42 protein-coding genes and 3 pseudogenes are annotated in these 57,013 nt (G+C 62.6%); 34 read left to right on the forward strand and 11 right to left on the reverse strand.

Annotated features, from left to right (window positions below):
* Positions 1 to 225 precede the first annotated feature (225 nt).
* The 3 genes from KVT39_RS34215 to KVT39_RS34225 form a co-directional block, all read right to left on the reverse strand.
* Entirely contained in the window at positions 226 to 597 is a 372-nt protein-coding gene (locus tag KVT39_RS34215) for a nuclear transport factor 2 family protein (protein WP_105393455.1), read from the reverse strand.
* 102 nt (positions 598 to 699) lie between these two features.
* A complete protein-coding gene (locus KVT39_RS34220; RefSeq protein WP_217591145.1) occupies positions 700 to 1,299 on the reverse strand; it encodes a hypothetical protein in 600 nt (199 codons plus the stop codon).
* 380 nt (positions 1,300 to 1,679) lie between these two features.
* A complete protein-coding gene (locus KVT39_RS34225; RefSeq protein ID WP_217591146.1) occupies positions 1,680 to 2,684 on the reverse strand; it encodes an AraC family transcriptional regulator in 1,005 nt (334 codons plus the stop codon).
* Between the two features lie 144 nt (positions 2,685 to 2,828).
* On the opposite strand from KVT39_RS34225, the gene KVT39_RS34230 reads away from it, so the two are divergent.
* The 3 genes from KVT39_RS34230 to KVT39_RS34240 are packed head-to-tail and all read left to right on the forward strand — an operon-like array spanning position 2,829 to position 6,486.
* On the forward strand, positions 2,829 to 4,496 hold the full coding sequence (locus tag KVT39_RS34230; protein ID WP_217591147.1) for an acyl-CoA synthetase: 1,668 nt from the start codon (positions 2,829 to 2,831) through the stop codon (positions 4,494 to 4,496).
* Positions 4,497 to 4,509: 13 nt separating this feature from the next.
* Positions 4,510 to 5,277, forward strand: a complete 768-nt coding sequence (locus KVT39_RS34235; protein WP_034184959.1) for a 3-hydroxyacyl-CoA dehydrogenase — start codon at positions 4,510 to 4,512, stop codon at positions 5,275 to 5,277.
* Between the two features lie 18 nt (positions 5,278 to 5,295).
* Positions 5,296 to 6,486 (forward strand): acetyl-CoA C-acetyltransferase, encoded by a 1,191-nt coding sequence (locus tag KVT39_RS34240; RefSeq protein WP_034184958.1) that lies wholly within the window; start codon positions 5,296 to 5,298, stop codon positions 6,484 to 6,486.
* A 109-nt stretch (positions 6,487 to 6,595) separates the two neighbouring features.
* Here the strand turns inward: KVT39_RS34240 and KVT39_RS34245 are convergent, their stop codons facing one another.
* On the reverse strand, positions 6,596 to 7,288 hold the full coding sequence (locus KVT39_RS34245; RefSeq protein WP_034184957.1) for a TetR/AcrR family transcriptional regulator: 693 nt from the start codon (positions 7,286 to 7,288) through the stop codon (positions 6,596 to 6,598).
* 356 nt (positions 7,289 to 7,644) lie between these two features.
* Here KVT39_RS34245 and KVT39_RS34250 point away from each other — a divergent pair, with 356 nt between their 5' ends.
* The 8 genes from KVT39_RS34250 to KVT39_RS34285 all read left to right on the forward strand — a co-directional run bounded on the left by KVT39_RS34250 (position 7,645) and on the right by KVT39_RS34285 (position 18,202).
* Positions 7,645 to 8,925: a Zn-dependent hydrolase gene (locus KVT39_RS34250; protein ID WP_217591148.1), complete on the forward strand. Its 1,281-nt coding sequence runs from the start codon at positions 7,645 to 7,647 to the stop codon at positions 8,923 to 8,925.
* Positions 8,926 to 9,052: 127 nt separating this feature from the next.
* Positions 9,053 to 10,390: an NAD(P)-dependent oxidoreductase gene (locus KVT39_RS34255; protein ID WP_217591149.1), complete on the forward strand. Its 1,338-nt coding sequence runs from the start codon at positions 9,053 to 9,055 to the stop codon at positions 10,388 to 10,390.
* 70 nt (positions 10,391 to 10,460) lie between these two features.
* Positions 10,461 to 11,768: an NAD-dependent dihydropyrimidine dehydrogenase subunit PreA gene (preA, locus tag KVT39_RS34260; protein WP_217591150.1), complete on the forward strand. Its 1,308-nt coding sequence runs from the start codon at positions 10,461 to 10,463 to the stop codon at positions 11,766 to 11,768.
* Positions 11,769 to 11,868: 100 nt separating this feature from the next.
* Entirely contained in the window at positions 11,869 to 13,377 is a 1,509-nt protein-coding gene (locus KVT39_RS34265; RefSeq protein ID WP_217591151.1) for an NCS1 family nucleobase:cation symporter-1, read from the forward strand.
* A gap of 65 nt (positions 13,378 to 13,442) precedes the next feature.
* Positions 13,443 to 14,900: a dihydropyrimidinase gene (gene hydA, locus KVT39_RS34270; protein ID WP_217591152.1), complete on the forward strand. Its 1,458-nt coding sequence runs from the start codon at positions 13,443 to 13,445 to the stop codon at positions 14,898 to 14,900.
* Between the two features lie 152 nt (positions 14,901 to 15,052).
* Positions 15,053 to 16,327, forward strand: coding sequence for a NupC/NupG family nucleoside CNT transporter (locus KVT39_RS34275; protein ID WP_034184951.1), 1,275 nt, complete (start codon positions 15,053 to 15,055; stop codon positions 16,325 to 16,327).
* Positions 16,328 to 16,365: 38 nt separating this feature from the next.
* On the forward strand, positions 16,366 to 17,682 hold the full coding sequence (gene deoA, locus KVT39_RS34280; RefSeq protein WP_217591153.1) for a thymidine phosphorylase: 1,317 nt from the start codon (positions 16,366 to 16,368) through the stop codon (positions 17,680 to 17,682).
* A 130-nt stretch (positions 17,683 to 17,812) separates the two neighbouring features.
* The gene (locus KVT39_RS34285) at positions 17,813 to 18,202 is read left to right on the forward strand and encodes a cytidine deaminase (RefSeq protein WP_152859319.1); all 390 of its coding nucleotides are present in this window, start codon (positions 17,813 to 17,815) and stop codon (positions 18,200 to 18,202) included.
* Between the two features lie 49 nt (positions 18,203 to 18,251).
* Here the strand turns inward: KVT39_RS34285 and KVT39_RS34290 are convergent, their stop codons facing one another.
* The 4 genes from KVT39_RS34290 to msrB all read right to left on the reverse strand — a co-directional run bounded on the left by KVT39_RS34290 (position 18,252) and on the right by msrB (position 22,862).
* Positions 18,252 to 19,364, reverse strand: a complete 1,113-nt coding sequence (locus KVT39_RS34290) for an aromatic ring-hydroxylating dioxygenase subunit alpha (RefSeq protein ID WP_105393468.1) — start codon at positions 19,362 to 19,364, stop codon at positions 18,252 to 18,254.
* Between the two features lie 221 nt (positions 19,365 to 19,585).
* Positions 19,586 to 20,329 (reverse strand): peptide-methionine (S)-S-oxide reductase MsrA, encoded by a 744-nt coding sequence (gene msrA / locus KVT39_RS34295; RefSeq protein WP_217591154.1) that lies wholly within the window; start codon positions 20,327 to 20,329, stop codon positions 19,586 to 19,588.
* A gap of 86 nt (positions 20,330 to 20,415) precedes the next feature.
* Positions 20,416 to 22,290, reverse strand: coding sequence for a cytochrome c biogenesis protein DipZ (locus KVT39_RS34300; RefSeq protein WP_175748154.1), 1,875 nt, complete (start codon positions 22,288 to 22,290; stop codon positions 20,416 to 20,418).
* Positions 22,291 to 22,325: 35 nt separating this feature from the next.
* Entirely contained in the window at positions 22,326 to 22,862 is a 537-nt protein-coding gene (gene msrB, locus KVT39_RS34305; protein WP_217591155.1) for a peptide-methionine (R)-S-oxide reductase MsrB, read from the reverse strand.
* Positions 22,863 to 23,543: 681 nt separating this feature from the next.
* Between msrB and KVT39_RS34310 the strand changes: the two genes are divergently transcribed.
* From KVT39_RS34310 to KVT39_RS34330, 5 genes are all read left to right on the forward strand, one after another.
* Positions 23,544 to 24,245 carry a competence protein CoiA gene (locus tag KVT39_RS34310; protein WP_217591156.1) on the forward strand — a complete coding sequence of 234 codons (702 nt, stop codon included), beginning with the start codon at positions 23,544 to 23,546 and terminating at the stop codon, positions 24,243 to 24,245.
* A 732-nt stretch (positions 24,246 to 24,977) separates the two neighbouring features.
* Positions 24,978 to 25,361 (forward strand): hypothetical protein, encoded by a 384-nt coding sequence (locus KVT39_RS34315; protein ID WP_217591157.1) that lies wholly within the window; start codon positions 24,978 to 24,980, stop codon positions 25,359 to 25,361.
* Positions 25,358 to 26,305, forward strand: coding sequence for a TraB/GumN family protein (locus tag KVT39_RS34320; RefSeq protein ID WP_217591158.1), 948 nt, complete (start codon positions 25,358 to 25,360; stop codon positions 26,303 to 26,305). The genes KVT39_RS34315 and KVT39_RS34320 overlap by 4 nt, the downstream gene beginning before the upstream one ends.
* Positions 26,306 to 26,710: 405 nt before the next feature.
* Positions 26,711 to 28,528 (forward strand): hypothetical protein, encoded by a 1,818-nt coding sequence (locus KVT39_RS34325; protein ID WP_217591159.1) that lies wholly within the window; start codon positions 26,711 to 26,713, stop codon positions 28,526 to 28,528.
* Between the two features lie 10 nt (positions 28,529 to 28,538).
* Positions 28,539 to 29,429, forward strand: coding sequence for a DUF4238 domain-containing protein (locus KVT39_RS34330; RefSeq protein WP_217591160.1), 891 nt, complete (start codon positions 28,539 to 28,541; stop codon positions 29,427 to 29,429).
* Between the two features lie 167 nt (positions 29,430 to 29,596).
* Here KVT39_RS34330 and KVT39_RS34335 read toward each other — a convergent pair whose 3' ends face one another.
* On the reverse strand, positions 29,597 to 30,691 hold the full coding sequence (locus KVT39_RS34335) for an IS5 family transposase (RefSeq protein ID WP_217591161.1): 1,095 nt from the start codon (positions 30,689 to 30,691) through the stop codon (positions 29,597 to 29,599).
* Positions 30,692 to 30,869: 178 nt separating this feature from the next.
* Here KVT39_RS34335 and KVT39_RS34340 point away from each other — a divergent pair, with 178 nt between their 5' ends.
* From KVT39_RS34340 to KVT39_RS34365, 6 genes are all read left to right on the forward strand, one after another.
* Positions 30,870 to 32,351 carry a hypothetical protein gene (locus tag KVT39_RS34340; protein ID WP_217591162.1) on the forward strand — a complete coding sequence of 494 codons (1,482 nt, stop codon included), beginning with the start codon at positions 30,870 to 30,872 and terminating at the stop codon, positions 32,349 to 32,351.
* Between the two features lie 376 nt (positions 32,352 to 32,727).
* The gene (locus tag KVT39_RS34345; protein WP_254640739.1) at positions 32,728 to 33,336 is read left to right on the forward strand and encodes a hypothetical protein; all 609 of its coding nucleotides are present in this window, start codon (positions 32,728 to 32,730) and stop codon (positions 33,334 to 33,336) included.
* Positions 33,337 to 33,379: 43 nt separating this feature from the next.
* A complete protein-coding gene (locus tag KVT39_RS34350) occupies positions 33,380 to 33,730 on the forward strand; it encodes a hypothetical protein (protein ID WP_217591163.1) in 351 nt (116 codons plus the stop codon).
* 387 nt (positions 33,731 to 34,117) lie between these two features.
* Positions 34,118 to 34,369 (forward strand): RHS repeat domain-containing protein, encoded by a 252-nt coding sequence (locus KVT39_RS38705; protein WP_152860372.1) that lies wholly within the window; start codon positions 34,118 to 34,120, stop codon positions 34,367 to 34,369.
* A gap of 84 nt (positions 34,370 to 34,453) precedes the next feature.
* On the forward strand, positions 34,454 to 40,441 hold the full coding sequence (locus KVT39_RS34360; RefSeq protein WP_254640740.1) for an RHS repeat-associated core domain-containing protein: 5,988 nt from the start codon (positions 34,454 to 34,456) through the stop codon (positions 40,439 to 40,441).
* Between the two features lie 36 nt (positions 40,442 to 40,477).
* Positions 40,478 to 41,428, forward strand: coding sequence for a hypothetical protein (locus KVT39_RS34365; RefSeq protein WP_217591164.1), 951 nt, complete (start codon positions 40,478 to 40,480; stop codon positions 41,426 to 41,428).
* 101 nt (positions 41,429 to 41,529) lie between these two features.
* Here the strand turns inward: KVT39_RS34365 and KVT39_RS38170 are convergent.
* A pseudogene (locus KVT39_RS38170) lies at positions 41,530 to 42,183 on the reverse strand (OB-fold nucleic acid binding domain-containing protein); the annotation flags it as partial.
* 542 nt (positions 42,184 to 42,725) lie between these two features.
* Here KVT39_RS38170 and KVT39_RS34375 point away from each other — a divergent pair.
* The 12 genes and pseudogenes from KVT39_RS34375 to KVT39_RS38175 form a co-directional block, all read left to right on the forward strand.
* Positions 42,726 to 42,950, forward strand: a pseudogene (locus KVT39_RS34375) (integrase core domain-containing protein); the annotation flags it as partial.
* Positions 42,951 to 43,034: 84 nt separating this feature from the next.
* Positions 43,035 to 43,994 carry a patatin-like phospholipase family protein gene (locus tag KVT39_RS34380; RefSeq protein ID WP_217591165.1) on the forward strand — a complete coding sequence of 320 codons (960 nt, stop codon included), beginning with the start codon at positions 43,035 to 43,037 and terminating at the stop codon, positions 43,992 to 43,994.
* Positions 43,995 to 44,003: 9 nt separating this feature from the next.
* Positions 44,004 to 44,903, forward strand: a complete 900-nt coding sequence (locus KVT39_RS34385) for a nucleotidyltransferase (protein ID WP_217591166.1) — start codon at positions 44,004 to 44,006, stop codon at positions 44,901 to 44,903.
* A 55-nt stretch (positions 44,904 to 44,958) separates the two neighbouring features.
* Positions 44,959 to 46,128, forward strand: a complete 1,170-nt coding sequence (locus KVT39_RS34390; RefSeq protein WP_217591167.1) for a hypothetical protein — start codon at positions 44,959 to 44,961, stop codon at positions 46,126 to 46,128.
* 182 nt (positions 46,129 to 46,310) lie between these two features.
* On the forward strand, positions 46,311 to 47,279 hold the full coding sequence (locus KVT39_RS34395; protein WP_217591168.1) for a DUF2971 domain-containing protein: 969 nt from the start codon (positions 46,311 to 46,313) through the stop codon (positions 47,277 to 47,279).
* A gap of 569 nt (positions 47,280 to 47,848) precedes the next feature.
* Positions 47,849 to 49,129 carry a hypothetical protein gene (locus KVT39_RS34400; protein ID WP_217591169.1) on the forward strand — a complete coding sequence of 427 codons (1,281 nt, stop codon included), beginning with the start codon at positions 47,849 to 47,851 and terminating at the stop codon, positions 49,127 to 49,129.
* Between the two features lie 66 nt (positions 49,130 to 49,195).
* Positions 49,196 to 50,314 (forward strand): hypothetical protein, encoded by a 1,119-nt coding sequence (locus KVT39_RS34405; protein WP_217591170.1) that lies wholly within the window; start codon positions 49,196 to 49,198, stop codon positions 50,312 to 50,314.
* Positions 50,315 to 50,658: 344 nt separating this feature from the next.
* On the forward strand, positions 50,659 to 51,150 hold the full coding sequence (locus KVT39_RS34410) for a transposase (RefSeq protein WP_217591171.1): 492 nt from the start codon (positions 50,659 to 50,661) through the stop codon (positions 51,148 to 51,150).
* Positions 51,126 to 51,476, forward strand: a complete 351-nt coding sequence (gene tnpB / locus KVT39_RS34415; RefSeq protein ID WP_217591172.1) for an IS66 family insertion sequence element accessory protein TnpB — start codon at positions 51,126 to 51,128, stop codon at positions 51,474 to 51,476. The genes KVT39_RS34410 and tnpB overlap by 25 nt, the downstream gene beginning before the upstream one ends.
* 31 nt (positions 51,477 to 51,507) lie before the next feature.
* Positions 51,508 to 53,100 carry an IS66 family transposase gene (locus tag KVT39_RS34420; protein WP_217591173.1) on the forward strand — a complete coding sequence of 531 codons (1,593 nt, stop codon included), beginning with the start codon at positions 51,508 to 51,510 and terminating at the stop codon, positions 53,098 to 53,100.
* Positions 53,082 to 53,546: pseudogene (locus KVT39_RS34425) on the forward strand (GNAT family N-acetyltransferase). Before KVT39_RS34420 ends, KVT39_RS34425 begins: the two are co-directional and overlap by 19 nt.
* 690 nt (positions 53,547 to 54,236) lie before the next feature.
* On the forward strand, positions 54,237 to 54,509 hold the full coding sequence (locus KVT39_RS38175) for a phage integrase family protein (RefSeq protein ID WP_368858952.1): 273 nt from the start codon (positions 54,237 to 54,239) through the stop codon (positions 54,507 to 54,509).
* A gap of 120 nt (positions 54,510 to 54,629) precedes the next feature.
* Here KVT39_RS38175 and KVT39_RS34435 read toward each other — a convergent pair whose 3' ends face one another.
* Positions 54,630 to 55,529 carry a hypothetical protein gene (locus KVT39_RS34435; RefSeq protein ID WP_217591174.1) on the reverse strand — a complete coding sequence of 300 codons (900 nt, stop codon included), beginning with the start codon at positions 55,527 to 55,529 and terminating at the stop codon, positions 54,630 to 54,632.
* Positions 55,530 to 57,013 lie beyond the last annotated feature (1,484 nt).

Below are 57,013 nucleotides of genomic sequence, written 5' to 3' on the forward strand. Positions count from 1 at the left end.
TGTGAAAGTAGGTAATCGTCAGGCTCCCTAAGCCAGAAACCCCCGCCCGAAAGGCGGGGGTTTTTGCATTGGCGCGGACAAAATGCGAGGCGGTCGGGCAACGGATTGCATGCTCCGTCATCGCATCAACGGCAATCCTGCTCACGACCGTCGGTCTCGGTCACTTCGGTTCTCTCGAGCGCGATACGGTGAGCTATTTCGCCTCCCTCTCCCATCTGGCGATGGTTACATGATTTGCGACGCATGCCCGGCGACGACGCGCCAGCCGGCGCCCGATCGACGCCACAGGCGCGTATAGGCAAATGTGCCGTCGAACGCAGCGCCGTCAAAACGGCCGGCAAGTGTCGCCTTCGTCGTGGTCAGGATCATCTCGCCGATCTCGCATGCCCGCGTTTCGAGGAAATCGAGTCTGTCGAGACGCAGCAGCTTCGCGCGATGCGTGGACAGATCGTCCTCTTTCGAGATGACCTGGCCGGTCGGAACGGTGAACACCAGATCGTCGTCCAGCAACGCATCGAGCGCGTCGACATCGTTGGCCAGCATCGCAGCACGAAGCGCGGTTTCGTAGGGTTCGATGACTGTACTGATTGCATCCATCTCGGGACCTCTCACCATCTCTGAAGGTTTGTGGTTCCGCTCATCGGCGGTGACCTGTTGCAGCACGCAACGCGTTCCAAACACAGCGGCGACGGCAAGAGCCTACCGCGCGTTCGACAGCGATTGACGTCGAACCAGCATGATCAGGCAGATGCCGATCGACGCGATGATGTTGACGGCCGGATAGAACGCGACCGCAATACTCCACGTGCTCAGTGCCAGCAACGCCAGCGCGTACTTGAGCACGCACAGCGCGAAATACGCGACGCTCTCGCTCCACGGATCGCGGATCGTCTTGCGGACGGTCGGGCCGAGACCGGCAAGCTCGATCAGCGTGACCAGGCAGATCGAGACCGTCGGATCGTCGGTTAGCATCCAGAGCGGAATGGCCGAAAGGGCTGCGCACAGGAAAAACCAGTCGATGCCGGTCCAGCCGCGTTCGCCGCGAAAAATGCTGGCGACCAATGTCAGGAAGCACGTGACGGCAATCGCCGCCGTGCACCACGCGGAGGGCCCCGCACCCGCGACGAACTGGCCGGCGGCCGCGATCGCCGTGACGACCGACCACACGAACCACGTGAACAGATGCGGACGAACGGTGCGCCGGTAGATCGCGAGCGCGTACGGAATCGCTGCCAGCAAAGACACGGCAGTTCCGATAACGCCAAAGAACGAAGCGGCACCCTGATCGACACTCACCATCGACGCAATCTTGTTCGCGCGGGCTGACCAGTATGTGGCCGGAAGGACCGGGGCGCAATGTCGCGCCGGGCAGCGCCGCGGGCAGTTGCGCGGTGCATCGCACCGGAATGCCGATGCCGGCGACCGATGCGGTCAAACGCAAACAAACCCAAACAAACCCAAACAAACGGCACAGGGATCGTGAAGCAGCTGGAGCACCCACTGCATGACGGCCGAATGAATAGAAATAACCTAGTATCGGCGCGGGGGCGGTGGTGGTTTGTCGGTCGTTTGCCGTCGCATATCGGTCGCGGATGGCAGCAAGAGGTTCGCATCGTATCAGCGTGGTGTGGCGGGATATCCGTATCCGCTACGTACGACACGCCTCCTCGGCGTGCGATTCAAGGTTCCGGATTCGCCGCATGCACGTCGCGCCGGAACGCGCCGGGGCTCGTGCCCGTCCATTTGCGGAATGCGCGATGAAATGCGCTCGGCTCGGTGAAGCCGAGCTCGGCCGCGATCTCCGCGACGCTGAGTGCGTACCCGCGCAGCAGCGACTGGGCCAGCGCGCCGCGCAACTCGTCCTTGATCGCAGCGAAGCTTTGTCCTTCACTGCGCAAACGCCGCCGCAGCGTCGCGGGCGTCGTGCCGAGGCGCACAGCCAGCGAATCGAAGTCGGGCCACTCGGCGGCGGGCAGCGCCTTCAGGTGCGCGCGCGTCTTCGCAACCCAGCCCGTGTCGTGCCGGTAGCGGACCAGCAGGTTGCCGGGCGCTCCGCGCAGGAAAGTCTTCAGCGCCTGCGCGGAGCGGATCGTCGGCAGTGCGAGATAGGCGGCGTTGAACGCGAGCCGGCTGTCGGGGCGGTCGAAATGCACGGGCACGCCGAAGAACTGCTGATAGTCGCTGCGCTGGTCGGGGCTCGGGCACGCGAAATCGATGCGCTGCAGCGGGATGCGCCGGCCGGTCAGCCAGCACGCGACGCCGAGCAGGATCAGCCAGAACGTCCGGTACGCGAATGCCGGATACGGCGCACCCGATTGCGTCAGCACGATCTGCGCCTGCCCGTCGGCCACGACGAGCTCGCCGTGCGGCTCGTCGAGCACCACGCGCAGGAACTGCAGCGCCCGCCGCAGCGCCTTGTCGAGCGTGCCGGCGTGCAGCACCGCGTGGCACAGCAGCTTGAAGCTGCCTTGCCGCATCGGGCGCGCGGCGAGCCCGAAGAATTCGTCGTCGATCGTGCCGGCGATCGCGAGCCACAGGCGGCCGTATTGTTGCGGCGTGACGGGCTCGCACACGATGGCCGGCAGGCCCGCGGCGCGCAGCACGGGCGCGGTCGCGATGCGTTGCCGGCGCAGGCACGCGAGCGCGTCGTCGACGAAATCCGGTGAAATCATCTGCGGCCCCATTTTCCTGTGTCCTCCCGACATGGCAAAAGCGATCACGATTCTAGATTCTGTTTGTCATTGATTGCAATGTGACGGCTGTCTACTATCGATGTATCCCCGTCGCGCCGCTGGCTCGACGGCGGTCATAACGCACAGGAGACACGCATGCCTGATGGAGCAACCGCCCGGGCGGTGCCGGCCTACGCCGACGCCGTGGCCCGGTTCAGTATCGAGACCGCCGCCGCGCATCTGCACGGCGACCTGGAGCGCGGCCTGAACGCATGTGTCGAATGCTGCGACCGGCACGCATCGGCGGACGCGATCGCGCTCGACTGGATCGATGCGGGCGGGCAGCACCGCCGCTTCACGTTCGCGCAGATGCGGGCGCTGTCGGCACGCGTGGCGAACCTGCTGGTCGCGCAAGGCGTGAAGCCGGGCGACGTGGTGGCCGGCCTGTTGCCGCGCACGCCCGAGCTCGTCGCGACGATCCTCGGCACGTGGCGCGCGGGCGCCGTCTATCAGCCGCTGTTCACCGCGTTCGGCCCGAAGGCGATCGAGCACCGCCTGCGGATGAGCGACGCGCGCCTGGTCGTGACCAACGTCGCAAATCGCGCCAAGCTCGACGAGATCGCGGATTGCCCGCCGGTTGCGACGGTACGCGCGCCGGGCGAGTCGCTGTCGGAACGCGACATCGATTTCCGCGCGGCGCTCGACGCGCAGCCCGACACGTTCGAGCCGGTGCTGCGCAAGGGCACGGACCTGTTCATGATGATGTCGACGTCGGGCACGACAGGTTTGCCGAAGGGCGTGCCGGTGCCGCTGCGCGCGCTGCTCGCGTTCGGCGCGTACATGCGCGACGCGGTCGACCTGCGCGAAGGCGACCGGTTCTGGAACATCGCCGATCCGGGCTGGGCGTACGGCCTCTATTACGCAATCACGGGCCCGCTGTTGCTGGGCCACGCGACGACGCTCTACGAGGGCGGCTTCACGGTCGACAGCACGTACGACGTGATCGAACGGCTAGGCATCACGAGCCTCGCCGGCTCGCCGACCGCGTACCGGATGCTGATGGCAGCCGGTACGGAAGCAGCGGCGCGCGTGAAGGGCAAGCTGCGCGTGGTCAGCAGCGCGGGCGAGCCGCTGAATCCGGAAGTCGTGCGCTGGTTCGACGCGGCGCTCGGCGCGCCGATCTACGATCATTACGGCCAGACCGAACTCGGGATGGTCGTGAACAATCATCACGGCCTCGCGCACGTCGTGCATGCCGGCTCGGCCGGCCTGGCGATGCCCGGCTATCGCGTCGCGGTACTCGACGAAGCGAGCCGCGAGCTCGGCCCCGGCGAGCCGGGCAACCTTGCGATCGACATCGCGCGCTCGCCGCTGCTGTGGTTCCACGGCTACTGGCAGCAGGACACGCCGGCGATCGCGGACGGCTACTACCGGACCGGCGACAACGTCGAGCTGGAGCCGGACGGCACCGTGAGCTTCATCGGTCGCGCGGACGACGTGATCACGTCGTCCGGCTACCGGATCGGCCCGTTCGACGTGGAAAGCGCGCTGATCGAGCATCCTGCCGTCAGCGAAGCCGCCGTGATCGGCGTGCCGGATCCGGAGCGCACGGAGATCGTCAAGGCGTTCGTCGTGCTGTCGAAGGGCTTCGACGGCACGTCGGCGCTGGCCGAGGAACTGAGCCAGCACGTGAAGCGGCGGCTGTCCGCCCACGCCTATCCTCGCGCGATCGACTTCGTCGACGCGCTGCCGAAAACCCCGAGCGGCAAGATCCAGCGCTTCGTGTTGCGCAAGATGGAAGCCGAGAAGGCCGCTCAACCCTGAATACGGACTGCTGATGAATATCAAGGATCGCGTTTTTCTGATTACGGGCGCCGGTTCGGGCCTTGGTGCCGCGGTAGCGCGCATGGTCGTCGCGGAAGGCGGCAAGGCCGTGCTGCTGGATGTCAATGACGATGCCGGTGCGAGCCTCGCGCACGAACTCGGTGCGGCCGCGCGCTTCGTGAAGACCGACGTGACGAGCGAGGCCGACGGGCAGGCGGCCGTGGCCGCCGCGCGCGACGTGTTCGGCCGCATCGACGCGCTCGTCAACTGCGCGGGCGTCGCGCCGGGCGAGAAGGTCGTCGGCCGCGACGGTCCGCACTCGCTCGACCGTTTCGCGCGCGCGGTGTCGATCAATCTCGTCGGCACGTTCAACATGATCCGGCTGGCCGCCGAAGCGATGTCGAAGCAGGATGCCGACGCGGAAGGCGAGCGCGGCGTGATCGTCAACACCGCGTCGGTCGCGGCGTTCGACGGGCAGATCGGGCAGGCCGCGTATGCGGCGTCGAAGAGCGGCGTGGTGGGCATGACGCTGCCGATCGCGCGCGAACTCGCGCGGTTCGGCATTCGTGTCGTGACGATCGCGCCCGGCATCTTCGCGACGCCGATGATGGCCGGCATGCCGCAGGACGTGCAGGATGCGCTCGGCAAGAGCGTGCCGTTCCCGCCGCGGCTCGGCCGCCCGGAAGAATTTGCGGCGCTGGTGCGCCACATCGCCGAGAACACGATGCTGAACGGCGAAGTCATCCGTCTCGATGGCGCGTTGCGCATGGCACCGCGCTGACACTGGAGGAAGCGAATCATGACGACTCAGGATCCGATCGTAATCGTTGGTATGGCGCGTACGCCGATGGGTGGTTTTCAGGGCGACCTGGCGGCGGCCAGCGCGAGCGAGCTCGGTGCGGTAGCGATTCGCGCGGCGCTCGAGCGCGCGAACGTGCCGGCCGAGCGTATCGATGAAATCGTGTTCGGCTGCGTGCTGCCGGCCGGGCAGGGCCAGGCGCCGGCGCGGCAGGCCGCGCTGAAGGCCGGGCTGCCGCTCGCGGCGGGCGCGACCACGGTCAACAAGATGTGCGGCTCCGGGATGAAGGCTGCGATGTTCGTGCACGACCTGCTGCTGGCAGGCTCGGCGGGCGTCGCCGTTGCGGGCGGGATGGAAAGCATGACGAATGCGCCGTACCTGCTGCCGAAAGCGCGCGCGGGGATGCGGATGGGCCACGGCCAGGTGCTCGACCACATGTTCCTCGACGGGCTCGAGGACGCGTATGACAAAGGCCGCTTGATGGGCACGTTCGCCGAGGATTGCGCGCAAGCGTACCAGTTCACGCGCGAAGCGCAGGATGCGTTTGCGATCGCGTCGCTGACGCGCGCGCAACGCGCGATCGCCGAAGGGCATTTCGTGTCGGAGATCGCGCCGGTGCCCGTGAAGGCCGGCAAGACCGAAGCAGTCGTGTCGATCGACGAGCAGCCGGGCAAGGCGAAGCTCGACAAGATCCCGACGCTGAAACCGGCATTCCGCGAAGGCGGCACGGTGACGGCAGCAAACGCATCGTCGATCTCGGACGGTGCGGCGGCGCTGGTGATGATGCGCCGCTCGGAAGCGGAGCGCCTGGGCCTCACGCCGAAGGCCGTGATCGTCGGGCATTCAACTTACGCAGACAAGCCGGGCCTGTTCGCGACCGCGCCGGTCGGCGCGCTGCGCAAGCTGTCGGAGAAAACCGGCTGGAACCTGCGCGACGTCGATCTGTTCGAGATCAACGAAGCGTTCGCGGTGGTGCCGATGGCCGCGATGCGCGATCTCGACCTGCCGCACGAGAAGGTCAACGTGCACGGCGGCGCGTGCGCGCTCGGACATCCGATCGGCGCATCGGGCGCGCGCGTGATGGTGACGCTGCTGGCCGCGCTCGAAACGTATGGCCTGAAACGCGGCGTCGCGTCGCTGTGCATCGGCGGCGGCGAGGCGACGGCCATCGCGATCGAGCGCATCGCGTAACGTGTAGCGCATAACACGCACGCTGCGACGCGGGCGACGGGTATCGCGCAGGAAACGCCTGCGTGGTGCTCGTCGCCCGTTTTTTATTCGGCGGCTCGCCGCGGTTGCGCTATGGCTGCGCGTTCGGCGACACCGCGCCGCACGCGCGTATCACGAGCTGCACGACCTGCTCGGTCTTCTCGTCGAACGCCTTCCGCGTGAACGCGCGCTTGCCGCTCAGCGCGCGGATCTGCGCATCGAAATCCGCATAGTGCTGCGTGGTCGCCCAGATCAGGTACATCAGGGCATGCGCGTCGATCGGCGCGAGCAGCCCGCGCGCGATCCAGCCGTCGATCACCTTCACGCGCGTGTCGAACCACGGCTTCACGCGTTGCGACAGGATGTCATGCATGTGCTCCGCGCCATGGATGATCTCGTTGGCCCAGACCTTCGAGCCGAGCGGGCGCCGCCGCGACAGATCCATCTTCGCGCGCACGTAGCCGCCGATCGCTTCCACCGGATCGTCGCTTGCCTCGAACGAGCCGGCCGCGCGATGCCAGTCCTCGAACAGGTCGTCGAGCACGCGGCGGTACAGCGCGAGCTTCGTCGGGAAGTAGTAGTGCACGTTTGCCTTCGGCAGGCCGGCGCGTTCCGCGATCATCGCGGTGCTCGCGCCGTCGAGCCCGCGCTCCGCGAACACGGCTTCCGCACAGGCGAGCAGATGCGCTTCGTTGGACTCGCGGATGTGCGCCTTGCGTCGCCGCAAAGGCGCGGACGTTTCTTCGCTGTCGGTCGCTTCGGCTGCCGCCTCGTCATGTCTCATCGTTACCCTCGCGCGGCGGGCATGCCGCGTTGGGCTTCATTCTAGCCGCTGATTCGTGTCGGACGCACGCGTGCGGACACTGCGCATCCGCAGCGATGCTGCGTTGCGATGGCACGTTTCTCGCTCTATCGAACCACGAAAGAAAGACATTGCCTTGGTCATTTTGATCGTCTAAAACCTGTCCAATCGGACAGGATTCGACGAGCAGCGCAATGCGGTTCCGGCAATTCGTCGGACGAACTTCGCGCACGACCGGGACATGCACCGCGCACGGGCGGGTATGCCCCGAAACAGGTATTGCACGCACCGGCGCAGACCGGTCCAACGACATCACCTACCCCACAGGAGCGATGCGAATGAACGCGGTATCGGAAACAGTGAAGCGGCCGGTCTTCGACCCGTCGATCAAGGTCGACGGCAAGCGGTTGTGGGACAGCCTGATGGAAGTCGCGAAGATCGGCGCGACGCCGAAAGGCGGTGTGTGCCGCCTCGCGCTGACCGATCTCGACAAGGCCGGCCGCGACCTGATCGTCGGCTGGGCGAAGGCCGCCGGCTGCACGGTGACGGTCGATACGATGGGCAACGTGTTCATGCGCCGCGCGGGCCGCGTGGCGGACGCGGCGCCGGTCGTCACGGGCTCGCACGCGGATTCGCAGCCGACGGGCGGCCGCTTCGACGGCATCTACGGCGTGCTCGGCGGCCTCGAGGTGATTCGCAGTCTCAACGATCACGGCGTCGAGACCGAGCATCCGGTCGAGGTCGTGATCTGGACCAACGAGGAGGGCTCGCGCTTCGCGCCCGCGATGGTCGCGTCCGGTGTGTTCGCGGGCGTGTTCCCGCTGGAATACGGGCTGTCGCGCAAGGACGTCGACGGCAAGACGATCGGCGAGGAGCTGGCGCGCATCGGCTACGCGGGCGACGTGCCGTGCGGCGGACGCAAGCTGCACGCGGCGTTCGAACTGCATATCGAGCAGGGGCCGATTCTCGAAGCGGAGTGCAAGACGATCGGCGTCGTGACCGATGCGCAGGGGCAGCGCTGGTACGAGATCACGTTCACCGGCCAGGAGGCGCATGCGGGGCCGACGCCGATGCCGCGCCGCCGCGACGCGCTACTCGGCGCGTCGCGCGTGGTCGATCTCGTCAACCGGATCGGCCTCGATCATGCGCCGTTCGGCTGCGCGACGGTCGGCATGATGCAGGTCCATCCGAACTCGCGCAACGTGATTCCCGGCCGCGTGTTCTTCACCGTCGATTTCCGTCATCCGGACGACGCCGTGCTCGCGAAGATGGACGCCGCGCTGCGCGACGGCGTCGCGCGCATTGCGGCCGGCATCGGGCTCGAAACGGAACTCGAGCAGATTTTCTACTACAAGCCCGTCGCATTCGATGCGGCGTGCGTGGCGGCCGTGCGTGACGCGGCCGATCGCTTCGGCTACTCGCACCGCGACATCGTGTCGGGTGCAGGGCATGACGCATGTTATCTGGCGCAGGTCGCGCCGACGTCGATGGTGTTCGTGCCGTGTGTCGACGGCATCAGCCACAACGAGATCGAGGACGCGACGCCCGCGTGGATCGAGGCCGGCGCGAATGTGCTGCTGCACGCGATGCTGTCGCGCGCATGCGAGCCGGCTTCATGACGAATCGACCGTAGCAGCCGGCAGGCCGCGCATCGCCTGACCGCAGGATTCCTCAGCATGACCGCCCCGACTGTGCATCCGCAGCCGGCGGGGATGGCTTTGTCTCCACCCAGTCGAAGGAACGCGTATGACCACCAAGCCAACCGGCGATATCGCCGCGCATCGCCTGTCGTCCACGCAACTCTCGTGCGAATTCGCCGATATCGCGCCGCTGCTCGATCCGACCGCGGCGGCGGCCGCTGCCAGCCGCTGCCACTACTGCTACGACGCGCCGTGCGTACAGGCGTGCCCGACGCAGATCGACATCCCGAGCTTCATCCGCAAGATCGGCAACGGCAACCTGAAAGGCGCCGCGACCGACATCCTGTCCGCGAATCCGCTCGGCGGCATGTGCGCACGCGTGTGCCCGACCGAGATCCTGTGCGAAGGCGCATGCGTGCGCAACCATCAGGATGCGCAACCGGTGGCGATCGGCGCGCTGCAGCGGCATGCGACCGACTGGGCGATGGCAACCGGGGCGGTACGTTTTACGCGTGCGCCCGATACGGGCCGCCATGTCGCGGTGGTCGGCGCGGGGCCGGCCGGGCTCGCGTGCGCGCACCGGCTCGCGCTCGCCGGGCACCGCGTGACGCTGTTCGACGCGCGCCCGAAGGCCGGTGGTCTCAACGAATACGGGATCGCCGCGTACAAGACGGTCGACGATTTCGCGCAGCGTGAAGTCGAATGGCTGCTGTCGGTCGGCGGCATCACGCTGAAAACGGGTGTTGCGCTCGGACGCGACATGACGCTCGACACGCTGCGCGAGCAGCACGACGCAGTGTTTCTCGCGATGGGCCTCGGCGGCGTGCGCGCGCTCGCGATCGACGGCGAGCAACTGGCCGGCGTGATGAACGCGGTCGACTTCATCGAGCAGGTGCGGCAGGCCGACGGGCTGGAGAACGTGCCGGTCGGGCGGCGCGTGGTCGTGATCGGCGGCGGCAATACGGCCATCGATGCGGCCGTGCAGAGCCGCAAGCTCGGCGCCGAGCGCGTGACGATGGTTTACCGGCGCGGCGTGGATGCGATGAGCGCGACGTGGGCCGAGCGCGAGTTCGCGCAGAAGAGCGGCGTCACGCTCGTCACGCACGCGAAGCCGGTGCGCATCGCGGGCGCGAACGGGCAGGTGACGGGCGTCGAGTTTGAAGCGGCATCGGGCGAGCGCTTCACCGTCGACGCGGACATGGTGCTGAAGGCGATCGGCCAGACGCTGGTGCCCGACGATATCGCGGCCGCGTTGCTGACGGCGGACGGCACGCGCATCGCGGTGGATGCGGACGGGCGCACGGCACTGCCCGACGTGTGGGCCGGCGGCGATTGCGCGGCGACGGACGGCATCGATCTCACGGTGCAGGCCGTGCAGGACGGCAAGCGCGCGGCCGCGTCGATCGACGCGGCGCTCGCGCTGCGCGACGCAAAGGCGGCATAAGCGCCCGCGCACGCATCCACCGCGCACGCATCCACTCCACGACAACGACCCCACTCTCACGGAGCCGAACATGGCCGACCTTCGCTGCACCATCGCGGGCATCACTTCGCCGAATCCCTTCTGGCTCGCGTCCGCACCGCCGACCGACAAGGCCTACAACGTCAACCGCGCGTTCGAGGCGGGCTGGGGCGGCGTCGTCTGGAAGACGCTCGGGCTCGATCCGCACGTCGTCAACGTCAGTTCGCGCTACGGCGCCGTGCAGTGGAACGGCCAGCGCATCGCGGGGCTGAACAACATCGAGCTGATCACCGACCGTCCGCTCGACGTGAACCTGAGAGAAATCGCGCAGGTGAAGCGCGACTGGCCGGACCGCGCGCTGATCGTATCGCTGATGGTGCCGTGCAACGAACGCGACTGGAAATGGATCCTGCCGCTCGTCGAGGATACGGGCGCCGACGCGGTCGAACTGAACTTCGGCTGCCCGCACGGGATGAGCGAGCGCGGGATGGGCGCGGCCGTCGGGCAGGTGCCCGAATATGTCGAGATGGTCACGCGCTGGGTCAAGGAAGGCACGAAGCTGCCGTGCCTCGTGAAGCTCACGCCGAACATCAGCGACATCCGGATGGGGTCGCGCGCCGCGTACAAGGGCGGTGCCGACGGCGTGTCGTTGATCAACACGATCAACTCGATCGTCGCGGTCGATCTCGACCACATGGCGCCGATGCCGACCGTCGACGGCAAGGGCACGCACGGCGGCTATTGCGGTCCGGCGGTCAAGCCGATCGCGCTGAACATGGTCGCGGAAATCGCGCGCGATCCGGAAACGCCGAACCTGCCGATCTCGGGCATCGGCGGCATCTCGACGTGGCGCGACGCGGCCGAATTCATCGTGCTCGGCGCCGGCAGCGTGCAGGTGTGCACCGCGGCGATGCATTACGGCTTCCGGATCGTGTCGGATCTCGCCGACGGCCTGTCGAACTGGATGGACGAGAAGGGCTACGCGACGCTCGACGACGTGCGCGGCCGCGCGGTGCCGAACGTGACCGACTGGAAATACCTGAACCTGAAGTACGACATCAAGGCGCGCATCGACCAGGACCGCTGCATCCAGTGCGGGCTGTGCCATATCGCGTGCGAGGACACGTCGCACCAGGCGATCACGCGCGAGAAGGACGGCGTGCGGCACTTCGAAGTGATCGATTCGGAGTGCGTCGGGTGCAATCTTTGCATGCATGTGTGTCCGGTCGAGCAATGCATCACGATGGAGCGCGTCGACTCGGGCGAGTACGCGAACTGGACCACGCATTCGAACAATCCGGCGCGCACGGATGCGGGGGCGAGCCCGGCGGCGCCCGAGAAGCACGCGAAGGCGGCCTGACCTGCGTCCGGCGGTGCGCGAGATCCGGCGCCGCCGTTTTTCGTTTCCGTGAGCCGGCATCGCGCGATGCCGGCGCTGACGTTTACGTGGAGTGCCTCCGATGAAGCCAGCAGCGACCCCCGCCGAACCCGACAGCGCCGCGGCGCCGGGCGGCAGCCTGTACAACGACGACCTCGCGCCGACGACGCCGGCGCAGCGCACGTGGAAGTGGTATCACTTCGCGGCGCTGTGGGTCGGGATGGTGATGAACATCGCGTCGTACATGCTCGCGGCCGGGCTGATCCAGGAAGGCATGTCGCCGTGGCAGGCGGTGATGACCGTGCTGCTCGGCAACCTGATCGTGCTCGTGCCGATGCTGCTGATCGGCCATGCGGGCGCGAAGCACGGGATTCCGTACGCGGTGCTCGTGCGCGCGTCGTTCGGCACGCAGGGTGCGAAGCTGCCGGCGCTCTTGCGCGCGATCGTCGCGTGCGGCTGGTACGGCATCCAGACCTGGCTCGGCGGCAGCGCGATCTACACGCTGCTGAACATCCTGACCGGCAACGCGCTGCACGGCGCGGCGCTGCCGATAGTCGGCATCTCGTTCGGGCAGTTCGCGTGCTTCCTCGTGTTCTGGGCGCTGCAGATCTACTTCATCCTGCACGGCACCGATTCGATCCGCTGGCTCGAAAGCTGGTCCGCGCCGATCAAGGTCGTGATGTGCGTGGCGCTCGTATGGTGGGCGACGTCGAAGGCGGGCGGCTTCGGTTCGATGCTGTCGGCGCCGTCGCAGTTCGCGGCGGGCGGCAAGAAGGCCGGGCTGTTCTGGGCGACCTTCTGGCCGGGCCTGACCGCGATGGTCGGCTTCTGGGCGACGCTCGCGCTGAACATTCCCGATTTCACGCGCTTCGCGCATTCGCAGCGCGACCAGATGATCGGGCAGTCGATCGGGCTGCCGCTGCCGATGGCGCTGCTGTCGGTGGTGTCGGTCGTCGTGACGTCGGCGACGGTCGTGATCTACGGCAACGCGATCTGGGACCCGATCGACCTGACGAGCCGGATGACGGGCATCGGCGTGGGCATCGCGCTCGTGATCCTCACGCTCGACACGATGTGCTGCAACCTCGCCGCGAATCTCGTCGGCCCCGCGTACGACTTCTCGAGCCTGTGGCCGAAGGCCATCTCGTACCGCACGGGCGGGATGATCACCGCGACGATCGCGATCGTGATGATGCCGTGGAAGATCCTCGCGACGACGGACGGTTATATCTTCACCTGGCTCGTCGGTTATTCGGCGCTGCTCGGGCCCGTCGCGGGCATCATGATGGTCGACTACTTCCTGATTCGCGGCACGCAGCTCGACACGCGCGCGCTGTTCGACGAGCGCGGCGGCTTCAGCTACGCGCGCGGCTGGAACCCGGCCGCGCTGGCCGCGCTCGCGGTCGGCGTGCTGCCGAACCTGCCCGGCTTCCTGCACACGGCATTTCCGGCGTCGTTTCCGAACGTGCCGGCGTTCTTCAACACGCTTTACACGTACGCGTGGTTCGTCGGCCTCGTGCTGGCGTCGGGCGTGTACGGCACCTGGATGAAGTGGCGCGCCGGACAGCGCGCGCAGATCGCGAGCGCATGACGCGTGCTGTGCATGTGACCCGAGCGCCGCATGCGGCACCCGACAGTCAACGAGGAGGCAACCAAATGGCAATCCTGATTCGCGGCGGCACCGTGGTCGATGCGGACCGCTCCTATCGCGCGGACGTGCTCTGCGCGGATCCGCAGGATGGCGGCACGATCCTGCAGATCGCCGAGAAGATCGACGCGCCGGCCGGCGCGAGCGTCGTCGACGCGCACGACCAGTACGTGATGCCGGGCGGCATCGATCCGCATACGCACATGGAACTGCCGTTCATGGGCACGACCGCGAGCGACGATTTCTACTCGGGCACGGCCGCCGGGCTGTCGGGCGGCACGACGAGCATCATCGACTTCGTGATCCCGAGCCCGAAGCAGCCGCTGATGGACGCGTTCCGCGAATGGCGCGGCTGGGCCGAGAAGGCGGCGGCCGACTACGGCTTCCACGTGGCGGTGACGTGGTGGGACGAGAGCGTGCATCGCGACATGGGCACGCTCGTGCGCGAGCACGGCGTGTCGAGCTTCAAGCACTTCATGGCGTACAAGAACGCGATCATGGCCGACGACGAGATCCTCGTGAACAGCTTCTCGCGTTCGCTCGAACTCGGCGCGCTGCCGACCGTGCACGCGGAGAACGGCGAGCTCGTGTTCCGGCTGCAGCAGGCGCTGCTCGCGCGCGGCATGACGGGGCCGGAGGCGCATCCGCTGTCGCGGCCGCCGGAAGTCGAAGGCGAGGCCGCGAACCGTGCGATCCGCATCGCGCAGGTGCTCGGCGTGCCCGTGTATATCGTGCACGTATCGTCGAAGGATGCGGTCGACGCGATCACGCGCGCGCGCAGCGAAGGGCTGCGCGTGTTCGGCGAAGTGCTGCCGGGCCATCTGGTGATCGACGAGGCCGTCTATCGCGACCCGGACTGGACGCGGGCGGCCGCGCACGTGATGAGCCCGCCGTTCCGCTCGGCCGAGCATCGCGAGGCGCTGTGGCGCGGGCTGCAGGCGGGGCAGCTGCATACGACGGCGACCGATCACTGCGTGTTCTGCGCGTCGCAGAAGGCGATGGGCCGCGACGATTTCACGAGGATTCCGAACGGCTGCGGCGGCGTCGAGGATCGCATGTCGGTGCTGTGGCATCACGGCGTGAATCACGGCCGCATCACGCCGAACGAGTTCGTGCGGATCACGTCGACGAACGCCGCGCAGATCTTCAACCTGTATCCGCGCAAGGGCGCCGTGCAGGTGGGCGCAGACGCCGACCTCGTCGTGTGGGATCCGGCCGCGACGAAGACGATCTCGGTGAAGACCCACCACCAGCAGGTCGATTTCAACGTGTTCGAGGGGATGACGGTGCAGGGCGTCGCGACGCACACGCTCACGCGCGGCGCGCTCGCGTGGGCCGACGGCGACCTGCGCGCGGTGCGCGGCGCGGGCCGCTATCTGAAACGCCCGCCTGCGGCCGGCTACTACGAGGCCGCGCGCATTGCGAACCGGCTGCGCGAACCGCATCCGGTCGAGCGCGCGGGCTGAACGGTGCGTGTCGCGCGGGGCGTGTCCGTTCGCACGGCACGCCCCGCATGCATTTCAGCGTGCCGACCGGGTAATATCCACCGACAGCGTTGCACGAACGTTCCCGGCGGCGTGCGGGACAGATCAATAACATTGAGAGAAAGGAGCACAAGGTGGATATTCTGCGCAGTCTCCTGGGTATGTTGTTCCTGCTGCTGGTTGCCTATCTGCTGTCGAACAACCGGCGCGCGGTGAGCGGCCGAACCCTGATCGCCGCGCTGCTCACGCAGTTCGCGATCGGTGCGCTGGTGCTGTTCGTGCCGTCCGGCCGCGCGGCGCTGGCAGCGGCCGCGAACGGCGTCAATCGCGTGCTCGACATGGGCAATCACGGCATCGCGTTCGTGTTCGGCGGGCTGGTCGACAGCCGGATGTTCCAGTTGTTCGGCGACGGCGGGTTCGTATTCGGCCTGCGCGTGCTGCCGATGATCATCTTCGTCACCGCGCTGATCGCGGTGCTGTACTACGTCGGCGTGATGAAGTGGATTGTCGCGATCCTCGGCGCCGGGCTGGCGAAAGTGCTCGGCGTGAGCCGTATCGAGGCGTGCTCGGCCGTCGCGACGATCTTTCTCGGGCAAAGCGAGATGCCCGCGCTCGTGAAGCCGTTCGTGCGGAACATGACGAGCGCCGAGATCTTCACGGTGATGGCGAGCGGCATGGCGTCGGTCGCGGGCTCGGTGCTGGTCGGCTATGCCGGCCTCGGCGTGAAGATGGAGTATCTGCTCGCCGCGTCGTTCATGGCGGTGCCGGGCGGGCTGCTGTTCGGCAAGCTGCTGTTTCCGACCGTCGAGCCGAGCCGCGTCGTGGTCGACGGTCTCGATTTCGACGACAAGCGGGCCGCCAACGTGATCGAGGCGGCGGCGTCCGGCGCGTCGGTCGGACTGAGAATCGCGATCAACGTCGGCGCGATGCTGATCGCGTTCGTGGGGCTCATCGCGCTGATGAACCTCATCGTCGGCGGCGTGGCCGCGTTCGCGGGCTTTCCGCAGGTCACGCTGCTGGGCATCCTCGGCCACCTGTTCGCGCCGCTTGCGTGGATCATCGGCGTGCCGTGGCACGACGCGGCGCTGGCCGGCAACTTCATCGGCGAGAAACTGATCTTCAACGAGTTCGTCGCGTACGGCGACCTGTCGCCGTACCTGAAGGGCAGCGAGCACGTCGCGGCGGCCGGCCTGCAAGTGCTCGACCCGAAGACGCTCGCGATCGTGTCGTTCGCGCTGTGCGGCTTCGCGAACTTCTCGTCGATCGCCATTCTCGCGGGCGGCTTCAGCGCGGTCGCGCCGGAGCGTCGGTCGGAAGTCGCCCGGCACGGCTTGCGTGCGCTGACGGCCGCGACACTGTCGAACCTGATGAGCGCCGCGATTGCCGGCCTGTTCTTCTCCCTGCATTGACCGTGCAGCGGCCACTGACCGATCGAGGAGATGCAACGATGTTTCTACCGCAGGAATTCATCCGCAAAAAGCGCGACCGGCAGCCGCTCGATCGCGACGAGATTGCCGCGTTCGTGCGTGGCGTGACCGACGGCAGCGTGACCGAGGGCCAGGTGGCGGCATTCGCGATGGCCGTGTATTTCAACGACCTGAGCGTCGACGAACGCGTCGCGCTGACGATCGCGCAGCGCGACTCGGGCGACGTGCTCGACTGGCGCGCGCTCGATCTCGGCGGACCCGTGATCGACAAGCATTCGACCGGCGGCGTCGGCGACGTCGTGTCGCTGATGCTCGGGCCGATGGTGGCCGCGTGCGGCGGCTACGTGCCGATGATCTCGGGGCGCGGGCTCGGCCACACCGGCGGAACGCTCGACAAGCTCAGCGCGATCCCCGGCTATGACGTGACGCCCGATACGGATGCGTTTCGCCGCACGGTGCGCGACGTCGGCGTCGCGATCATCGGGCAGACCGCGCGGCTGGCGCCGGCCGACAAGCGCATCTATGCGATTCGCGACGTGACGGCGACCGTCGAGTCGGTCGCGATGATCACCGCGTCGATCCTGTCGAAGAAGCTCGCGGCAGGACTCGACGGGCTCGTGATGGACGTCAAGGTCGGCTCCGGTGCATTCATGCCGACCGTCGAGCAATCGGCGGAACTGGCCCGCAGCATCGTCGACGTCGGCAACGGCGCCGGCATGAAGACGACCGCGATCCTCACCGACATGAACCAGTCGCTCGCACCGTGCGCGGGCAATGCGCTCGAAGTGGCGTGCGCGATCGACTACCTGACCGGCAAGTCGCGTCCGGCCCGGCTGCATGAAGTGACGATGGCGCTCTCGGCACAGTTGCTCGTCACCGGCGGGCTGGCAGGCGATGCCGCGCAGGCGCGCGCGATGCTGCAACAGGCGCTCGACTCGGGCGCGGCGGCGGAACGCTTCGCGAGAATGGTCGTGGCGCTCGGCGGCCCCGCGGACTTGATCGATGCACCGTGGCGTCATCTCGCGCGGGCCGCGGTGATCGTGCCGGTTCCGGCGCGCGCGAGCGGCGTCGTGCAGCGGGTCGACTGCCGTGCGCTCGGGCTGGCGATCGTCGCGCTCGGCGGTGGCCGCACGCGCGCGGCGGATGCGATCGACACCCGTGTCGGCCTGTCCGCGCTCGCGGAGATCGGGCAGCGCATCGAGGCCGGCCAACCGCTCGGTTGCGTGCACGCCAGCGACGCCGCCGCGGCGGCGCGCGCGGTGGACGCGGTCCAGCGCAGCTACGTGCTGGGCGAAACGGGCGATGCGCCGCCGACCATTTACCAGCGGATCGGCTGACCGGCCGCCGGTGCCGGCACGGCGGGTGCGTGCGGGCGTCGGCGGCCGCTTCACATCACGGGACGTATCGTGCGCGCCGGGATGCGGCTGCGTCGATGCATCCCGGTACACCACCGGAGGCATCATCGAGATGGAACGAGACGAATTGCTCGAACAGGCAAAGGCGGCGCGCGAACGCGCGTATGCGCCGTATTCGCGCTTCAAGGTCGGCGCGGCGCTGCAGGCGCGCGACGGGACGATCTTTCACGGCTGCAACGTCGAGAACGCGTCCTACGGACTGTGCAATTGCGCGGAGCGCACGGCGATGTTTTCGGCCATCGCCGCCGGCTATCGTCCGGGGGATTTCGCGCGGCTCGCGGTCGTCGGCGACACGGACGGCCCGATCGCACCGTGCGGCGCGTGCCGTCAGGTGATCATCGAGATCGGCACACCCGACATCGAAGTGATCCTGGGCAACCTGAAAGGCGATGTCGAGGTCACGACGGCACACGCGTTGCTGCCGGGCGCGTTCCGGTTGTAGCGGAGCGCGCCGCGGCGAGCCTGCGCGGTCGTGCGGCGCGCCGCGCGTATCACGCGCCGTCGCGTGCTTCGCGGATCGGGATCACGGTGCGGCCGCCGCATTGGCGCAGCAGGTCGCGCAGTTCGTTGATGACCGGAAACACTTCGTGGTTCCAGTCGGCGCCCTGGCGATCGTGCGCTTCCTGCTCGCGCTCGACGATCCAGCGATCCTCGCGGAAGATGCGCTCGGTGAACCAGACGAGCAACGGCCACGCGAGATCGAGCGCGAACGGGATGCCGGGCTTGTGGATCGACAGCAGTCCGAACGTGCGGTTGGTGCGTTGCTCGGCGTCGAGCGGCACGTAGACGATCCACAGGTCCATCACGAGCGTGCCTTCGCTCGAACGGATCCGCAGCGTCTGGTACGGGTAGCCGGTGCGCACCGTCATCACGCTCTTGTCGGACTGGTCGGCCGGCTTCTTGCTCGCGCCGAACACGAGCGCCTCGCCGACCGGCTGCTTGCCTTCCATCCGCGCGAACGTGTAGTCGACCTCGACCCAGTCGTCGCCGCGGCGACGGCCCACCGAGCGCGCGCGCATCTGCCCCATCTGCTTGCGATGCAGGAACTGATGGTTCATGTCCATCAGGTTCTCGTGCATGAACGAGTAGTGGCACTTGACCTCGCGGCCGAAGCGGCGGGTCTTGTACGCGGGGTTGTCCGCCGATTCGAGCGCGGGGAACGGCCGCGTGTCGGCGAGCGTCGCGTCGCCGGGAAACACGAAGATCAGCCCGTGCGCTTCGCGGCACGGATACGCGCGTACGCCGTTCGGCAAACGCTCGCGGCCGAGGTAGGGCACGTCGACGCAGCGGCCGCTGTCGCACGCGTAGGTCCAGCCGTGATAGCAGCAGCGCAGCGTTTCGCCGCTCACGACGCCAGCATGCAGCGGCACCTGGCGGTGCGCGCAACGATCTTCGAGCGCGTACACGGCGCCCGATTCGGTGCGCACGAGCACGATCGGATCGCCGGCGAAGCGCACGCCGAGCGTCTTGCCGCGCTTGAGCTCGCGCGACCACGCGAGCGGATACCAGTGATCGGGGTGAATGGGCACGCGGCGCAGATCGCGCACGAGCGCGCCGGACGATTCTTCGAGGGTGCTGCTGTCAGGCAAAGGCACTGCGAGCATGCGTGACGTCTCCTGGCTGGGCAGAAAGTCCGGGCGCCGCAAGAAACGGCGGGGATCTTGAGAAGTCTACGCGAAGTTGCCCGATGTGGCGGACGCGATGCGGGTTTGCCCCGGCATGACGGCCGGGGTTTCGTTGATGCGGCGCAAACCGGGCCGCAGGCGGTGCGCGCCCGCCCCGGCTGCGCGGCGGGCGGCAACCCTGCCGCGCGGCCGGCTGCCGGTCACGAGCCCGCATCGCGCCACAGCACCGCGTCCGTGCGGTACAGCGCCGGGAAGCGCTGCTTCAGCCCGGCGACCTTTGGCAGGTCGTTGAACGCGATATACGGCGCGTCGGGATGCAGTTCGAGGTAGTTCTGGTGATAGGCCTCGGCCGGATAAAACCCCTTGTATGCCTCGACGCGCGTGACGACGGGCGCCGGAAACACGTGCGCGCTGCCGAGCTGCGCGATATACGCGGTCGCGACCGCGCGTTGCTGCGCGTTGGTCGGGAAGATCGCGGACCGGTACTGCGGCCCTTCGTCGGGGCCCTGCCGGTTGAGTTCGGTCGGGTCGTGCGCGACCGAGAAGAACACCTGCAGCAGCCGGCCGTACGTGATCTGCGTCGGGTCGTAGACGATGCGAACCGATTCCGCATGCCCGGTCAGCCCCGAGCCGACGAGTGCATAGTGCGCGGTTTCGGATGCACCGCCTGCATAACCCGCCGTGACCTGCTTCACGCCCTTCACGTGCTCGAACACGCCCTGCACGCCCCAGAAGCAGCCGCCGGCGAGCACGGCCGTTTCGTCGTGCGATGCGCCGGGCGTTTCGTCGAGCGTCGGCGCGGGCACGGTGCGCATCGGCTCGGCGGAATTGACGATGCGCTGGAAGCCGAACACGGCGGTGGCCGCGACGGCGATGGCGCCGATGCGGCGCAGCATCGCTGCGCGCCGTCGTGGCGCGGAATCGCGGGTGGGTGTCGGGTTCATCGTTTGCTCCTTCGGAATGCGTTGTGGAAGACGGTGCTCGGGTGGCGGCGTTGCCCGCGTGCGGCGCCCGCGTGCGGCGCTCGCGTTCAACCGAATGTGAATGCGTACGCATCGACGCCGGGATCGAGAAATTCGATTGCGAACGTGCGGTCTGCGATCGCGCCGGGCTGCCGGACGAGCTGGTACAGGCGCTGCCCGGTGACGGTGCCGTAGCCCTGCGCGTCGACGTCGGCGCCGTGCGCGGCACCGGGCGCCGCGCCGTCGAGCGTCACGCGAAAGCGCACGGGCTGGCCGTTCGCGCCCGGGCCGAGCACGAGGTGCAGGTCGCGCGCATGGAAGCGGTAGACGATCCGGCCGGACGGCGCGGCGAGCGACGCGCGCTCGGCGCCGACCTGCCAGGTGCCGGCGAGGCCCCAGTCGTTGAGACCGGGGCGCGCCGGCGCGTCGTAGCGATGCGCCGCGTCGCGCACGACGCCGCCCGGCGACGAGAAATCTTCCGCACGCGCATAGCCGACATAGGTTTCGGGCGAGCGGACGTCCGCGGCGTCCGCCGCCGCGAGCGCGCCCTTCGCGGGCGCACCGGCCAGCCCGAGCGGCACGTTCAGCGCTTCCGGATGGCCGGCTTCGGCGAGCAGCGACTGGATCGCGCGTTCCGACTGCGCGTATTCGCCTTCGCCGAAGTGGTGATGGCGGATGCGCCCTTGCGCGTCGATGAAGTAGTGCGCGGGCCAGTATTCGTTGCCGAACGCGCGCCAGATCGAATAACCGTTGTCGATCGCGACCGGGTAGTCGATGCCGAGGTCGTGCACGGCTTTCTTCACGTTGCCGATGTCGCGCTCGAACGCGAACTCCGGCGCGTGCACGCCGATCACGACGAGCCCGTACGGCGCGTACTTGCGCGCCCACGCGTTGGTGTACGGCAGCGTGCGCAGGCAGTTGATGCACGAATAGGTCCAGAAATCGACCAGCACGACCTTGCCGCGCAGGCCGGCCGCCGTCAGCGGCGGCGAGTTCAGCCACTGCACGGCGCCGTCGAGCGACGGCAGCGTGCCTTCGACGGGCAGCGCGGACGGCTTCACGTCGGCCGCGCGCATCATCGCGCTGCCGGCCGTCGCACCGCCGCCGGACTGCGCGCCATCGGCAGTCGCGGCCATCATCGCGCCGCCGCTTGCGTTGCCGGACGCGTTGCCTGCCGTATTACCCGTGGCGGCTGTCGTTGCGGGCGCACCGTTCGAGCGCCCGCCGAGCCGGTCGACGAGCTTCGTCTCGAGCCCGCCCGTCGTGACGGTCGACAGTTGCGCGAGCGCACCCGTATCGAGGCCGAGCGCGATCGCGCCGACGCCGGCCAAGAGCGCCGCGCCGATCCCGCGCCGGATCCATTCGCCGGCGCCGAGCGAGCGCTTCATCGCGGCGAACACCTTGCCGCCGATCACGAGCGCGACGGCGAGTGACGTCGCCGCGCCGGCCGCATACGCGACGAGCAGCAGCGTCGTGCCGACGTTCGCGCCGCGCAGCGCGGCGCCGGTCAGCACGAGCCCGAGGATCGGGCCCGCGCACGGCGCCCACAGCAGGCCGGTCGCGACGCCGAGCAGCAGCGACGACGCGGGGCCGGCCGGGCGGCCGTCGCGCTGCGCGAGCCCGGTGAGCCGGTTGCCGGCGGCGACGAGCGGGCGCGTCAGGTGTTCCGCGAAACGCGGCATCAGCAGCGTCAGGCCGAACACCGCGAGCAGCACGATGGCGATCCAGCGGCCGGCCTGGTTGGCCTGCGCGACCCAGCCGCCGCCGACGGCGGCGAGCGTCGCGACGACGGCGAACGTGAGCGCCATGCCGGCCAGCAGCGGCAGGCCGGTGCGCACGAACGGCTGGTCGGCGCGCGCGAACACGAACGGCAGCACGGGCAGGATGCACGGGCTCAGGATCGTGAGCACGCCGCCGAGATAGGCAAGGACGATGAGCAGCATGGTGCGTTCTCCAGTCGGTCGGGAGCGGGGCCGGATCAGGCGGCGGCCGGGTGGAAGGCGAGCGCGAGCCCGTTCATGCAGTAGCGCAGGCCGGTCGGCGGCGGGCCGTCGTCGAACACGTGGCCGAGATGGCCGCCGCAGCGGCGGCAGTGCACTTCGGTGCGGACCATCCCGAACGACACGTCGGCGTGGGTCCCGACCGCGTGGTCGAGCGGTTTCCAGAAGCTCGGCCAGCCCGTATGGCTGTCGAACTTGGTGGCCGACGAGAACAGCGCGAGGTCGCAGCCGGCGCATGCGAACGTGCCGGGCCGGTGCTCGTCGTTCAGCGGGCTGCTGTACGGCCGCTCGGTGCCGGCTTCGCGCAGGATCGCGAACTGGGCGGGCGTGAGCCGGCGATGCCATTCGACGTCGCTGAGCGTGATTTCGAAAGGGGCGGCCATCCGTGGGGCTGCCGGCGGCGGCGCGGCGAATGCGCGGCCGACCAGCGCGCGGCGGCCGGTGGACGACAGCGCCGCGAGCGCGGCGAGGCTGGTGGCGCCGGCGAACAGCAGCAGATGTCTGCGGGTGGGCATGATGGGCTCCTGGAAGCAGGTCCTGAAAACATGCGCCTATCGTAGGCAGCGGCCGGTGTCGAAGTCCTCACGGAAAGTTAAATGATTTGTGATGTCTGGGTGTTCCGTCGAGGCGCGCTGAAATCCGTCGAAGCTCCAGCTGGCAAGGGCCTTCGAGCGGGTGAGCCGCAGATGCTTACCGAGCACCTGTTCGCGCCGCGATTTTTAGTGTCTTTTTAGTGTTCGTCGAGTGGCGCGGCGAATCGGGACTTTGGTTTGCCGATCGAATCGGACTGAGACACGAGCGTTGTTTGACTGCGGTCGCGAATCACATCGAGCGTCTGATGCGCATTGATAGACGGATGAATTTGCAAGCTATCGCGACCGACGCGTGGTGCGCGTGTGGACGCGGACGTTTGACAGTTTCTACGTAGAAACTTCAAGAAGCGAGTTAGGACGTGCGCCGTTGTGCAGTGAAATGGCGACGCGATGCGCTCCGCCGAGGTGGTCCATTCATAGGCAGGATCCGGCGGAATGAAGGGGAACATAGTAAGGACTATGTTCCCCTTCATTTCGGGACATAAGCGATGGTCGAGGGGGCGGCGGGCGCTCACGCAACTAAAGTTGTGTCTAAATTCCAACTAAAGTTGTGACGCGCCCGGGCACCGTGCTCAGGGCACCCACATTTCACCGATCACCGTCATGACACAAGCAGCCTGGACCCGCGACGGGCATCCCGTAGACGCGGCCGCGTTCTCGATCCGCGAGTGGGATCAGCTCAAGGAGTCGACGCAGCTCGGCGACTTCCTGCTCCCGTGCTGCAAGGCGCCGGCAGTGCTCAAGACGAGCATCAACGGCTTACCATTCTTCGCTCATCTGGCGGACGAGTGCGCCACTGCGCCGGAGACCCAATGGCATAGGTCCGGCAAAGCCGCCGTCCTCGCGGCACTGAGCGGCATGGGCATCGCGGGCGCCGAGGAAGTGCCGGGGTCATCGCCAGGCGGCGACAGATGGGAGGCGGATGTGCTCTTCTCAGTCGCCGGGCGCACCATCGCGATAGAGCTGCAACGCTCATACCAGCACCTGCGCGATTTCATACGCCGGCAGGAGCGGTACGTCGCCTCAGGTGTCGAATGCTACTGGCTCGTCCGCCACGAGACTTTTCTTACGTTGTGCAAGTCGACAACACGCCTGCTGCTCAAGCGTGATTTCGGAAACGTGTTCCCGCAGGAAGGCATCGGGACCGGCATGCTGCCTGAATTGCCGGTCGCCATGTTGATGAATACTGACAGCGAGCAACAGGTCTTGTTTGGGGGCATGAAAAAAGCGACAGTCACGACGTGGCTGGCCGGAATCCTCGGCGGCACCTACCAATACCGGGGCGGCTCATGGAACTTGGGTTGAATGCCCGACGGAGGCAGCGCATGCATGGAACAAGTTGGTCGCCGAGAATCGCTAGTGCGATTGGCCAACTCTGTCCGAGTAGCGACACCGCGAAACCGGTTGGCCAATAGTTCGCTCGCTGCTGTTTTCCATCGTTCAAACCAGAGAGGCCGTTCCCCGAGCGGTAAGGTCTCTTAGAACCGAGGTCGTTGCAACATGGCTTTTTCTAGCAAACAGGCGGTAGATATTCTGAAGTCCTTTGGCTTCACCGGGGGGAGTTCCGTCTTCGAGCTGAGCCCGAGTAAGAACGGCGAAGGCTTAGTGCAGGCGAGGGTCCCGATATTGACGGAAGGCTACATGCATGACGTCTCTGCGACTCCCTTTGTTCTCGTCTCCCGGTCAGCGCTTACTCGTGGTGGGAGGGGAATCCCAGTCGGGTCTACGTACTGCTTCGAAACACCTGGCGTCCTCGAAGCTCACCTGAAAGCGACCGTTCATGCGATCCGACATGTGCATGAACGCCATTTGAAATGCCATGTCTGCGGGGGGTGGCTCAAGGTCGCCCCGGGCAACGATCGGAATCCCCGCAGTCGATTTGAATGTTATCGACCGTTCGGGTCGGTTGTCGTCCAGAATGCTAGCCAGGGCTGTCCACGCCCGCATCACCGCGATTTGCCGGTGGTCGTGCGGTACGGTGCCGACTCGCTTGCGCCCCGATACACCGAGCTCGAACCTGCAGCGAAAGGGGCGTTGATGAACAAGGTGTGGCGAGCCCTCGTTGATGCCGTGCAGCAGCCTGCGGAAAATGTCTTGCCCGCCGACTATCCGGCCTGGCACCCCATGCCGGCCGACTGCCATCTCAATGCAAGGCGATGGTGCGCGAGTTACCCCGATTTCACGATCACGCGAGGTTGGTTGCACGAGCCGTTCGCGGACAGCCCACATCGCTTCGTTGCGCACACAATCGTGCAGAGCCGTGACGGCGCATTCCGTGACGTGACTTTTGGGCAGAAGGATGCACGACTAAGGTTCGTTGTGCATCCGACCGATGACGTTGAGTTCGATCAGTTGGTTCACGCGGTTCCGTATCGGGTTACCGACCTTTCGGGCGAAAATGCAGGAGGGACGATCGCATGAAGTTGATTGCACGTTTGGCTATCGCAGCGTCGCTGTTCTCAGGCGGTGTCAGCGGCACAATGATTGCCGTCGCGGGCAGTGCAGACGGGGTTCCTGCGCTCAAAGTGACCGCGCCTGGCGGAACTACGAGCATTCTGGTTGCCAGCATGCATGTTCCCTATGCTGGTTTGCACCAGCCGCTAGCCTCCGTGCTGCGCGGAAAGTCCCGACTCGTGATCGAGAGTTCCAATACGCAGGGTCCGCAGCCGCCGACCCCAGATCCGAGGGAAATGCTGACACCGGAAGCGCTGTCGGGCTTCTATACAGGTGGCGCGTTCGCTCGTGCGCCATGGGCAGCGTCGCTGACTGACGACGACGTGGCCGTATTGCGACGCAACGGGACCTGCTCGGGTTCAGTGCTCGATGACAAAGCGACCGACTTTCTCCTCGCTATGAAAAGCCCGGCGATGGCAGCCGGGATAGCGAATGCACCCTGTGGGAGGCCGGGACAGTTGTCGCGAGACGAGATTTTCACAAAGGCCGCCACAGCGGCACGATTGCCGATCGACACGCTTGAAACCCAAGTTGCGGTTGACCGGCAGCGCAAAGCGGTTCCAGACCGAATTTACGAAGCGCAACTGCGCGGTGCATTCGGCCCCGCTGCAGCGCGCGCATTTGCCCGGACCGTGACCGCGCTGAACCAAGGTGACTACGCGACTGTCCTGGACGTGGCGAATGCCGGTTATCAGAATCCGGCCGATGCGGCGACGCTTTACCGACTGATGGTCGATGAGCGCAATCGGGCCTGGATGGTGCCGCTGCGCCGGTACCTCGACGAAGGAAATGCCGTCGTTCTGGTTGGCGCGGCGCACCTGCCTGGAAAGAGCGGGTTGATCTCCCTGCTCAGGGAGGCGGGATATCAAATTGAGCCGATTGTGTTGCCGGCAGACCCGACGCAGGGCTAGTACTCAGCTCACCAGGCCGGGCAGATCGTGGTCGAGGCGGATGCTGGGTAAATTTCGGTATGGCCCTGTATTTGCCCGGCCAATCGAATTCGGTCGGCTGATAGCTTGGACGAAGGCCCAGCGTAATAGATATGAGGAACGCAAAAGGCCCGCCAAATGGCGGGCCTCAGAAAGGTTGGGGAACAGAAAACGTAGCGGGACACCGCCCAGACCCACGCCCCTGACCCCTTAATAACCGTGCCGTCTACAAGATACAACGGGCTTGCGTGAAGTAGGACGTACTATAGGCGCGAGAAGTTCCGTGGTCAACAAAAAATGCAGCGTTGAAAATTGACCCCCGAACCAGATGCGTCGCGCAGCGCAACCTCTAAACAGCAGCAAAAAAACGACCGAGCCGCGAGTGCAATGAAGAACGACCCCAAAGTAGCACAGTATCGATTGACCCGTGAACAGGCGGTGTTCGCGAACGTCTGGTACAACATGACCTATGCCTATTCGTTGGACTCGCACCGTGTGCGTGTTATGCACGCCGTCAACATCCTCGAGGAGTTGGCGCGGCTGAATGCCTATGCGCACGCGAATGGCGAAGATCGTTGGATGGTCGCGCGTGAAGCGCTCAGCGTTCTCGAGGCGGAGGCAGTGCTCAAGCGTCCGGCCCTGGCCGCGCAAACCGACACGATTCGCACCTTGTTAGGCAAGTCCTTCGGCCCGAAGTACGACAAGGCGAGTGCCGAGAAGGGGCGCCCTCTGCTGGAGTCGTACTTGCGGGAGTACATGAGCCAGCTTCGCGGATGCTATATGGAAGAGGCTATCCAGGGCATTCACGACGCGGTGCTTGCACCCGACAACGCGCGCCTCGAGCGCGAGCGGTTTGGCGAAATTCGATCACTAACCGGAAGCCTGATCAGCTATTTGATCGCGCGAGGTCAAAGCATCGAAGGACTGTACCAACTGTACAGCCACGTCCTGGTACCTATCCGGCGGCAAAACAAGCCATACCAGTTCGCCCAACGCTTCGATTTGTTGCGGCGGTTGATCACCTCAGATAGTAGCCAATGGGCCGCGTGGTTCGCGATTGATGGTGTCAGCGATACGCAGAATTTCCCCACACACATCGGCGACATTGAATTCGCAGTGACGCCCCCTGCAGACGTTGCCGCACTTCCCGGAATGAAGGCGCAGGGGCATCGTCTCTTTGCAACCTGCGACGCCAATGCGATTGACGCTCGGACAGCTGGTCAATTGATCCATGACCGAATCAATCGCGTCATTGACCTCGTGCGCTTTGAGTACGACCGCGCGAACATCGTGGTGTCCGAGCAATTTGCGGTGCGGCGACCGGCGGAAGAGCGGTGGCGCTTGTTGCCAATTCCGAAGGTCGTACCAAACCCGCAGTCATCGGTTAGCCCATCGGAACTCGACACGTTCGCGCAAAACGTTGGGACCCTGGTGAGCGGCGATCGATTCTCGCAAGAAGGGAGGGATCGAGTACTCGCTGCGTTCCGCTTGTACCGGACGGGCGCGGACACGACCAGTTTCGAGAACAAGCTCGTCAACTGGTGGACTGGCTTGGAGTTTCTCGCAAAGGGGATGGGCGGATCCAATTCGATCTCGGATGCGGTAGAGGGCAGTGTCACGCCCGTCCTAATGGGCATTGCCGTGATCAATCACCTCGCGGCCTACCGCGAAGTGTTGCTGGAGCAGTCCGTTGAGCTCGTCGACGGGGCAAGCGGTCAGCCGATCGCACTGAAAGAGCTTAATTTCGCCCAGCTCTACGATGTCCTTGCGAATCCAGATCAACGAGGCACGATCAACCGACAGTTGCACGGTATCCCGCTCACGCAGCTGCGCTTCGATCAATTCATGGGGTACCTGGCCTCGCCTGCCGACATGGAGACTTTCCTCGCGCGATGCGAGCAAGGTCTACGCTGGCACTTGCAGCGCGTCTGGCGCGCCCGTTGCGATATCGTGCACAGCGCCGGCCGCATGGTCAACATCGCGCTGTTGTGCGCCAACCTCGAGGCGTACCTGAAGTCGGTGTTGACGGCACTGTTGTCCGCTTTCGGACGTATCCCTACGCTTGCGAGCCCGCAGGAGTTCTTTATCCGGTCAGAGCATAGCTACAACAGCGCGCGCGAAGCATTGAGGCGTGGCGATGCTGGATTGTTGAAGGCTTTTTTGACAGAGCTGAAGCCGCCGCAGGCGGCAGATACCAACGTATAAGGCAAGCGCGATGGCAAACGGGGCAGCTTCACAAGGAAATTCATTTAAAAGCAACCACTACGTCCCCCAGTTTCTGCTTCAGGCGTGGTGCGTACGGGATCCGCGTCGCAACAACGAACTACATCTTCGGCAAATTGGTCATCGGCCGCACGTTGGGGGGCCGCGGGTCTCGCCGAGGACGCCAAGCGGAGTTGCATGCGTCGACTTTCTCTATGGAGTGCAGCTTGCAGCGCGGATATCGACGAGTGTCGAACGGGATTACTTTTCGGCGCGCATCGATCGTGAAGGGTCGGATGCATATCGCACCCTGATTTCGACAGGCGTCGGCAGTCTTGACGCGGTAGGAAGAAAATCTTGGGCGCGGTTCTTGGTTGCCCAGATGGCTCGAACGCCTAACATGGTCAAGTTGCTGGAGAAGCAAATTGGCGAATCTACTGATGACGTGACCGTCGAGCAATTGACGATAGGCTTGGATCAAGAGGATCGGGAGATCGTCGAGGAGCTCGCTCAAGAAATTGGGCCGGGTGTCGTTGGAGAGGCCGCCGTTTGGTTGATTCAGATCATTAGCACGCTGGTTCGCAAAAAACCATTTCGGACGTCGAACTGGCTAATTCGCGATGCAAGTGACGCTTGTAGCGAACTACTTCTCGGCGACAACCCTCTGATCCTTAGCTCAGAGGATGAAGATCGCGACTTCATATGTGTGTTGCCGTTGACGCCGCGCAAGCTATTTCTTGCGGCGTCGAGCGCTGCCCGCGCTGACCAGCTGAAGCAGGTATCGATCAACACGCTCGTGAAAGAGACCAATCGGTACACGACATCGCAAGCGGCGCAGAGCGTCTTTGCGACGGACGAGAGCCTACAGATGTTCATTGTCAAGCATCTGCGCCAAACTCCATAACCGGGCCTAGCAGGCTGTTGAAAAGCGCCTCGCTTTGGCGATCGGGGCACTGTTTAAAAGGGTTCCGTATGCGATTGGCCGTTGAGTTTCAGACGAATCGTGCCGGATGCCCCGCTGGCGAGCGGGCCGGCCGGCGCGTTGCCACGCAACTGCTGCGCTCGGGCGGCTCATCGCGTCGCTCCTTGCGGCACCGCTGCCAGTATTCGGGCCATTCGAGTCAGGTTGCTCGCCAGCATCGTCAGCTTGAAGTGCTGGTCGACCCGTTTGATGCCGCGATACGCGGTCTGCCGAATCCTGCCGACGGTCTTGCCCCAGCCGAAGTGCTCTTCGATTCGCTTGCGAATCACTTGGCTGATGCCATAACCGGCGTGCCGCGACGTCCGTCCGTCGATCGCGCTGCCGCCTTGATGCGTGTCGTTGCGCGCGACGTGCGGCGTCACTTTGCGCGTTCGGCAATCCCGCACAAAGTCGCGCATGTCGTAACCCTTGTCGGCACCGAGCGTCTTGGCGTGACGACCCGGCACGCAATCGAGCAGGCGCAATGCACTCGCGCGTTCGCCGAAACCGTCCGCGTGACTGACCACGGCGCCGACCACCAAGCCCGAGCGGTTCTCCATCAGGATGTGCCCCTGATAACAAAGGATGGCTCCGCTTTGTCGTCCCTTTCGGAACAGGCGCGCATCCGGATCAGTGCTCGATTCATGCGTGTCGTTGCTGCGCCGTTTGCCCTTCCAGTCGGTGTCGACATTGCGGCCGCCGCCGGCCGGCGGATCGTCCGAACCGTCCTTGGGCCGGAAGCTCTTGGGGCTGGCCCACGCCTGGATCAACGTGCCATCGACCGAGAAGTGTTCTCTGGAGAGCAGCCCTTGCTTGTCGGCCAAGCTCATGACTTCGGTAAAGAACGCTTCGACCACTTCGTGCTCGAGCAGACGATCCCGGTTCTTGGAGAACACCGAGTGGTCCCAGACGGCGTCTTCGATCGCCAGTCCGAAGAACCAGCGGAACAGCAGGTTGTAGCGCATCTGCTCCATCAGCATGCGCTCGCTGCGCACCGAGTACAGCACCTGCAGCAGCAACGCACGCAGCAGCTTCTCAGGGGGAATCGACGCACGGCCGCTGTCTGCGTAAATCGTGCCGAACAATCCGTTAAGTCGCTTCAGCGCTTGATTGACCAGCAACCGAAGTGGTCGCAACGGATGATCGGCCGGCACGAAGTCTTCCAGCTTCACCGTCGTGAACAGCGGTTCTTGCATCTCGTCCATTCCGCGCATCGCTCTCGCCTGCCCAAGATCATGAACACGATATCTCTAACTCACTGCCCTCAGGGCCCGTTTACACCGTATCCAATTTCAACAGCCTGCTAGGTGACGAATCCGTACCAAGGCATTTCTCGTCGGTGCGTGACGAGATGCAAAAGAACACAACACCAAGACTTGAAAAATGGCTGGCGATCTCGCAAACCCGCACGATTTCTGGAAAGCGACATGTGGCGTCGATACTTATGCTCGAAGTCGTGATCATGCGCGCGTTGATACTCCGTGGAATGCATTTTCACGAGAAAAATCGGCACTGATTTGCACGCTGTGGCTCGATCGTATTGTGACGGTAAGAGACCCCGATGAAGCACGCGAGCGCCGTTTCGTTCGTCTCGGAGGGCGATCGCGGAAGTGGGAGGGGCCAGCGATCGCGCATGGCCGAGATGCCCGGGCCAATCTCGAAGAGGCAATTAAATCGCATATTCCGGTTTATGGCTATGAGGCCGAGGCGATCAAGGCCGCGCTTGAGCGAGGAGAAAGGAAGGTCAAGCATATCTATCTGCGCCGCGCCAACCGATTACTTCCGCATATCGGACTGCGTGCCGCGGACCTCGACGAGCGCCTGAATCTCGAAGCGGTTTTCCGTAGCAACGAGATCCATGACGATATCGACCCGAACATGCGGGCGATCTTGTTTGAACTTGTAGATGAGAATGTCACGGAGGTTCCTGGCACGTTGGACACGAGCTGCATCGCGGGCAACGAGCCGGATGATCCGGATTCCCTCGATGACGAAGTTGAAGAACAATCGACTACTGAAGAGTATGCAAGCTTGGCTCTATCTATACTGATCGACCACGTATTGCGGCAGCAAGACGGGGTCATGTCGTTGATCACATACAAGCGACTCGCAGAATTGATCGGTCGAAGAAACAAGCATGGTGAACCGTGGGCCCGTGGTCTCGGCCGGGTGCTTGGGGCGGTTACTCGCTCGATCGACAGGGCGACGGCAGGGTGGACTTCGCCGCCGCCTTTTCTTACTACGATCGTGGTGAGAGGATCGGGGGCCGAGAAGGGGCTGCCAGGTCCTGGTATTAAAGAAGTTTGGACGGGATACGAAACGCTATCTCGAACTGGCAAAATTGCGAAGCTAAATAGCGAATACGTCCGAATTCTGCAGTATGGGGCGCGGTGGAATGCCGTGCTGGAAGCAATGGGACATTCTCCGATCACTGACGGGACAACTGCGCTTGAGGGACGGGGCGGGGGCTGGGGAGGCGGCGAATCCGACGCGCACAAGGCGCTCAAGCAGTTCGTGTTGACTCATCCAGAACTCGTTGGTGCAGATGGAGCATGGCGTGCGGAGCTTGAGTATCCGCTGCGCTCAGGCGATGTTGTGGATGTTATGTTCTTACACGATGACGTTTGGATTGCCGTCGAAGTGAAGTCCCGCGTCTCCGATCTCAACGTCACCGACTATGAGCGCGGTCTTTACCAGGCGGTCAAATATGATGCCGTCCTTCGTGCGCAGGCTCGAATCGATCGCATTGAGGCGCCACCTGAAATCCGTGTCTACTTGGTATTGGAAAATCAACTGCCGGACGAGTATTGTGACGCCGCTCGCGAGCTGCACGTGCAATACATCGAGAACGCCATGGGTCAGTGATCTTGCTGCGGTAGGTGTCTTATTGCGTCCGTGCGTTGAACCGTTCCGAACGAAATCGACCGGAAAAAGGAATCAGAAATGAGCGACTACTTCAGTGATCGAGAACTTGGACCGAAGCCTAGGACAGAGCAAGATATGACGCCAGTCGCATGGGCAGGGATAGTGGCTCTTGTCGGCTCGCTCGCCGATGGAGGCGCCTTCGGGGCGAGCTTCCCAGAGCGGTGTCCAGATGGGCAGGGAGTATGTGGTAATGAGATCGAGCGATTGAAGCAAGTGATGGAATCGGAAATCCATGGCCTTATATGGCCGCTTCAAACCGAGATCGAGGTACTATACCCTTCTGAGGCAAGCGCGGTGCCCGGCCACGCTTGTCTCATTGGACTTTGTCGAGTTCGTCTGGAGGAATGTCGCGCAGCCAACCAACGTCGGAAAATTCCACGACTATTATCGCCACTTCCACCTTGAATTTGACGTGGATTCCGGCAGGGCTGCATTCGCCCAGAACGTGAATCGGATTTTTGCTCGGAACAGTTTGGCGTACGAGTTGGGGTACGATGGGCGCATTCGCCGCATACTTCCCGCCGTCCTGGGTGAAGCCTTGAGCCGCACGTATTTCAACACAACGGACCGGATTCTGGATGTGATGCTTGAGGAGGGTCGGCAGAAGTTTTCGTCACCCGATCCGTTGATCAGGCGTGAAGGGCTTGAAAGGCTGATCGATAGTTGGGAACGGATCAAGACGTTAGCCGATGCCGATAAGGCCGTCTCCATAAAGCGGATTCTTGACGCGAGCGCAACGGAGCCCGCTTTTAGAGAGCTGCTCGAGTCGGAGAGCAGGGAGCTGACGCGAATCGGCAACAGTCATTTGCTACGCCATCACGAGCGCAATCAGACGCCTGTCATTGATGCGCAGCACGTTGACTATCTTTTTCATCGGTTGTTCGCGCTAGTGGAGTTGGTCATTCGCAAGAATTCGCCTCGTTGATCAAGGTGAAGTACAAGGCCGAGATTGAGCGATCGTACTCGGCATGATCGACGCGGCCGGGAAGTGGGGGCTTGACGTGTATCGGGCGCGCGTGATCGCGCAGACGGACAGTGGCCGCCGCGCTCTCGACAATGCCGAGCAGCTCGAGACGTATGCGTATCGCTGTCGGCAACTGATCAACGAGAACGCCTATGCAGCGGCGCAGATCGCACCGTGGAGCCAACCCGAATGCTTTGAGTTCGCGCTGCCTGACCTGGCCGATGCGGTGACGACCGGACAAGGAGTGCGGCACTTGTCGTTCGAAGCGAACTACCGGGGCCTGCAGCGCGAGATCGGGGACGTTAACCGGCAGGTCAGTGAGTGCAGCGAAATCCAAGGACAAACACTTCGATAAGCGTTCACAGCGACCGATAGGGCGCTGATCGAGCACCGCGGGCAGGAAATGGCACAAGTCGAGTTGTCGATCCAGGCCGGCCCGACCTCGTCGCGACCACTGCTCCGGCTAGGTTCCAGGGCTGCAATGACCGGCTGGCCGCTCTGGGCGGGAGCCAATTGAGACCACGTATTGGCAAAATCTGCTCGGTGTCGATATCTGCTCACCAGTCGAACAGTGGTAAACCCTAGTATTCGGGGGCGCACCCGTTTTGATATGTTCATTTCGCGGTGCTCATTTATGCCGCTTAAAAATGTAAAATTGTAAATTCGGGCGCGGCAAATGACGATTTCCCGGATGCCGGCAATTTTCTAGAAATATCAAAGACCGAGAGAATCTGGGGGCAACATGCGTCATCCGAATTCTGAGCTTGCTCGGCGCCCGGGCAAGAAAGCCGTGCGCCAGTTCATCCGAAGCGCCACGGCTCTGGCGTTGCTCCTCGCAAGTGCCGCTGCGAGTTCCGGTTCTATCAGCTACACCTATGACTCCTTGGGCCGGCTGACGAAGGCCGTCTTCAATAACGGTTCCAGCACCACCACTGTCACCTACAATTACGACGCGGCGGGTAATCGCACGTCGGTTTCCACCACCTCCCCATAGCGTCGTTTCGCATCCCGCGGTCTTGCACGCTTCGCTCTTAGCTATTTCGCATTCCATATTAACGTGATATTCACGGGGGACGTTATGTCCAGGCTCTCGCGCGCCGCTTTCCAGAACACCGTCAATCTTTTCGTTTTCGTAGGTTTGACGGCGTTCGGATCGATTAGCTTTGCCGCTCCTATTCAAACCGTGTTGCCGCTGCCGAAAAAGGCAGGAACGGAGTGGATGTTGGGCGCCCAGCCACCGTCGCCGAAGTCTGCAAAACACTTCGTTGGAAAAGAGTCACCAGCCACCGGCGTCGGGCAACCGGTGACATTCGTGAGCGGGAAGCCGGCGATTGCCTATTCTCAGGAGCGCCTTTCGGCACTCGCCAACTCGCAGGGACCTGGCAGAAATGCAGTCAATTTGTTTCCGATCTCTGGTCGGGATTGGGAGCAATCCCGTGCGCGAGTCGTACTTCCAGCCAAAGTCAATCAAGGTGCGACGGTCGAAACGAAGACCGTTGCTCCGTCCACCCGCACCGGCCGCACGAATGTCGTGAGCGCTGATGGAAATGTGAGTCCGCAAGGTCCGGCGTCGATCGCAGAACTGGCGCGTGCGTTGAATTTCAACCCGGACGTGATCTATCAGTACGTCCACAACAACGTCGAGGTGTATCCGATTTACGGTACTCAGAAGGGTTCATTCGGCGCCGTGCTCGACAATCAGGGGACCGTCTACGATCAAGCCATGTTGATGGTCGATCTCCTCCGAGCATCCGGCTATACAGCGAGCTTCACGACGGGGGTGATCAAGTACACGGCCGCGCAATTCAACTCGCTTTACGGCGTCGACACGTCAAATGTATGTGGGGTGCTGAATCTGTTAGGCAAGGGTGGAATTCCCATCTATGCGGCCACGGCAGTGAATCCGGGGCAGTGTCCCGGTAACACTTCGGCATTGGTTGATGTGTCCCTGGCGCACGTCTGGGTGAAGACGGTAATTAACGGTACGACCTACTATTTCGATCCGAGCTACAAAACGCATTCATTCAAAACGGGAATCAATCTCGCCAGTTCCAGCACTACAGGCTACGACGCGACGACGTATCTGAATTCGGCAAAGAGCGGTGCGAGCATCACCGCGAATTACGTACAGAACATCAATCGCACAAATATTCGGAACAACCTGACGACCTACGCCAATAACCTCGCTGCGTATTTGCGAGCGAACATGCCGACGGCTACGGTTGACGATGTCGTGGGTGGCAAGTCAATCGATCTGATCTACGGGGCCATCCCGCATTACACGTCGCCACCGCTGCAAAACACGGCTTACGCACTTCAGGATCAGACGGATGTTCCGATATCCATGAAGGCGACGTTGCGAATCCAATATCAAGGGATCGACCAGACGTACACGTCGGATGCGATCTACGGTCATCGGCTGACCATAACGTACAACTCAGCCAATCAGCCGATCCTCACACTCGACGGTGCCGCGGTTGGTAGTCCTGGCACGGCCCCTCCTTCTGGCGCGTCGACGACCCTCACCCTTACTGCGACGCACAACGCATATGGTACGACAGCTGCAAACCTGACTATCAATCAAACGATTGTCGCGAAACCCGGGAACGTGTTCACGATTGCGAATGCGTGGGGACCAACTGGTCGTGGTCTCCCGAACTCTTATCAAACCGCGCTCGCCAACCTGCGAGCGGCCGGCGTGGCCGACACATCGGAGGCGGTGGGAGGGACAACATTGGCTGTTCTCGCTGCACATTGGCTTGGTCAAACGTCTCGAATGCAGTCCCTGAGTGAGCGTCTGTCCAATACCTCGATCTTGGTTCACCACGATATCGGGATCGCCGGTTATACCGGCGCCTCCTCCTACGTCGACCTGCCCGGCGGCACATTTGGAGTGGCGAGCGTCTCCGGTGACTCGAATAGCGAGACCATCGCCTTTTACCAACAGGGGATGCACTCGAGCATTTTAGAATCGACTGTTGTGCAACAGATCAGTTCCGTTTCAGCCGCATCCACGGTGAAATTGATCGATGCGGCTGCGGCAGCAGGTCAGCCGATCTACAACGCAACATCGGCAAACTATTCCACCGCCGTTCAGCCGAATCTGGTGAATTGCAGCAATTATTACGGCACGTTCAGTTCGTACCTGTCTAGCGGGTTCAATCTGATTTTGCCGCAGCACTGTGATCTGACTGAGAACAGTTGGACCGGTGTTGGCTACTTCGTGCAGAGCCCGGTCTTTCTGGGTGCACTGATCACTGGAAACCTCGCCGGGGGATTCATGACTCTGGGTCAGTATCTCTCCACGCTTTCCCCGTTGGCGCAGGTCGCGTCGCCGTTTCCGCCGTCGATGTACAACCTTCCGGTCACCGTCCTCAATAATGGCGCCCTTCAAATTGGGCCTTCCCTCCAAGGCGAACCACTCAATTATGCCGGCGACCCGATCGGTCTAGCGGCCGGGAATTTTACGTACAGTCGCGATGACATTTCGTCAGGTGTGGGTCTCTTTCCGCAGCGCCTCACCTTCAGCCGTATGTATAGTTCGAGCGCCAAGAATCAGGACAGTGTGCTCGGCAAGGGCTGGGCTCACAATTTCAACGCGACGGCGAAAGTAAATTCCGACGGTTATCAGGGGATGGGGGAAGATTCTGCGCTCGATGCAGTAGCTGCGTTGGTCGAGATGAAGGCATCGTCAGATTTGCTTGTGGATGCGTCACATCCAATTGAAAAATTGGTCATCGCGACTTTGGGGCAACGGTGGTTCGGCGATCAGCTGATCAACAATACCGTGATCGTCACACAAGGTCTGAATGGCGAGGTGTTCGTGAAGTTGCCAGACGGCAGCTACAACCCGCCCCCGGGGAATTCTTCGAAACTGATACTGAACGGGGATAGCACTTACAGCTACGACACTGTTCACCACAACACGATGCACTTCAATTCGTCGGGGAACATCGATACCTACAAAGACGCCAACGGCACTCAGGTCAACTACAGCTACACCGGAAGCAACTTGACCAGCGTCAGCAACGGCTTCTGGCGCACGCTAAATTTCAGCTACGCGAACGGACGGATTAGCCAGGTCTCCGACGGCGCTCGAACGGTCCAATATGGCTACGACACGAATGGCAATCTGACGACCTTCACCGACACGATGTCGAAGAGTACGACCTACGGCTATGGGTTGCCAGGTCAGATGACACAAATCTTTTATCCGAGCTTCCCGTCCACTGCGGGCGTCACAAATGTCTATGACAGCCTGGGACGAGTCCAAACACAGACGAATGCGCGTGGTAAAACGTATAGCTACTACTTCGCCGGATCACGGGCTCTTGAATCCGCACCCGGGGGTATCACGAGGCTCAGCTATCTTGATGTGCTCGGGAATGTGTTGCAGCAAGCGGACCCGCTGTTCAACGTCACGCAATTCGCTTACGACGGACAAGGACGGCTGATCACCAAGATTTTGCCCCAGGGGAATGGCTTCTCGTACACGTACGATGATGCATCCTGTGCGAGCTCGGAGAAACGCTGTACGCAGAACGTGAAGTCGATCACGCAGTTCGCACCGTCCGGTTCCGGTCTCGCACCACTCATTCGAAGCTTCACCTATGAGAGTGCATACAACAAAGTTGCAACGGAAACCGATGCGCGCGGCAATGTCACGACGTACACCTATGCACCCTGGGGCGACATCGCGACAGTGACGTCTCCGGTCGATGCGAGCGGCGTGGCACCGTGGACGGCCTACGATTACTACTCGTGGACGCCGACCGGTTTTCCTACGATGTATCTGGTGTGGAAGACGACCGTTAAGACGAGCGCATCGAATTCTACCGCGACGACGAGGACCTATGATTGGGCGCACCACGAAGTACCGGCGACCTCGACAGTCGACGCCGGCTCTGGAACGCTCAATCTCACGACCAGCTACATCTACGACGACATCGGCAACCTGACCGTAGTGGACGGGCCGCGCACCGATGTGGTCGATACGGTGACAACGAGCTACGACAGTGAACGGCGCCCAACCGTCGTGACGGATGCGCTCGGGAAGCAAACACAGACGACTTATGACGCCGACGGTCGCCCAACTGCCGTCGCGCGGCAGATCGGCACCCAGTGGTTGACGAGCTGCTCGCGTTACAGCGCGACAGGGAAAGTCATCCGGGCCTGGGGTCCGTCGCTGACGGCGTCGGCGACGACCTGCCCAGCCGAGGCAGCGCCGGTCCCGATCACGGATACCGCGTACGACGATCTGGATCGCCCGTATCAGAAAACGGAGTACCTTGCGGCCGCAGACGGCGGTAACCGGGTCACCACAACGGTGTACAACGTCGACGACACCATCAACACGATTCAGAAGGCGACGGGTACGGCGCAACAGCAGAATTACGTGCAGTACACCTATACGCCGAACGGCAATCTCAACTCAAGCGCCGACGCGAAGAACAATCTGACCGTCTATGAATACAACGGCTTCGATCGCCTGACCAACCGGTACTACCCGCTGCCAAATACACCGGGTTCCGCGAACAGCAGCGATTACGACGGCTACACGTACGACGCGAACGGCAATGTGTCGGCCATCCGCAAGCGTAGCGGCGACACGATCACCCAGACTTGGGACAATCTGAATCGCTTGACGGCACGCACTTATCCGAACAGTGCGAGCAATGTTCAGTTCGGGTATGACCTGCGCGGGCTGCGCACTGCGTCCCAATACGCGAACGGAAGCTACGCGGTTTCCTATGCGTGGGACAACGCAGGCCGGCTGCTCAACACATCGGCGGGTGGAAAGACGCTCAATTTCCAGTATGACGCTGCGGGTAATCGCACGCAGACAACGTGGCCCGACGGGTTCAACACGACCACCAGCTACGATGCGCTGAATCGGCCGAGCGTGATCAAGGAGAACGGAAGCGCGGCGCTCGCGACGTACAACTACGACGACCTGAGCCGGGCAACCACGATCACGTTCGGAAACGGGACATCGGTTCAACGCGGGTACGATAATCAAGGCGGGCTCTCGACGCTGACGAACGCGTTGACGGCAGCTGGCGATCAGGTGCAGTACACGTACGCGCGCAACCAGGTCCTCGACGTGACCAGCGTCACGCCGAGCAATCTCGCGTACCAGTGGAGTGGCGGGACCATCGGCACCCAGAGCTACACCGCGGATGGCCTGAATCGCTACACAGCTGCAGCCGGAAGCTCAGTCGGATACGACAACAACGGGAATGTGGCGAGCTACGGTGGTTGGACGTACGCCTACGATCTCGACAATCGTCTCGTATCCGGAACCACTGGATTATTTTCAACGGTCAGCCTAGCGTACGACGCGGAAAATCGGTTGCGCCAGACGGTCGAGCCCAATGGCCTCGGCAGTCTCACGACGAATATGCTGTACGACGGGACGAAGCTCGTTGCCGAATACGATTCGTCAGGCAACGTGCTGAGGCGTTATGTGCATGGCTCGGGTGTGGACAACCCACTCGTCTGGTACGAGGGCTCGGGGACCACGAGCAAGAATTGGTTCTACACGGATCAATTGGGCAGCGTTGTCGCGACGGCCAATGCAACAGGGGGCAAGACAGCGACCTATACCTACGGCCCGTTTGGCGAGCCGAATGCAACGACCGGCATTCGATTCCGGTACACCGGGCAGCAGCTCATCGGTTCGCTCGGACTGTACTACTATAAAGCGAGGTTCTATTCGTCTGGGCTGGGGCGGTTCTTCCAGACGGATCCGATCGGATACCAGGACGATCAGAACTTATATGCATACGGCGGAAACAATCCTATTAACCGATCCGACCCGTCTGGGCAATCAGGCGTCGTCACTGGGGAAAGCTACAGTGTTGCCGGCAACTTCGGTGACCGTCCTTGTCAAGGACCTCTGTGCAAGTCGGGAGGGAACTATGGGGACACGGGCATGTACTACATAGGTAACGGTTATAGGTGTTGGGGATGTGCAGTCTTTTTGACCGGGATGGAGGGTCAGCCCTACTCAGACCAGAAGCAGGTTCTTCAACCATTCTTGGCCCAACCGGGTAGTGGCGACTGATGATGACAAATTAGGCGGAATTTAGAGGAAGTGCGAATGCTTGACTACGCAATCGAACCTATTCACAACGAGCTTGCCTTTCCAGTTGCGTCTTTTAGGGTTTCCGTTGATGAATTGAGGGATATTCTCGGGGACTCCGCGAGCGCCGTTGAATCAATGAAGGGCCCGGGCTGGACAATGTTTGACTCGGCGGAGTTTGCAAATTTGAATTCATTTTTGAAAAATTTCGTCGAATTTGAACCACGATTTTTCGGCGTTTCAATATTTGAACGCGACGACCGTAGACCACCATATCTCATTCATACAGGATTTGAGGCTCCTCTTTTTATCAATGGAAAAAAGAAGCTCGGATGGCTTGATCTATCACCCGGCATGAGTTTGTTCGAAAAGTTCAGGATGGAATGTTTAGAGCGCCTCGTGAATCAAGGTGAACTAGAAAAGTATGACCGCACGATAATAGATGGTGATGGTGCTCGTGGGCGGATTTTTTATTCCTCGCCTGGGGAAGGATGGCGCGTGAAGACGTACGAAGTGCTCCAGAAGGTTTCGGCTACTACCGGCGGATGGAATAGTGGGTATGAAGAAATGCTCGGTGCTCTCATGGGGTACAGCGACGATGAGAATCGATGGTGGATTTTGGATTGTATGAGCCGCGATATTTTTCCAAGCGGAATGCGGTTCTACTGTGCCCTCGAATCTGAAGATCTAGAATTTGTCAGAAATGGCGGCAACAAAATTCTTCCTTGGCGAGCAAGAGATCCTATTATTTTGCACTGGGGGGTATCGGAAAGCGATGAATTTTATAAATCGATGATTGCGGAGGCGCCAAAAAAAACTGGAGTTGTAAGGATTGTTGCATCACTTTCGGAGGTGAAAGCAATAGCGATCGAAATTGGTAGTCAAGTTTATAAAATTAATTTCAAGTCAATTCCTGAACTAAATAAAATAATACGCGGAGAAATTAAAATTGTGCACGAAAGACTATGAGGTCGGTAGTGGCTTTATTGCCTAAGATATACATTTTTTGTTAGGTATGAGCTCGTTCTTGGATCTCGCGGTCGCCGTGACCCTGTTCTGTGTGTCGCTTGTCAGCAAAACTCCCGTGCTGTCGTCGGTAGTGCACCAAGTAACGCGGTCCGGTCGACGAGCTTGCTCGCGATCAGATGACGGACCTTGTCCTCGGCCTGCCATACGCCATAGACGGCGAGCAGCGCGGCTGCCGAGCGTTTCCTTCCGATACGTTTCCAGCTGTTTGGGCCACAGGATCACATTCACCTCGCCTGTTTCGTCCTCGAGCGTCATGAACAGCACGCCATTGGCCGTGCCCGGTCGCTGCCGCACCGTGACCAGTCCGCACGCGCGCGAGCTGCCCGTTGTGCAGCGTCGCCAGCTGTTCGGCCGACTGCAGGTGGTGATCGCGCAGTATCGCCAGCGGATGCCGGCCGAGGGTGAAGCCCATCGCGCGGTAGTCCGTCACGATCTCCGTTCCCTCGGAGGCTGATGGCAGCGCCGGCGCCGCGTCATCACGTTCCGTGCCGTGCAGCACGCCGTACGCCGGTTGCCGCCCGCGAGCGTGCGCAGCGCGCGAGATCAGCGACGTCGACGAACGGCAGTACCTGTTGCGAGCTCGGTGCGGTCGGCCACGTCTTCGAGTATGCTGCGCAGCAGTGAAAGGCCAAACCCCGCACCGGTGCCGTCGCCCCTTCGATTGCGGAATGCCACACGCTCACGGTGACGTCGACCAGGTACGGCTCGTGCGAAGAAGCAAGCGGATCACTGTGTCGCGATGGTGCGCGCGGTGGGGGGGGGCGGCGCAACGGACCGCGAGGCCGGACGGGCCCAGGGGCTCGCGTATTCGATCGCTGCACGTGCGGTACCAACACATTGTCATTCCTGCACGCGGCGACACGGCGACGCCCTTGCACGATCCGTTTGGGCGTATCCATTCGGACGCGACGCAGGTCAGCGGATAGCGGTTGCAGACCGATGAACTGCAGAAGCCAGAGGCAACACCCATGGCATTAACACTGGGGCTTCCCAGTGGTCGGCATGTCAATCAGCATCATCTTGATTATAAAGCGTATTTCTCAGGGGCCTGACCGCAAGCCCTTGTCGGAGCTAGATCGCCATACATCGGTAAAACGCACCAAAATCAAAGGGACCCCTTGTGGCCGTACCCCGTCGCGGTCGCGGCACCGAACTGCAAACCCACGGTTGATTTGTAGACAGCAACATACTAGCTAGCGCGCCTGTGAACACTGCTAGCGCTAATTGTGAGCGCCTATACAAACTTCCGCGGGCGCATTGTCCGCAGACCAACGGAAAGGCTAGACGCTTTATCCAGTCAGCTTCACGTGAGTGCGGCTACGCGCGGACATACCAAAGCTCGGCCCATCGCAACGAAGCCTGGGCCAGTTGGCAGCACCACTACAACTGGCATCGAGCTCATAGCGCCATCGGCGGCAAAGTGCCGATGGCTAGACTTCCCGCCTCGAGAAACAACCTCTAGACGCTTCACAACCAGCCTATTAACGCGAGCGGCCAGCGCACCGTATTGTTGCTGCTACACTGGCGCGGTGACGGGGGGCGTTACATGAGCGAGACAAACGCAGGGCGCGACGCGCCGGCGGCGGCCAGGAGGCCTTGCAGGATTCTTTCGCTGGACGGCGGCGGTGCCAAGGGTTTTTATACGCTGGGAGTGCTGCGCGAGATCGAGGCGATGGCGGGGCGGCCGCTGTGCGAGTGCTTCGATCTGATCTTCGGTACCAGCACCGGGTCCATCATCGCCAGCCTGCTCGCCCTGGGCTACGAGGTCGAGGCGATCCACGCGCTCTACCAGCGGCATGTACCGACGGTCATGGCGCAACGCCGGGCGAGGGATCGCACGGCCGCGCTGGAAGCGCTCGCCACCGAACTATTCCAGGAGCGCACCTTCGCCGACGTGAAGACCGGCATTGGCGTCGTGGCGACCCGCTGGATGACCGAGAAGCCGATGATCTTCAAGGGCAGCGCGGCCCAGGCCCACGGGCGCGCGGCCACCTTCGTGCCGGGCTTCGGCGTGACCCTGGCCAAGGCCGTGCAGGCGTCCTGTTCGGCCTTTCCGTTCTTCGAGCGCACCTTCGTGACTACCGCGGCCGGGGATCGTGTCGAGTTGGTCGACGGCGGCTACTGCGCTAACAATCCCACCTTGTACGCGATCGCCGACGCGGTCGTCGCGTTGGAGCACGCGCACGAGGATCTGCGCGTGGTCAGCATCGGCGTGGGCGTCTACCCGGAGCCCAAGCGAAGCTGGACGATGCGGCTCGCCAAGAAATACCTGCTCAGCGTGCAACTGCTGCAGAAGACCCTGGAAATCAACACGCAGTCGATGGACCAGCTGCGCGAGGTGCTGTTCAAGGACGTGCCCACGATCCGCATCAGCGACGTGTTCGAGCGTCCAGAGATGGCCACCGACCTGCTGGAGCACGACCTCGCCAAGCTCAACCTGCTGCGCCAGCGCGGCAGCGAATCCTTCGCCACCCGCGAGGCGGCGTTGCGAGCGTTCCTGCGGTAAGGAGACCGTATGCCCATTTCCGAAGCGCAGTTGGAAACCTGGTCGCACCAGGGGGCCATCCGTGGGTCGAGCCTGACCTATCAGGCGATCAAATCCACGCTGGAGGACGCGGACAGTCCCTATGCAGGCAAGAACGTCGAGGTGTTCCTGCAGGGCTCCTACGGCAACGCCACGAATATCTACGCCGAGAGCGATGTCGACGTGGTGATCCTGCTGAAGGACTGCTTCCAGCAGGACCTGAAGGCGTTGAGCGAGGAGCAGAAAACCGCCTGGCGGGCGGCGTATTACGATGCGGTGTATACGCACCGGGATTTCAAGAAGGACGTGGTGTCGGTCCTGACGGACGCCTACGGCGGTGACGTCACGGTCGGCGACAAGGCGATCGCCATCGCCGCGCGCGGCACGCGCCGCAAGGCGGATGTGATCGCTGCGATCGGCTACCGGCGCTACTACCGCTTCAACGGCCTGCGCGACCAGTCCTACGACGAAGGTATTTGTTTCTACGACGCGGCAGGGACGCGGATCGCCAACTATCCCAAGCAACACGCCGAGAACCTCACCGCCCAGCACCAGGCCACCCAGCGGCGGCTCAAGCCGATGGTGCGGATCTGGAAGAACCTGCGCAGCGCGCTGGTCGAGGCGGGCGCGATCGAGGCCGGCAGTGCGCCGTCCTATTATCTCGAGGGCCTGTTGTACAACGTGCCGGTGGACAAATTCGTCGGCAGCTACGTCGAGTCCTTCGTCAACGCCTACAACTGGCTGGCGACGGAGGCGGACAGGACCCAACTGGAGTGTGCCAACCGGCAGTACTACCTGCTGCGCGACAACGCGCCGACCTGCTGGGCTCCGGCGCAATGCGAGGCCTTTCTCGCGGCGACCCTGGCGTATTGGGATGGTTGGGGCGCATGACGGCGCGTAGGCGGCGAGTGGGTCGATCCGGATCAACGAAACGCAGGAGGCACGGATGGGCCAGCGGGACGATTTCAGCAAGAAAGTGCGGCAGGCGGTCGCGGCGAATGCCGGCTGGCACTGCGCGTTCACCGGCTGCGGCAAGCTAACGGTCGGGCCGAGCGACGAGGGGGCCGACAGAAGCACCACGATCGGCGAGGCCGCCCATATCCATGCCGCCGCGCCGGGCGGCCGGCGCTACGATGCGACGATGACGCCGGAAGCGCGTGGCGGCATCGACAACGCGATCTGGCTTTGCGCCGACCACGCCCGGTTGATCGACCGCGACGACGTCACCTATACCGCGCCGCGGCTGCGCGCGATGAAACAGGCGCACGAGGACGCCTGCAAGCGGGCCGTGCGCACCGGGCAGGCCTCGCTGGTCGCGGCGGGGCTGCTGGCGATCGGCCCCGAGATCGTCTGTACGGGCGAATTGACACAGGTCGACGCGCGTGGGTGGACGCTGCGGCTCGGGCATTTCCTGATCAGCGATCTCCAGGGGGTCGTCGACTACATCGACCGGTTCGGACGCCTGCCTCCCGAGGATTGCTATGTGCTCAGCAACGAACTGGGCGACGGCCGTGTTCTCGCTGCGGCGCCGGTCCTCGCCAAACAGGACGGCGGTTACCACCTGCGGTGCACGGTCGCGCCCGGTACGGCGCGCGTCGACGTGAGCGACCTCGGCAGCGGGTGGACCCTGCACGCGGAAACGGACGATCTGTATCTCGACGACCGCGGCGCGATCGCCCGCGTCAGCGGCGTGGACTATCTGCCGCAGCGTGTGCGCGAGGTGTTGTCGATGCAACAAGGCGAGAGCCCGCTGCATCCGTCGTTCGGAGTGCGTTTCTTCGAATACTTCCAGGCCTATCGCGGATCGCCGTGGCTCGACCTGCTGCTCAAACTCGAGGTGGTGCGCCAGGCTGCGGTGCCTTACCGCGATCCCCTGGGTAAACAGGAAACCACGCCGCTGCGCTGCGTGACGCGGGTGCGTCAACTTGAACTGCTCGCGGAGGCGCCGGCGAATCAGCGGCTGCCGATCCGGCTCGAGCTGGAGATCCAGGGGCTGGGGCGCTGGGTCAGGGAGATCGCGGTCTACCTGCCCACGGCCGAACAGATGACCGAACTCGCGCAACGGCGGGCGCGGATGGCTGGGCTGTTCGTATCTCCGGGTGGAGCGGCGGGTTGATGCCGTTCTCCACGTCCCGGCGCGCACGTCATGCCCCTCGTTGGGCATGACGCTTGTACGACAGCCAGAACCGGCGGGTCGACTCGAAGAAATGGAAGACGAAAGCCCTGACGGCCGACCTCGAAAAGCTCTTCGAAGGCAGGCTCACCCACGAAACGGTGCTCAATTTCTGAGGTTGCACGATGCGCGACGATTTTGACTACGCGGCGTACTTTCACCCTATATGGGCAGACCTGCGCCCCGCTGACCAGCGTTTTCCGGAATTCAGGCCGTTAATCGCACACTACTGCTCGATCACCACGCTCGAGGCGGTCGTCAAGAACGAGCAGTTTTGGTTCTCGAATCCGCTCTACATGAACGATTACGAAGAACTGGTGTTCGGTCTGGCGAACAGCCGCAGCCGGTTTCTGCAGAACAGTTCTGTCAGGAACGCCTTCAAGACCCCGGAGCGATACGACAGGTTTCGCGAACAGGTTCTCTGGATCTATGACCAGTTCGACAAAGGTCTGCTGTTCGACATATACATTGCCTGTTTTGCCGAGCACGATCCGGCCGACAATGATGGTCTTCTGTCAATGTGGCGGGGATATGGCGCGAATGGCAGTGGCGCAGCCATTGTGTTTAATACAGCGGCGCTAACGGAGATTCCACGTTCACCGCTGCGCATAGACCCGGTCACCTACGGAACGAGCGAAGAGCGGCTTGCATGGATCGATCAGATTCTCGATAAATTCGCCGAACTAGTAGCCGCATGCAACATCCCCGAAGATGCCCTTCGCACCTGCGCCTCAGCGCTCTTTGAGCGGTTTCTCACGTTATCGGTCTTCACCAAGCATCGCGGTTTTCGGGAGGAGAAGGAATGGCGGGTGGTGTACTCGCGGCACTACGATCCTAACCAGATTCTCACGGACATGCTCGGCTACTTCATCAACGGCGGAATGGTCGAGCCAAAGCTGAAATTCAAGATTGCGCCACTCGACGGAGCCGCCACTGGCGTCACGCTCGAGCAGCTTGTTGTGAAAATCATCTTGGGTCCCAACGGTGCATCGGCCCGTTCCACCATGGCTGTGCGGCGAATGCTGGAAACGCTCGGCAAGCCGGTATTGGCCGAGCGTGTCGTGACATCGTCTACGCCGTACCGTGCGAAATAGATCTTGCTCAACGCCATCAATGGGGGAAAGGTACGGAAATCGGCCGCCTAGGACGGCGGGGCGTTAGGATTCCAAATATCTCGCTCGTGATCGGTGACGCACATGACCGCTTTCCTGTGCGGATTCGTTCGCGTTGCCCCAACCGCCATTCGCTGTCGCGTACAGATCCTGACGTCGGGATGAATGCGCAAGCGGGATAAGGAACTTATCACGACAGCACGATAGTCTGCCCAAACTCCGAATTCGCACAACGTTTGAACGGGTTGCCGGCGCTGCAACGGCGCCGCGGGGGAGCCGACATCGAGCGTTGCAAGGCCAAGGCCAGTGACGACTTCAATTCGCGACGTTCAAACTCATGCATTTCCGGTAGTTTCGTATCCTTTGGTCGCCGTCGACTTGCATACTGACAATTTTCCTTCGCAACCGGCGACAAGTTCATTTTGATCAACGGGTCGGGGTAAGAATCTGGTTGGCCCTCTCTCGAGTACCGTCTATGCTTGTGTTACGTACGAGATGTAGGCGTGCGAAGCAGAAACAATCACGATAGATCGGTTCGGCGGGGGATAACAATGATTCGCTTCGCAACAACGGCCGTTCTGGCGGCCGCGTGTGGGGGAGGCTATGTCGTCGCCGCGCATGCGCAGGAGGACGTCACGCTTTACGCGGTCCATGATCGAGCAATTTTCGACGGGAAGTTTGGAAAGGTCGCTCGTGCACAAGCGGCCCTCGACGGCGTGGCGCATGGTTGCGGCTCTCCAGGCCTTAAGGCAGACGGCGTGTTCGGTGCTGGCTCCGCGGGAGTCGTGAAGGTCGTCGCGGCGTGCCCGCCATTGGAGAAGAAGCTCCCTGACGGATCTCCGGCGTTCAAGGGGGAGTTGACACTGGAACTGTGGAAGCAGTTGCTTCCCGACGTGCCTCCGCCTTCGGCCGATGAACGGGCGCAGTCGCTGGTCCTCACCTACGAGGCGACCGATTACGATCATCTCGAATGGAACTTCTGTCAGAGCAAGCCACTTTGGTCGTCTGCTCATCCAGAGAAAACATGCTTCAGCAACGATCGTTCAAGCTTCGTAACCTGGGGGCCGCGTGGCGCCACGGCCGGAGGCGGCCGGGAAGTGCAGTGGATCGTCGCGCGTGTCGATGCTAGCGCCCCCGCTCTTGTTGATCAGGCATTCGGCAGTGAGGCCAGCGCATTGCGCAAGCTCGTTCACTTGAACGGTGAGTCTGCACGCAGGTTTTTGTGCTCCGTTTTCGCGGATGATCAGCGACGGGCGGTGTGGACGAACGGATTTGCGCGTTTCGGTTCGTTCGCTGCTGTGCGCATGGCCTATCAGCAGCACTATGCTTCGCCCGTTAGCGACGCATCGAAAATGCGATCGTTTTTCCAGCTGTATCGGACGCTGGGTGTCGCGCCGACAGAGGTTGACTACGGTTTTTTCCTTGACCGGTCGACTCAGTCGTCACCGCCGGACGACTCTGGTGTCTCGGCTATGAAGATTCGCAAGCTTCTTTCCTCAAAGGGGCTACCCCACACGCCACCCAACGTGCGGCGAGCTTTCTCGCAGTTGTTTCCAACCTCGAATGTGAATGACGATCGCCTGGGGCGTGACGTCGCGTTCTTCGTCGATGCGATATCCGAATCGGGATTGACTAAGAAGGAAGCGCGTGCTTGGAATAGGAAGTGGCGCCTACGTGCGAGTGACGTCGGATTGTCCGACGCGCGGCCGGCTCCATCGTTGTCTACGGTGCCGAGCATTGACTCGCCAGGATTCTCCGAGATCTTGCATCCACTGCCGTCGTGCCCCGAGTCGGTTATGCACCCAGTGCGTCCCCCGAAGCCTGCCGCTTGACGTGTGTTCGCTGCGCCAAGCGGCGGCGCTACTCGATTACAAGAACTCGAAATGACGGGGGAAGTCATGAAACTCACTTACCTGGCAATATCGCTGCCCCTCGTTCTGACCGCCGGCTGCTCAACCGTGCCACGTAGTTTTCAACTGACAGCGAAGCCTTTGATGACGGCCAGCGAGGCGCTGGCGGAGAAGCAGCCAAAACCCGCCACCCCCGATGGAGCTTCGGGTGTTCAGTCCGGGGACAAAAGCGGGACGCCGAGCCGGTCGCTATCAAACTTTCAGGCTGTCAATTCGCTCGTCCAGGATTCTCAATCGAAATGTGCTGATTTCGTCAATTCGCTGTACTCGCAGATGGCCGGATCGGGGTTTGCATTCGATGTGCTGGGGACTATTTCATCTACCTTGGCGACCGTGTTTACTCCGCTCACCGTCGTTCATTCCCTTACCGCTGGCAGCACCGTATTCGGTGCTGCAAAGACTGGCATCAGCGCCAACTATTTGAACACCCTGTCTATTTCGCACGTCGCTCAATCTATACAGTCGACTTATCAGGCTGACATCCAAAAATATATCGCGTATCTGAACGGGCTGGACCAGAATGGGCGGGACCACCTCGACGTCTACGCCGAGAGAAGCATGATCCTTTCATACCACAATGAATGTTCGCTTGCGTGGGCAGAAGGCACCATATCGGTTGCGTTGCAACCCTCGCAGTCAGGGCAGACCGCTACGTCAGGCCGTCAGTCGATCAGTGTGAAATACACGGTGCCGCAGGGTGGTCAATCCGCCGCGGCGGTCGCGGACAGCGTAGCATCCGCGGTCACTGCGAGTAGCGATTTTAAGGCGGCCAACGTAACCGCTTCATCCAAAAATGGCGTCGTCTCGTTTGCAATGAAGAAGACATTTCCGCTGGATGCGATCGCGAGCCCGGGCAAGCCAAATACACAAGTCACCATGGATAACGAGAGTTCCCCCATCACGTTGACGATCAGCGGAACGCCTGCACACGGTGACGTTATCACCATCACGGGAAACCCGACGTCGTCCGGCACCTCGACGTCAGGGGGGGCAAGCCGCAACGGCACGGAGGCAGAGGGCGGGGGTAGTGGCGGAGGGAAGTCAAATAATATTGGAATCAACGTTAAACCCAGTGCTGCAGTGCTGCGCGTACCGGCGCTTCGTTGAGAGGCGGGATCGTCAAGACGGCGGGATAAGGCTGGACATCTCTCGGCGAAACCGCAAGGTCATGACTGACATACGGCATTTCGGATGCGATTCGCTCGCAACTCCGGTCTCCCTTAGAATCCTGTAGTCTGAAACGACACGCATTACCCGCTCAAACCCAGAGTTCTCACAACGCGTGACCGGCACTGCCGGCCCCGCAAGGGGGGGCTGACACCGCTCTTCGCGGCACCGCGCTCGGTGACAACGTTGTTTTGATTGTAAGCGGTCTATAAATGACGCCCTTCCCATGACGGTCGGGAGGTCAGAAGCTAGGTGTCCGCGTGGACACTTGCACTCAGACCTTAATGACAGAGCAACCGAATCTTCGAAACAGACTGGTAGTTGGCCGCAAGCGAGACGGTCGACGCGAATTTGATGAAGCAGCACGGCGGGAGCTGGTCGAGCTGTGCCTGCGGCCTGGCGTGTCGATTGCTCGCGCGGCAATGGATCACGACGTCAATCCGAACCAATTGCGTAAATGGATCGCGAGCCATCAACAACGGCAACTTGCACGGCCATCGGCCGATGAGGTTGTGGCCGACGGCGTACCGCTTGATATTCCAGGGCCAACGTCCCGCTATCCCTCACCTGAGTCGCCGTCTGCATTTGTGCCGGTGATGTCGGCGCCACAGCAGCCGTCACCACCGCGATCGCCTGAGTTGCTGATGGCGATCGCGGTGCATGTACGACTACCCAACGGCGTCGAATTCGATCTTGGGAAGGCGAGCCTTGATGAACTGGCGACGATCGTCCAGATGCTGGGGAGGTTGCCGTGTTCCGGTTCGACGAAGAGCTGAAAGTCTATCTGCATCGCGATCCGGTCGACTTCCGCATGGGTATCAACGGACTGTCGATCCTGGTCGAACACGCGATGCACCTGAACCCCATGATCTCGGCGTTGTTTGTGTTCGGCAATCGACGTCGCGATCGCATCAAGATTCTCGGCTGGGACGGCAACGGCTTCTGGCTGCTGCTCAAGCGACTCGAAGCCGACCGTTTCGTCTGGCCGAACGGAGGCGACACGATCACGCTCAGCGCCGAGCAGTTGCACTGGCTGCTCGACGGCATCGACCTGGCCGTGATCCAGAAGCATCCCCAGCGATATTACGCGCGGATGAGCTGAACACCGCGCGGGTGGCATGGTTTAATCGGTCATGCCGAACAATCCCGTCATGTTGAGCGCCGAGGAGTACGAGGCGCTGATTGCCGCGAGCGTCGAACGCGATGCGCTGCGCGGTGAGCTTCGGCTCGTGACGGCCCAGCGCGATCTGGCCGAAGAGAAGCTACGGGCCTACAAGCACGAACTGTTCGGTGCATCGAGCGAGGCGCGCCATGCCGATCAGCTCGGCCTGTTCAACGAAGCCGAGGCACTTGCGACGGCTACCGACGCACCTGCGCGCGAGGACGTGCCCGGCACATCGGTCGCCGCTCACACGCGCGGCAAGCGTGGGCGCAAACCGCTCGATCCGAACCTACCACGCGAGGTCGTGCGGCACGAACTACCCGAGGCTGAACGATTCTGCGCGCACGACGGCCGTGCCCTCGTGGAGATCGGTGTCGAGACGAGCGAGCAGCTCGACGTGATTCCCGAGCAGGTGCGCGTCGTTCAGCACCAGCGGGTCAAGTACGCTTGCCCGTGCTGCGACTTGGGCATCAAGGTCACGCCTGCACCGGCGCGCATTATTCCTCGCGGGCTGCTCACGGAATCCGCGCTGGCGTGGATCATCACTGGCAAGTACCAGTACGGTATGCCGCTGTATCGCCAGGCCACGCTGCTGCGTCGCTTCGGTGGCGACATCTCGTCGAACACGCTGGCTGCCAGCGTAGTGCGGGTGGGGCTCGCCACGCAACCGGTGATCGACCTGATGCGCGACGCGCTGCTCGAATCGAACTTGATCTACGGCGACGAAACCACGTTCCAGGTGCTGAAGGAACCAGGACGAAGGCCGCAGACGAAGAGTTACCTATGGGCGCAGGTCAACGGCTCGGGGCCGCCCGTGCGGATGTTCTCGTACTCGTCAGGACGCAGCGCCCAACATGCACAGAAACTCTATGCCGGCGTGCAGCCCGGCACTGTGCTGATGACGGACGGGTACGAACTTTACAACGGCATCGCTCACGATCACCAGCTCGTGCATCTCGGATGCTGGGCGCACGTGCGCCGCGGCTTCATCAAGGCCGAAGAGTCGGTGCCGAAGGCCGCACGCTCGCCGGATCTGCTTACCACGCGCTTCGTTATGCTGATCGGCAAGCTGTTCGCGGCCGAGGCGCGCAGCGCGAAGTGGAAGCCCGAACGTCGGCAGCGACTGCGCGCCCGGTACAGCGCCCGCGTGCTCGCCATCATCGAGCGCATGCTGGTCGAGCATCTGCCGGGCGTTGTGCCGTCGAGTCTGCTCGGCAAGGCATTGCAGTACATGAGCAGACAGTGGTCCAAGCTGGTCCTATACGTCGGTAACGGCAACTGGCCGATCTCGAACAATCTGTGCGAGAACGCGATCCGGCCGTTCGTCGTTGGCCGCAAGGGCTGGCTGTTCTCCGATACTGTCGCCGGCGCGCAGGCCAGTGCCAACCTGTACTCCCTCGTCGAGACGTGCAAGGCGAACGGCGTCGAGCCGTATCGCTATCTCGTATGGTTGTTCCAGAAACTTCCGCTCGCGAACATCGTGAGCGACTACGAGGCGCTCTTGCCCTGGTGTTGCCCGCCAGAAAGCGCTGAACAGGAGGCGAGATGTACCCTCAGTTTGTGATACGCGCCGGCCGCCCTTCGGATGCGGACCAGCTCACGAAGCTCGCGTTTCTTTCGAAGGCGCACTAGGGCTACCCCAAAGAATGGCTGGATCTGTGGCACGCCGACCTTACGGTCACACCCGGGATGATCGAAAGCTCAATTGCCTACGTCGCCGAAACCGAAGAACAGATAATCGGGTTTTGGGTCAGGGCCTCGGTTGATTCAGATGAACCTACTCGCGGGTGGCTATTCGTTCACCCTGATCATATGGGTCGGGGCGTCGCACGTGCACTATGGTCCGAACTCAGAAAAGAAGCGGCGGCAAGGGGAATCAAGAGCTTCGTGATCGAAGCTGATCCCAATGCCGTGCCGTTCTATCTGGCGCTCGGCGCAGAAAAAATCGGCGAGAAAGAATCATCCGTTATTCCCGGAAGGCTTTTTCCAATCCTTCGGGTATCTGTCTGACGGGCGCAGTTTATTGATCGCTTACGGAGCAACAGTCGATCCACTACGGATTGCTAGCATGCGAGCTCGCCAATCAAATTCGAGACGAGATTCAGGTGCCGCGTTCGGAACTGGTGGCCGATTACCAACGACACTTTGAAGGCAGGTTCAAAGCCATCGTCGATCGAGCGGATTTCAGTCCCGACGATCTCAATTACTTGCCCGAGTTGATGGGGCGGCTCCACACAAAGCCCGCCGGGTCCGCACAAGCGGGAGCGACTTGAAGTGCGCACGCGGCCAATCCGCGCGCGCTGTTGCGCCTGGCGCCCGCTCACTTCGCGCTGTATCGCGCGTATCTCGAGGGCTTTGACGAGGCGACGCTGCACGCGCACTACGGTCTGCCCGGCACCGACGTGCGCGTCACACGTCGCACGCTCGCGACGCTGCGCGACACGCTGACGATTGCCGCGCGGCGCGCGCGACGTCGATGCCGCGCACCTGCTGCGCCTGAAAACGGGCAGCCTGGCCGCGCGACGCGCTCGCGGGCGCTGCCGAGGGCAGGGCGGCCGGCGAAGTGCCGACGCTCGACGCGTTCCGCGCGACGATCGATCCCGATGCGTCCTACAGCGAGCGCGAGCTCGTCGCGTTGTACGTCGAGACCTATCCGCCGGCGACGTCGCCCGCACTCGCTCGCAAGGTCGCGCGCAATTGGTGCCTGCGCGACCGGCAGGAGGCGGCGCTGACGCGCATGGAGGAGAGTCTTGTCGAGGCCACCGCAAGGCGCAAACGCTCGCCGGCTGCTTCGACGCCAAACTGGTCGCACGGCTCGCGGCCGCCGGCGTCGCCACCTTCGCCGACTTGCTCGCGTTGGTCCGCGCGCGACGCCGGTGCTGGTACCGCGTGGTGCCGCGCCTGGGCGAGCGTCGCACGCAGCGCGTCACCGACTTCATAGCACAGCACCCGGACACGCTCGTGTACCTGTAGCCGCTCACGGTCCGGTGCGCTGGAAGAAATACCTGATCCCGAATTCCGGCTAAATAACGCCCCATTCGCTTTCTCAGGCAACCACTACTTGCTGCAGCCGGAATATCAGAAAATCGCAGTTCAGCAAGCGGTTCCCGGAAATGTACCGATCAGCGGCGGTGGCTGACCTGGGCCGAATTTCGGGCAGGTGCACGCTGTCCCAGGGGGCATGCCTGCGGGCCGGTCGCATGAGGAGACGGGGGTCCCCGGCGGAAGCGCGTCCGGCCGGATGATGCACCGGGTAGTCATGCCGAGCGGACAGGTGCTCGCCGGGATGACGCCGCCAGTGCCACCGCCGTGGGTGATTTGGACAATGTCCTTGCGAATTTCAGGAATGAGTAGAGTGAACGAGTTGAATTGGCTATTGGCAACGGTCGTTACTGGACCGGAACTCTGCCGATAGCAGATCTGGCTAATGCTGACATTGCTGACGACTGTCCCATCCTTGACTACAGGGCTTGGGCAAGCTGCGCCGATAATCTGAGGGTCCCCGATTAGCTTTGTTTCCGTAACAGGCCCGGCAGGTCTGAACCGAAACGTGTAAATCAGAGTATTGCCGTTCGCCTCGGCATTAATGTAAAGGCCACCGCTCTGTTTGCATTGGGACCACGCGGCTATGATCTGAGGATCGGCAACTGCCGACAACAATTCGTGGTAGCCGGAAGAGGCAAAATTCGAACTATTTGCGCCGCAATTTTTCTGCTGCATTTTCTTGTAATCGCTGCTGTTGTAATTGCCGCCAAGCTTGATTGGCACGTCATATAGCGAAAAGCCAATGTCGAGACCGGCTCCGACTTGATCGCCATACTCCGACGCGCTCGAATTGCAGAATGCGCTCTGCATGTCAGCCTCGAAATTCGAAGTTTCTTTGGTCGCGAAGATGTTTCGAACGCCCTGCTCGAGGATCGCGTCACATTCATGGGCCAGCGACGCCCCGGCCATACCTAGGAGGACAAACCCGGCCACGACCGTTCTTAACATTTGGCTCTCCTTTCACTTCTTTGTATTAGGCCCAAGAACTGTAGGCATCCTGAGAGTATCATTAAAGATAGGGTTTTCCCGCCAACCGTGGCAGGCCACATCAGCAAAGCTAATGAACGGGCCTGCAAGTGGCCACCAGAGATCTTCACGCTTCTAATCGACGTCGAATACGAAATGATCCGGCTGTATCACGACTGTATGTCGCTGGTCTTGGCCGGGGCTGAGCTCGGATGCTGCAGGCGGCCGACAAATCAAAACGCCGCGCTGTGATTGCTCGAGGCTAGAACGTGTGCGCAACTACTCGACAGGCAGACCAGCATCCGTATTGGTCATCAATCGTTCGTTTCTTTCATGGATTTGCGCATTTCATTGCACACGAATCTAGGCAGTGTTTTTCTTCTGCGCGGCAATTGATGACGGGGTGACCATTCGCAATGCACTCGTCTGCGTTTGGGCATGAGTTTGCGCAATCAGACATACTGCATTGGTCGGTTTGAGCAAGGAGGATGGCGGAATTCGTCGACGCGGAGTTCCCGAGAATCTGCGCCAAAGGCGCGGCGGTCGCAGCGTTGCCGAAACATGCAAGTATGGCGAGGTGCAAAAGAACAACGATTCGCGCGCACATAGTTTCCTCCGTGCACTTCGTCGGAACAAAGGGGTTCGGCTGTCGCCCGGTGGTGCAGCCACGGTCCTACCGTATACCGCAGCAAGAAACGAGCCAGATCGCGTAGGGCATTGATTTTGTTCTAGTAGATGAAGCGGAGAAATGTCTCGGCGAATGAAATCGAAAAAAATTGTTTCAAATTGGATACGAAAGCAGTCGTCTCCGACGTCCGAATGCACCAGCCATTCCTCCAGTGCCGCGGTCGACTCAATCAGCATACGCTGCGCGCGTGACCAGTACATCAACAAGGCCGTGGGCAACACCATCGCCGGCCCACGGGGCTGAACCACGCGATCCGGATCGATCGTCCGCGCGCGCCATGCCGGATCCTGCTGTTGGCGTTCACAACTGGCGCTAGCGGTGCTCAGTAACCATGCTAACGGCAATCAAGCGCAAATCGCCTAGCTTCAAGGGTTGGGGGAAATGCCGCATTTGTCGCGGTGTTGCCATTACGCAACAAATAAAGCTAGTTCTGCTCACTAACTTCGCTGGCGCGTCAGTCGTGTCCTTGAATTCCGCTAGCGTGCTGTCCGGTACCTCTGCTGGAGTGAACATGGTTGCCCTCCAAGAGATCGGAATTCGAGCAGTGATGGTCGCATATGTGTTCTGGCGGCTTGGGAGAGGCGCACTTTCGCGAAAGCAGGCGGAACGGGCTGCGCAACTACTCGGTGATCGTTGGGAAATTGCGTTCGTATACCCGATTTCCGAAAAGTCGCAAATATCGATGCCGGTCTACGGACAATAAGTAAGCGTGTCCCCAGCACCGTCTCGACTGGGTGAAAAGAAGTTGCCAGAGTAGTCCCCACCAAAGTAGTGGAGA

This window comes from Burkholderia sp. GbtcB21, assembly GCF_019091065.1.
In the GTDB taxonomy this organism is placed as follows: Bacteria; Pseudomonadota; Gammaproteobacteria; order Burkholderiales; family Burkholderiaceae; genus Burkholderia; species Burkholderia pyrrocinia_C.

Excerpts from the sequence above, each read along its gene's own strand:
- KVT39_RS34215 (WP_105393455.1), bottom strand. The coding sequence starts at position 597 with ATGGATGCAATCAGTACAGTCATCGAACCCTACGAAACCGCGCTTCGT.
- KVT39_RS34220 (WP_217591145.1), bottom strand. The coding sequence starts at position 1,299 with ATGGTGAGTGTCGATCAGGGTGCCGCTTCGTTCTTTGGCGTTATCGGA.
- KVT39_RS34225 (WP_217591146.1), bottom strand. The coding sequence starts at position 2,684 with ATGGGGCCGCAGATGATTTCACCGGATTTCGTCGACGACGCGCTCGCG.
- KVT39_RS34230 (WP_217591147.1), top strand. The coding sequence starts at position 2,829 with ATGCCTGATGGAGCAACCGCCCGGGCGGTGCCGGCCTACGCCGACGCC.
- KVT39_RS34235 (WP_034184959.1), top strand. The coding sequence starts at position 4,510 with ATGAATATCAAGGATCGCGTTTTTCTGATTACGGGCGCCGGTTCGGGC.
- KVT39_RS34240 (WP_034184958.1), top strand. The coding sequence starts at position 5,296 with ATGACGACTCAGGATCCGATCGTAATCGTTGGTATGGCGCGTACGCCG.
- KVT39_RS34245 (WP_034184957.1), bottom strand. The coding sequence starts at position 7,288 with ATGAGACATGACGAGGCGGCAGCCGAAGCGACCGACAGCGAAGAAACG.
- KVT39_RS34250 (WP_217591148.1), top strand. The coding sequence starts at position 7,645 with ATGAACGCGGTATCGGAAACAGTGAAGCGGCCGGTCTTCGACCCGTCG.
- KVT39_RS34255 (WP_217591149.1), top strand. The coding sequence starts at position 9,053 with ATGACCACCAAGCCAACCGGCGATATCGCCGCGCATCGCCTGTCGTCC.
- preA (WP_217591150.1), top strand. The coding sequence starts at position 10,461 with ATGGCCGACCTTCGCTGCACCATCGCGGGCATCACTTCGCCGAATCCC.
- KVT39_RS34265 (WP_217591151.1), top strand. The coding sequence starts at position 11,869 with ATGAAGCCAGCAGCGACCCCCGCCGAACCCGACAGCGCCGCGGCGCCG.
- hydA (WP_217591152.1), top strand. The coding sequence starts at position 13,443 with ATGGCAATCCTGATTCGCGGCGGCACCGTGGTCGATGCGGACCGCTCC.
- deoA (WP_217591153.1), top strand. The coding sequence starts at position 16,366 with ATGTTTCTACCGCAGGAATTCATCCGCAAAAAGCGCGACCGGCAGCCG.
- KVT39_RS34285 (WP_152859319.1), top strand. The coding sequence starts at position 17,813 with ATGGAACGAGACGAATTGCTCGAACAGGCAAAGGCGGCGCGCGAACGC.
- KVT39_RS34290 (WP_105393468.1), bottom strand. The coding sequence starts at position 19,364 with ATGCTCGCAGTGCCTTTGCCTGACAGCAGCACCCTCGAAGAATCGTCC.
- msrA (WP_217591154.1), bottom strand. The coding sequence starts at position 20,329 with ATGAACCCGACACCCACCCGCGATTCCGCGCCACGACGGCGCGCAGCG.
- KVT39_RS34300 (WP_175748154.1), bottom strand. The coding sequence starts at position 22,290 with ATGCTGCTCATCGTCCTTGCCTATCTCGGCGGCGTGCTCACGATCCTG.
- msrB (WP_217591155.1), bottom strand. The coding sequence starts at position 22,862 with ATGCCCACCCGCAGACATCTGCTGCTGTTCGCCGGCGCCACCAGCCTC.
- KVT39_RS34310 (WP_217591156.1), top strand. The coding sequence starts at position 23,544 with ATGACACAAGCAGCCTGGACCCGCGACGGGCATCCCGTAGACGCGGCC.
- KVT39_RS34315 (WP_217591157.1), top strand. The coding sequence starts at position 24,978 with ATGAACAAGGTGTGGCGAGCCCTCGTTGATGCCGTGCAGCAGCCTGCG.
- KVT39_RS34320 (WP_217591158.1), top strand. The coding sequence starts at position 25,358 with ATGAAGTTGATTGCACGTTTGGCTATCGCAGCGTCGCTGTTCTCAGGC.
- KVT39_RS34325 (WP_217591159.1), top strand. The coding sequence starts at position 26,711 with ATGAAGAACGACCCCAAAGTAGCACAGTATCGATTGACCCGTGAACAG.
- KVT39_RS34330 (WP_217591160.1), top strand. The coding sequence starts at position 28,539 with ATGGCAAACGGGGCAGCTTCACAAGGAAATTCATTTAAAAGCAACCAC.
- KVT39_RS34335 (WP_217591161.1), bottom strand. The coding sequence starts at position 30,691 with ATGGACGAGATGCAAGAACCGCTGTTCACGACGGTGAAGCTGGAAGAC.
- KVT39_RS34340 (WP_217591162.1), top strand. The coding sequence starts at position 30,870 with ATGGCTGGCGATCTCGCAAACCCGCACGATTTCTGGAAAGCGACATGT.
- KVT39_RS34350 (WP_217591163.1), top strand. The coding sequence starts at position 33,380 with ATGATCGACGCGGCCGGGAAGTGGGGGCTTGACGTGTATCGGGCGCGC.
- KVT39_RS38705 (WP_152860372.1), top strand. The coding sequence starts at position 34,118 with ATGCGTCATCCGAATTCTGAGCTTGCTCGGCGCCCGGGCAAGAAAGCC.
- KVT39_RS34360 (WP_254640740.1), top strand. The coding sequence starts at position 34,454 with ATGTCCAGGCTCTCGCGCGCCGCTTTCCAGAACACCGTCAATCTTTTC.
- KVT39_RS34365 (WP_217591164.1), top strand. The coding sequence starts at position 40,478 with ATGCTTGACTACGCAATCGAACCTATTCACAACGAGCTTGCCTTTCCA.
- KVT39_RS34380 (WP_217591165.1), top strand. The coding sequence starts at position 43,035 with ATGAGCGAGACAAACGCAGGGCGCGACGCGCCGGCGGCGGCCAGGAGG.
- KVT39_RS34385 (WP_217591166.1), top strand. The coding sequence starts at position 44,004 with ATGCCCATTTCCGAAGCGCAGTTGGAAACCTGGTCGCACCAGGGGGCC.
- KVT39_RS34390 (WP_217591167.1), top strand. The coding sequence starts at position 44,959 with ATGGGCCAGCGGGACGATTTCAGCAAGAAAGTGCGGCAGGCGGTCGCG.
- KVT39_RS34395 (WP_217591168.1), top strand. The coding sequence starts at position 46,311 with ATGCGCGACGATTTTGACTACGCGGCGTACTTTCACCCTATATGGGCA.
- KVT39_RS34400 (WP_217591169.1), top strand. The coding sequence starts at position 47,849 with ATGATTCGCTTCGCAACAACGGCCGTTCTGGCGGCCGCGTGTGGGGGA.
- KVT39_RS34405 (WP_217591170.1), top strand. The coding sequence starts at position 49,196 with ATGAAACTCACTTACCTGGCAATATCGCTGCCCCTCGTTCTGACCGCC.
- KVT39_RS34410 (WP_217591171.1), top strand. The coding sequence starts at position 50,659 with ATGACAGAGCAACCGAATCTTCGAAACAGACTGGTAGTTGGCCGCAAG.
- KVT39_RS34420 (WP_217591173.1), top strand. The coding sequence starts at position 51,508 with ATGCCGAACAATCCCGTCATGTTGAGCGCCGAGGAGTACGAGGCGCTG.
- KVT39_RS34435 (WP_217591174.1), bottom strand. The coding sequence starts at position 55,529 with ATGTTAAGAACGGTCGTGGCCGGGTTTGTCCTCCTAGGTATGGCCGGG.